This is a genomic window from Rhodococcus shunpengi (assembly GCF_048381395.1).
In the GTDB taxonomy this organism is placed as follows: Bacteria; Actinomycetota; Actinomycetes; order Mycobacteriales; family Mycobacteriaceae; genus Rhodococcus.
In genome coordinates this window covers 1-57671 of record NZ_JBLWIU010000024.1, presented here as the reverse complement: position 1 = coordinate 57671, position 57671 = coordinate 1, and the positions used below count along the sequence as shown (strand labels likewise).

Below are 57671 nucleotides of genomic sequence, written 5' to 3'. Positions count from 1 at the left end.
GGCGTCGACTCTGGTCCTCCGGTTGCGACCGGGTGATGACGGGTCGGTTCGGGTCGGGGCGCTGGCACGGTTCACCACGCGCGAGGCGGACGTCCCCTCGGTGGCCGGGCTGCTCCCGGCGTACGGACGTCACGCCGAACTTCTCACAGCGGCACTGCCCCTCGGGGTTCCGCAGCTGGAGGACCGGGTTCCGTTGCGCGAATCGCGCACCGGGGAACTCGACGCCCTCGCTCTTCCGGCCGGTGGGTGTGGGCAGCTCGTCGGATCGGACGACGCCGGTCGCGCCGTCACCGCGCGTCTCACCGGTCCCGGAGTCCGCTCGGTCCACATCGCGGGTGAGTTGTATCTCGCCCAGCAGGTGGTCTTCCGCGCCGTCGCGGTGGGGGCGCGGGTCGTCGTCCACACCGACCGCCCCGGCGCGTGGCGCGGCCTGGTCGGATCCGCGGCCGGACCCGACCGGCTGCGTCTGGCGGGCGAGTACGCGGGCGACCGCGATTTCGACACGGTCGTCTACGACGGCGTCCCGCCCACCTCGTCCGTGCCGCACGCGACCGCGATCCACGTGCACATCCATCCGGACGGATGGCCGCGCGAGCGCCCCACGGTGTCGTTGCTCCAACCCGGAGCGGCCGGGGACCGTGTCGTGCTCACGGCGGGCGACGAACGCACGCCCCTCACACTCGTGACGATCGCGGCGGAGAGCACCCATCTCGGCCGGTCGCGCATGCCGGATCCGGCGTCTCAGCCGGGATAGCGGTCGAGAGCGGTTCCGGCGCGGACGGTGCGTGCCCACCACGCGAGCTGGTCGAGCATGCGTTCCGCGCCGTCGATCGCGGCCTCGTCGCTCGTGGTGCCGTCGGCAGCGAAGGCGTGCTTGACGCGGTGGAAGCTCACCGACTGCCGCACCGGCACCATGTGGACCTCGACGACGACCTGCCGCAACTGCTCGACCGCGCGCAGGCCGCCGGACAGGCCACCGTAGGAGACGAATCCGACCGGCTTGGTGCGCCATTCACGCTTGACGGTGTCGATGGCCGTCTTCAGCGCGGCGGGATAACCGTGGTTGTACTCGGAGGTCACCACCACGAAGGCATCCGCAGCACCGATGCGGCGGGTGAAGGCGTCGGCGTCGGGCCCGCCCGAGAGGTCCTGCGGGAGCGGGGTGTCGGCGAGATCGAGGACGCCGACGTCGAACTCGGGGCGACGCCGCGCTGTGGCCGCGAACCAGTCGGCGACGACCGGCGCGATGCGACCGGCGCGGACACTCGCGACGACGACCTCGAGGCGGATCGGATCGTTCGGTGCAGCCGTGGTCATAGGGTCGATCGTAGGTGCGGTGCGGCCGAGAGCCCGTGCGCGAGCAGCGCGGCGAGTTCCCGGTAGGCACGTGCGTCCTCGAGACCGGTTGCCTCGGCCACCTGCCGTTGCTGGATACGCACCATGACCGAGGCGACGACGTCGGCGACGAACGCCGCGTGGACGTCGCGCAGTTCGCCGGCCGTGACGCCGTCGGAGATGAGCTGGCGGACGCGGTCGGCGGCGAATCGGGTGTTGCGTTCGTAGACCTCGCGCGCGACCGGCGTGTGGGCGATGTCCTCCATGAACCGCGTGGAGGCGGGTTCGAGTTCGCGCCCCACGGCCTCGAGATAGACGCCGATGCGTGCCTGGGCGTCCGCGGCCCGCGCGACGTCGGCCTCGACCCGTTCGGCGGCACCCTTGAAGAAGTGGACGGTCGCCGCGTAGACGAGCCGGTCCTTGTTCTCCGCGAGTGTGTAGAGCGTCGATTTCGAGCAGCGCAGGCGCGCGGCGATGTCGTCGAGGGTCAGGTGCGCGAAGCCTTCTGCCAGGAACAACGCGACCAGATCGTCGAACAGTTGCGCCTGCCGGGCGGTGGGTCGCCGGCTACCGACTCTTGCCATACCGAAAACAGTACTGCAGTATCGTCCTCAGTACTATTTTCGGTCCCCAGCCTTCCAGGAGGAACCACCGTGCCCGTCGAGCGTCTGCTTCCCACCCGCGAGGCCTACGACCTGATCGACCTCACCCGCGACGTCGCCGACAAGGTACTCGCCCCGCGCGTCGACGAGCACGAGCGCAAGGAGACCTTCCCCGAGGGCGTCTTCCCCGCACTCGGCGCCGCAGGACTGCTGAGCCTGCCGTACCCCGAGGAGTTCGGCGGCGGCGACCAGCCCTACGAGGTCTACCTGCAGGTCCTCGAGGAACTCGGCGCCCGCTGGGCGGCCGTGGCGGTCGCGGTGAGCGTGCACGGACTGTCGTGCTTCGCGCTCGCCACCCACGGCACCGACGAGCAGAAGAACAAGTGGCTCCCGGAGATGCTTGGCGGCAACACCATCGGCGCGTACAGCCTCTCCGAGCCGCAGGCCGGATCCGACGCCGCGGCCCTCGCGTGCCGCGCGAAGCCCGTCGACGGCGGCTACCGCATCACCGGCTCGAAGGCGTGGATCACCAACGGCGGCAAGGCCGACTTCTACACCCTGTTCGCCCGCACGGCCGACACCGGCAGCAAGGGCATCTCGTGCTTCCTCGTGCCCGCCGGCACCGAGGGCCTGTCCTTCGGCAAGCCCGAGGAGAAGATGGGCCTGCACGCCATCCCCACCACCTCCGCCCATTACGACGACGCCTTCGTCCCGGCCGAGCGCCGGATCGGCGTCGAGGGACAGGGACTGCCGATCGCGTTCAGCGCACTGGATTCCGGACGCCTGGGAATCGCCGCCGTCGCGACGGGTCTGGCCCAGGCCGCGCTCGACGAGGCGACGGCCTACGCCAAGGAACGACAGGCCTTCGGCAAGCGCATCATCGACCACCAGGGCCTCGGGTTCGTCCTCGCCGACATGGCCGCGGCCGTCGACTCGGCCCGTGCCACCTATCTCGACGCCGCCCGGCGCAAGGACGCCGGCCTGTCCTACTCGCGACAGGCATCGGTGGCCAAACTCGTCGCGACGGATGCCGCCATGAAGGTCACGACCGACGCGGTCCAGGTCCTCGGCGGATACGGCTACACCCGCGACTTCCCGGTCGAGCGCTTCATGCGCGACGCGAAGATCACCCAGATCTTCGAGGGCACCAATCAGATTCAGCGACTCGTGATCGCACGCTCCCTCGCGGGGTGATCGATCGCGAGCCGGAAGCGGCAGGGGTTCCCGCGGCGAAAGATCGCTAGAGTGCCTGCATGCCGGACGCCCTGGAGCGGCTCACTCCACAGCAACGCCACCTGCTGACGCAACGGTTCGGCCGCATCGTCGTGGTCGCCGACATGAGTTGGGGCCTGGTGTCGACCACCGTCCTCGCGGTCGACACCGACGACGGGCGACTGGTCGTGAAGGCGGGCGGAACTCCGGACCGGCACATCGGCCGCGAGATCAGCGCCCACGAACGGTGGACCGCTCCGTGGGTCCGGTGCGGTCGCGCCGCCCGGATGGTGTTCGCCGACCGCGCGGCGAAACTCGTCGTAACGGAATACCTTCCGGGCCGGCTCGTTCAGGGCACGGCCGCGTCGTCCCGTCCGGACGTCTACGAACAGGCCGGCGCGTTGCTCGCCCAGTTCCACTGCCAGGAGCGGGTCGTGGACGAGGGGTACGAGCGATCGGCGAACACGAAGACGCTGCGGTGGCTCGCGGCACCGCACCGCATCGGTCCCGACGTCGTCGGCCGGTTGCGCTCGATGGTCGAGGGGTGGCCGACACCGACGGCCACCCTGGTGCCCACCCACGGCGACTGGCAGAGCCGCAACTGGCTCGCCGACGACGCCGGCAGGGTGAAGGTGATCGACTTCGGACGTGCCGCGATGCGCCCGGCGGGTGAGGACTTCGAGCGGCTCGCGGTGCGCGAGTTCCTCCGGGTCCCCGGCGCCGAGGAGGCCTTCCTGCGCGGCTACGGCGAGGATCCCCGTGAGGAGGACGCGTGGTTCCGCCGACGTGTCCGCACGGCGGTCGCGGTCGCGGTGTGGGCTTTCCATGTGGGCGACGACTGCTACGAGGCCGAGGGCCACCGCATGATCGCCGAGGCGCTCGCTCGTGCGTCGACAGTCGCGCGTTAACAACTTCTCGACGGATATTTGTCACATTCGCCGAGGTTGCCCGTTACCGGCAGTTTCGCTTGAATCAGCTCTGGACATACGTCCAATTCGTTTTCTACACGGAGGTCACCACATGCTTCTCGGTTCGCTCGACGCGCTCATCAGCAACGTCCTCAATTTCCTGGACTGGCTGATCTGACGAGCATGTGAGAACGCCCGAGGGGGTGAGGTCGCGGACCTCACCCCCTCGGTGACTTTCGAGCGCAGCGCTCTCGGCTCAGGCGCCGATGGCCTCACCGAGCACGGGCCACGAATCGTGCAGGGCCTCCTGCCAGTAGCCCCAGGTGTGGGTACCGTCGGTCCGGACCGAGTAGGTCGCCTCGACCCCGGCTGCGTCCAGCGCACCGCGCAGTCGCGTCGTGCAGTCGTTCACGCCGGCCTCGATGAGCCCGAGCAGAGCCACATCGGGAAGGACGGCGACACCGTCCTGCTCCCATGCCTTCAATTCGTACGGACCCGGGACACCGCTGCTCGTGGAGACGTACACGGCCTTGCCGCGCAGCTTCTCGGCGTTGAGCACGACATCCTGTTCGGTCCAGTGCTCACCGGCGACCGGTCCCCACATGTTCTCGACTTCGCCCCCGCCGAACGCGACGACGATCTCCGCGTAGCGCGAACCGATATCCGACGCGGTCTCGGCGCATCCGCTGTACGAACCCACCGCCTGGTAGAGATCGGGCGCCTGCTGCGCCAGAGCCAGCGCCGACGTCGCCGACATCGACACACCGGCGATCGCGTTGCGGCCGCTCGCGCCGAGCGTCTCGTCGACCACCGACGGGATCTCCTCGGTGAGGAAGGTCGTCCACTTGTTGCGTCCGAGAACGGGATCGTCCTCGAGCCAGTCGGTGTAGTAGCTGAACGCGCCACCGACCGGAGTGACGACGTTGACGTTCTTGTCGCCGAAGAACTCCACGATGTCGGTCTGCTCACGCCAGGTCGCGCGGTCCAGTCCCCCACCGGCACCGTTGAGCAGGTAGAAGACCGGTCGCGGTGCGCTCGTGTCGGCCGGGCGCAACACCTGAAGCTCGATGGTGCGTTCCATCGACGGTGAGTACACGAACAGCGACCAGTCGCGGTCGGTGTGCTTCTCGATGCGTTCGACAGTCGCGCTCTGCGACCGGGTCTCGCCGGTTGCGGCGACCGGGAGATCCTCGGCGTGGGCGACCGCGGCACCGGGCAGGACCAGCGACGAGACGGCGACCGCCGCGATCGTCCCCATCAACGCAAACCGTCGTGCGCGCACATTCGTTCCCTTCATCCGCAACAGCCGGGCGTGATGGGCCCGCGCGTCTCCCGCGTCGCAGCGTTGCGCGCGGCCAGTTCCTCGTCAGCAGGGTAGTCGACGCGGACCAGTGACAGGCCGTGGGCCGGTGCCACCGCGACGGACGCCGCACGTTCGCGTTCGTCGAGCAGGGCCGTCATCCACTCGACACTGCGCCGCCCCTCCCCCACGGCCAGGGCGGCACCGACGAGGCTGCGCACCATCGACCAGCAGAAGGCGTCGGCGCTGACGTAGGCGGTGAGGATGTCACCTTCGCGGGTCCAGTCGTATCGCTGCAGTTCGCGTACGGTCGTTGCACCCTCCCGCCGCTTGCAGAAGGCGGCGAAGTCGTGCAGGCCGAGCAGCGACTGCGACGCGCGTTGCATCGCATCGAGATCGACGGCCTTCGGCCACGCGACGGTGTCGCGGGCACGCAACGGTTCGGCGCCGTACACCGCTGTGGTGAGGCGGTATTCGTAATGACGCCGGATCGCCGAGAACCGCGCGTCGAAATGTTCGGGGGCGACGGAGATCCCGGTGACCCGCACGTCGCGGGGCAGGAACCGCGCGAGACGACGGACCCAGCGCGACGGATCGTCGGGCAGCGCCGCGGTGGGGACGTCGACGTGAGCGACCTGCCCGGACGCGTGCACGCCGGCGTCGGTGCGACCGGCGACGGTGAGCAGTACGGGGGTACGGACGATCGCGGAGAGCTTCTCCTCGATCTCCCCGCACACCGTGCGACGTCCTGGTTGCCGTGCCCAGCCGGAGAAGTCGGTGCCGTCGTACGAGATGTCGAGTCGCAGACGAGTTGTCTCGTGAGAAGCCACGAGCCCGCCGCCCTCAAAAGGGACGGCGGGCTCGTGAGCTTCAGCAGATGCCGAAACCAAGTGGACTAGTCCTTCTTGGCCTCGTCCGCCTCGGGTGCGTCGGCAGCCGTGGCGTTGGTGTCCTCGACACCCTCGACGACGGCGTCGGCATTCGCGACCTCGGCGTCGGTGGCCTCGGCCTCGACGGCCTGGACCGCGTTGTCCTCGGCGGGTGCCTGCGAAGCGGCGACGCGGCGAGCGCGGTCGGCCTCGGAGGTGACGGTCTTCTCGCGCACCAGCTCGATGATGGCCATGGGGGCGTTGTCGCCCTTGCGCGGCATCGTCTTGATGATGCGGGTGTAGCCGCCGTTGCGGTCCTCGAAGGAGGGACCGATCTCCGCGAACAGCGAGTGGACGACGTCCTTGTTGCGGATGACCTTCAGCACCTCACGACGCGAGGCCAGGGTGCCGGCCTTGGCGTGCGTGACGAGCTTCTCGGCGTACGGGCGCAGGGCCTTGGCCTTGGCCTCGGTGGTGGTGATGCGGCCGTGCTCGAAGAGCGCGGTGGCCAGGTTGGCCATGAGCGCCTTCTGATGCGAGGCCGATCCGCCGAAGCGGGCGCCCTTCTTGGGCTTGGGCATGATTTTCTCCTAGTAACGGACCGTGAGCTGCTACAGCTGCTCGGTCTCGGCGTAGTCCTCGTTGCCGTCGTTGTCACCGAAGGAGCCGGCCTCGGTATCGCTCCAGGTACCGGTCGCGGCGTCGTAGCCGGCGACGGTGCTGGGGTCGAACGATGCCGGGCTGTCCTTGAGGGACAGGCCGAGCGAGTGCAGCTTGACCTTGACCTCGTCGATGGACTTCTGGCCGAAGTTGCGGATGTCGAGCAGGTCGGACTCCGTCCGTGCCACGAGCTCGCCGACGGTGTGGACACCTTCGCGCTTGAGGCAGTTGTAGGACCGGACCGTGAGGTCGAGGTCCTCGATCGGAAGTCCGAAGGAGGCGATGTGGTCGGCCTCGGCGGGCGAGGGACCGATCTCGATGCCTTCTGCTTCGACGTTCAGCTCACGAGCCAGACCGAAGAGCTCCACGAGGGTCTTGCCCGCCGAGGCGAGCGCGTCCCGCGCGCTGATCGAGTTCTTGGTCTCCACGTCGAGAATGAGCCGATCGAAGTCGGTGCGCTGCTCGACGCGGGTCGCTTCCACCTTGTACGTCACCTTGAGCACCGGCGAGTAGATCGAGTCGACCGGGATACGGCCGATCTCGGCGCCGGACGCCTTGTTCTGCACGGCAGGAACATAGCCGCGACCGCGCTCGACGACGAGCTCGATCTCCAGCTTGCCCTTGTCGTTCAGGGTGGCGATGTGCAGATCCGGGTTGTGGATGGTGACACCGGCCGGGGGCACGATGTCGCCGGCCGTGACGGTGCCCGGTCCCTGCTTGCGGACGTACATGGTGACCGGCTCGTCCTCTTCCGAGCTCACCACGAGACCCTTGAGGTTCAGGATGATGTCGGTGACATCCTCCTTCACGCCGGGAACGGTGGTGAACTCGTGGAGAACGCCGTCGATGCGGATGCTGGTGACAGCGGCGCCCGGGATCGACGAGAGCAGGGTGCGACGAAGCGAGTTGCCGAGGGTGTACCCGAAGCCAGGCTCGAGCGGCTCGATGACGAACTTCGAGCGGTTTTCAGCGATGACCTCTTCGGTCAGTGTGGGTCGCTGAGAGATGAGCATCTGTTGCCTCCTTGTGGGCGTCCGCCATATGACGCCCTAGTGGAATGGAGCGGTGTCCTCCCGCCCGGACGGACCGGAGGACACCACGACACCGAAGTGTCTTACTTCGAGTAGTACTCGACGATCAGCTGTTCCTGCAGCGGGATGTCGATCTGCGCGCGCTCGGGGAGCTGGTGGACCAGCACCCGCAGACGCGGGCCGACGACCTGCAGCCAACCCGGAACCGGGCGCTCGCCCTGGGTTTCGCGGGCGACCTGGAAGGGCAGCGTGCTCAGCGACTTCTCGCGGACATCGATGATGTCGTACTGCGAGACGCGGTAGCTGGGGATGTCGACCTTCTTGCCGTTGACCAGGAAGTGGCCGTGGCTCACCAGCTGGCGGGCCTGACGACGCGTGCGGGCGAGGCCGGCACGGTAGACGACGTTGTCCAGGCGCGACTCGAGGATGACCAGCAGAACCTCACCGGTCTTGCCGGGGCGGCTGGCGGCCTCTTCGTAGTAGCGACGGAACTGCTTCTCCATGACGCCGTACGAGAAGCGGGCCTTCTGCTTCTCCTGCAGCTGGAGCAGGTACTCGCTCTCCTTGATCCGCGCGCGGCCGTGCTGGCCGGGCGGGTAGGGGCGACGCTCGAAGGCCTGATCGCCTCCGACCAGGTCGACACGGAGACGACGCGACTTACGGGTAACGGGACCGGTATAACGAGCCATTATTCTTTACCTTCCTTTCCCGTTAGACGCGACGCCGCTTGGGCGGACGGCAACCGTTGTGGGGCTGCGGGGTGACATCGGAGATGGTGCCGACCTCGAGGCCTGCGGCCTGGAGGGAACGGATCGCCGTCTCGCGGCCCGAGCCCGGGCCCTTGACGAAGACGTCGACCTTCTTGACACCGTGTTCCTGCGCCTTGCGGGCGGCGTTCTCGGCGGCGAGCTGCGCGGCGAACGGGGTCGACTTGCGCGAACCCTTGAAGCCGACGTGGCCGGAGGACGCCCAGGAGATCACGTTGCCCTGCGGGTCCGTGATGGACACGATGGTGTTGTTGAACGTGCTCTTGATGTGAGCGGCACCGTGCGGGACGTTCTTCTTGTCCCTGCGCCGTGCCTTCTGGGTCTTCTTCGGACCGGTGCTGCGTGACTTGGGAGGCATTACTTCTTCTTTCCTGCGACGGTGCGCTTCGGACCCTTACGGGTGCGGGCGTTGGTCTTGGTGCGCTGTCCACGCACGGGCAGACCACGACGGTGTCGCAGGCCCTGGTAGCAGCCGATCTCGATCTTGCGGCGGATGTCCGCCTGAACCTCGCGACGGAGGTCACCCTCGACCTTGTAGCTCTCCTCGATGTACTCGCGGAGCTTGGCGAGGTCCTCGTCCGTCAGATCCTTGCTGCGCAGGTCCGGGTTGACACCCGTGGCCTCGAGGATCTCCTGGGAGCGAGTACGGCCGATGCCGTAGATGTACGTGAGTGCGATCTCCATCCGCTTTTCGCGGGGAAGATCGACACCTGCGAGACGTGCCATGTGGCATTCCTATTCGGTGTGCGGAGGTCTGCTCCCAGCCCGTCCCCTGCGTCGAAGAACTGTGTGATTCAAAAACACAGTGGGGCCCCGGCCTCCGTACCGGGGGTTGATCGCGCAGCTCCTCGACGGATCGAGGATCGTAACCACGCGACTGGTGCTGGAAGGTCTTCGTGCTTGTTGCCAAGCAGATCTTCGAGACGAAGGTGGATCTAGCCCTGACGCTGCTTGTGACGCAGGTTCTCGCAGATCACCATGACCCGACCGTTGCGGCGGATCACCTTGCACTTCTCGCAGATCTTCTTGACGCTAGGCTGAACCTTCACGTAAGTCCGATCTCCTGTATGTGCGCCGCCGGACACGGCAGAGCCGGCCCGGCGACATGATTCTCCCCGACCGTGTGGCCGGGGAAGCTTCGTTACTTGTAGCGGTAGACGATGCGTCCACGCGTGAGGTCGTAGGGAGAAAGCTCCACGACAACGCGGTCCTCGGGAAGGATACGAATGTAGTGCTGACGCATCTTTCCGCTGATGTGGGCGAGAACCTTGTGCCCGTTCTCCAGCTCGATGCGGAACATCGCATTGGGCAGCGGTTCGATTACCCGGCCCTCGACCTCGATTGCCCCGTCTTTCTTAGCCATATCCTCCGCGATCCGTTGTTCGGCGTTGTGGTTGCATCGGCATCCGTTACCGTGACGCTCGGCAACTCCGGGACCGGACACGAACCGAGATTCGAAGGAATTCGACACGGGACCGATCGGAGCGCAGCGCGCACCACCGATCAATGGTACGGGAAGTTGACCGTCCAGGACAAATGAGCTCGGGCACACCCGTGCCCACGACCAGGAGGAGGACCGCACGTGCGGGCGTTGATCCAGCGGGTGACCACGGCGGCGGTGGCGGTGGACGGAGCCGAGGTGGCCCGTATCACGCCGGCCGAGGGTGGTCACGGCCTGCTCGTGCTGGTCGGCGTCACGCACGACGACGACGAGGCCAAGGCCGCGACGCTCGCCCGCAAGGTGTGGACGATGCGCATCCTCGAGGACGAACGCTCCGCCTCCGACGTCGACGCCCCGATCCTGGTGGTCAGCCAGTTCACGCTCATGGCCGACACGAGGAGGAGCCGGCGTCCGTCGTGGTCGGCCGCCGCTCCCCGCCCGATCGCCGAACCCCTCGTCGATGCGTTCGCGAATGCTCTCCGAGATCTGGGGGCGACGGTGGAGACCGGGAAGTTCGGGGCCCACATGGAGGTGAGCCTCGTCAACGACGGACCGGTCACGCTCCTCGTCGAGGTCTGAACCCGCGCGGCGTGACCGCGACCGTCACTCCGGACGGACGGTGAGGATGCGGGGGCCGTCCTCGGTGACCGCGACCGTGTGCTCCCAGTGCGCGGCCCGGCTGCCGTCGACGGTCACGACCGTCCACTCGTCGTCGAGGACCTCGGTCTCGTAGGTACCGAGGGTGAGCATCGGCTCGACTGCGAGCACCGACCCGACGACGAGCTTCGGGCCCTTGCCCGGCTTGCCTTCGTTGGGGAGGAAGGGATCCATGTGCATCTCGCGCCCGATCCCGTGACCGCCGTAGCCGTCGACGATGCCGTACGAGCGGCCGTGCAACTTCTCGGCGGCGTGCGTGCCCTGCTCGATCGCATGCGAGACGTCGGTCAGGCGGTTGCCCGGGAGCATCGCCGCGATACCGGCCTCGAGCGACAGACGGGTGGCCTCGCTCAGATCGATGTCGGCCTGCGACAGCTCCCCGATCCCGAAGGTCCACGCCGAGTCGCCGTGCCAGCCGTCGAGGATCGCACCGCAGTCGATCGACACGAGGTCGCCCTCGGCGAGCACCACCGACGCCGACGGGATGCCGTGGACGACGACCTCGTTGACCGACGAACAGATCGAACCGGTGAAGCCGTGGTAGCCCAGGAAGGACGGAACGGCCCCCGCATCGCGGATGACCGATTCCGCCACCTGGTCGAGTTCCAGGGTGCTCACGCCCGGCTTGGCGGCCTCGCGCACTGCGACGAGTGCGGCCCCGACCACGGCTCCCGCCGCTGCCATCGCGTCGAGTTCACCCGAGGTGCGGAACGGAACCACTGAGCGCTTGCGCCCGAAACCCATGTCGAACTACCCGTCTACTTTCCGAGTGCGGACAGAGCCCGCGAATTGATCTCCTCGACCTCACCGATCGCGTCGACCGTGATGATCGAGTCGGCGTAGTAGTCGAGCAGCGGGGCCGTCTCCTCACGGTAGACCCGGAGACGGTTGCGGATCACGTCTTCGGTGTCGTCGGCGCGACCGCGGGCGAGCATGCGCTCGACCACGACGTCCTCGTCGATGACGAAGGACAACACGCCGTCGAGCTCGACGCCGAGATCCTTCAGGATGTTCTCGAGTTCCTTGGCCTGCTCCACGCTGCGCGGGAAGCCGTCGAGGAGGAAGCCGTTGGCGGCGTCGGGCTCCGCCAGACGCTCACGCACCATGTTGTTGGTGATCTCGGCGGGAACGAGCTCCCCCGCGTCGATGTACTTCTTGGCCTCGACGCCGAGCGGGGTGCCCTGCCCGATGTTCGCGCGGAAAAGATCGCCCGTCGAGATGGCGGGGACGCCGAGCTTCTCGGACAGAATCGCGGCCTGTGTGCCCTTGCCGGCACCGGGAGGACCGAGCAGTACAAGTCTCACTTGAGGAACCCTTCGTAGTTGCGCTGCATCAGTTGACTTTCGATCTGCTTGACAGTGTCCAGCGCGACACTGACGAGAATGAGAACCGCGGCGCCACCGAAGATGCTCGAGGCCGTCTGGCTGCCGGACAGGAAGAAGTTCGGCAGCGTCGCGATGAGACCGAGGTAGATCGAGCCCGGAACCGTGATGCGGTTGAGCACGAAACTGAGATATTCGGCGGTCGGGCGACCGGGGCGGATGCCCGGGATGAAACCGCCGTACTTCTTCATCTCGTCGGCCCGCTCCTCCGGATTGAAGGTGATGGCGACGTAGAAGAAGACGAAGAACACGATCAGGGCGAAGTAGATCGCGATGTAGACCGGGTTGTTCGGATTGACCAGGTACTCGTTGATGATCCGCTGCCACCAACTCGGATCCGGGTTCGTCGTGGCACCGGTGAGCTGCGCAACGAGGTTGGGCAGGTACAGCAGCGACGACGCGAAGATCACGGGGATGATGCCCGCCTGGTTGACCTTCAACGGCAGGTAGGTCGACGACCCGCCGTACATACGACGGCCGACCATGCGCTTGGCGTACTGCACCGGGATCCGGCGCTGACCCTGCTCGATGAACACGACGCCCGTGATGAGCGCCAGGGCCACGACACAGACGATCGCGAAGACGAGGCCGCCGCGGGATTCGAGGATCATGCGACCCTCGCTCGGCAGCGCGGCCGCGATACCGGCGAAGATCAGCAGCGACATGCCGTTGCCGACACCGCGTTCGGTGATGAGCTCACCGAACCACATGACGACGGCGGCACCGGCGGTCATCACCAGCACGATGACGACCATCCCGAAGATGCTGTCGTCGGCGAGGATCGGCTCCGAACAGCCCTGCAGCAGCTGCCCTCGGGCGGCGAGGGCGACGATGCCGGTGGCCTGCAGGACGGCGAGCGCGACGGCGAGATAACGCGTGTACTGCGTCATCTTGGCCTGGCCGGACTGGCCCTCCTTGCGCAGTTCCTCGAATCGTGGAATGACCACGGTGAGCAGCTGGACGATGATGCTCGCGGTGATGAACGGCATGATGCCGATCGCGAAGACCGACAACTGCAGTAGCGCGCCGCCGGAGAACAGATTGATCAGCGAGTAGATGCCGGCCTGCTCGCTGCCGGCGAGCTGATCGACACAGGCCTGGACGTTGCCGTAGTCGACGCCCGGGGACGGCACGGTAGCACCGAGGCGGTACAGCGCCACGAGCCCGAGGGCGATGAGAATCTTCCGCCTCAGGTCCGGTGTCCTGAGGGCCGAGACGAAGGCGGAAAGCAAAGATCCTCCTGGCGGGCCGATCGGGGACGACGGATCGAGAGGGATCCGTCGGACGGTAGACAACTCTGAAACTCTAACAGTGGGCCCCGATGAGAGGGGTAGCCCGGTAGCCTATGTCACCGCTGCGAACGCAGACTATGACACCGCTGTGAACGCGCGAACGGCCGCGGTGCAGCTATCTGCACCGCGGCCGTTCGACAGCCGTGACTCACACGCGAAAGTACAGGTCAGGCCTGGACGGTCGCGCTGCCACCGGCTGCAGCGATCTTCTCCTGAGCGGAGGCCGAGAACTTGTCGGCGGTGACCTGCACGGCCACCGTCAGCTCGCCCTCGCCGAGGACCTTGACGAGCTGGTTCTTGCGAACCAGACCCTTCGCCACGAGGTCCGCGACACCGATCTGTCCACCCTCGGGGAACACGCGAGCGATGTCCCCGACGTTGACGATCTGGTACTCGGTACGGAATGCGTTCTTGAAGCCCTTGAGCTTCGGCAGACGCATGTGGATGGGCATCTGGCCACCCTCGAAGGCCGGCGACACGTTCTTGCGTGCCTTCGTGCCCTTCGTACCGCGGCCGGCGGTCTTGCCCTTCGAACCTTCACCGCGTCCGACGCGGGTCTTGTCCGTCTTCGCACCCGGAGCCGGGCGCAGGTGATGCAGCTTGATGGTCATTCTCAGACCTCCTCAACAGTGACGAGGTGACGCACCACGTTGATGAGGCCGCGGTTCTGCGCGTTGTCCTCGCGGACGACGGACTGGCGGATCTTCCGCAGACCGAGGGTCCGGAGGCTGTCGCGCTGATTCGACTTGGCCCCGATGGTGCTCTTGATCTGGGTGATCTTCAGCTCTGCCATTACTTCACGCTCCCAGCAGCCTGTGCACGGGCGCGCAGCATGCCGGCGGGGGCAACTTCCTCGAGGGTGAGGCCACGGCGAGCCGCAACTTCCTCGGGACGCTGCAGACCCTTGAGGGCCGCAACCGTCGCGTGCACCACATTGATGGCGTTGTCGGAGCCGAGCGACTTCGACAGGATGTCGTGGACACCCGCGCACTCCAGCACCGCGCGCACAGCGCCACCGGCGATGACACCGGTACCGGGGGAAGCCGGACGCAGCAGGACGACACCGGCTGCAGCCTCTCCCTGGACGGGGTGGGTGATGGTTCCGCCGATGAGCGGGACGCGGAAGAAGTTCTTGCGAGCTTCCTCGACACCCTTCTGGATGGCCGCGGGAACTTCCTTGGCCTTGCCGTAGCCGACACCGACCAGGCCGTTGCCGTCGCCCACGATCACCAGAGCGGTGAAGCTGAAGCGACGACCGCCCTTGACGACCTTCGACACACGGTTGATCGAGACGACACGCTCGATGTAATTCGACTTCTCGGCAGCGTTGCCGCCGCGCGAGTCGCGGTCGCGGCGGTCGCGACCGCCACGGTTGTCACCGCTGTTGGGGTTCTGTCCGGCGGGGCCGTTGCCGCCGTCACGCCGCTGACGTCCCGGCATCAGGCGTTCCTTCCGTTCGAGAAAATGGTCATCAGAACTTCAACCCGCTTTCGCGAGCCGCGTCCGCGAGGGCCGCGATGCGTCCGCTGTAGGTGTGGCCACCGCGGTCGAAGACCACGGCTTCCACGCCGGCAGCCTTCGCGCGCTCGGCGATCAGCTGACCGACCTTCGCGCCGCGAGCCTTCTTGTCGCCCTCGAGAGCGCGCACATCGGGTTCGATGGACGACGCTGCGGCGAGGGTGGTGCCCGTCAGATCGTCGACCAGCTGCACGTGCAGGTGGCGCGACGACCGGTTGACGACGAGGCGGGGACGCTCGGCGGTGCCGGAGATCTTCTTGCGGAGGCGGAAGTGACGACGCGTCTTCGAAAGGCGACGCGTGGTGGAGGCGTCCTTGCCGCGCGGGATGCGCTTGGCCTTCTGGTTCTCGGTCTGGCTCATGATCACTTACCCGTCTTTCCGACCTTGCGACGGACCTGTTCACCCTCGTAGCGGATGCCCTTGCCCTTGTACGGGTCGGACTTGCGCAGCCGGCGGATGTTGGCCGCGATCTGGCCGACCTTCTGCTTGTCGATGCCCGAGATCGAGAAGCGCGTGGGGTTCTCGACGGCGAACGTGATGCCCTCGGGAGCCTCGATCAGCACGGGGTGGCTGTAGCCGAGCGAGAACTCGAGGTCCTTGCCCTTGAGAGCCACGCGGTAGCCGACGCCGTGGATCTCCATCTTCGTGGTGTAACCCTCGGTCACGCCGACGATGAGGTTCTGCACGAGCGTCCGCGACAGGCCGTGCAGCGCACGGCTGCGACGCTCGTCGTTCGGGCGCGTGACGTTGATTGCCCCGTCCTCGCCCTTGGCGATGGCGATCGGCTCGGCGATCGTCAGGGACAGGTTGCCCTTGGGGCCCTTGACTGCAACATCCTGGCCGTCGATGGTGACCTCGACGCCCGAAGGAACTGCAACGGGGAGTTTTCCGATTCGCGACATTGTGGTGGCCTCCCTTTACCAGACGTAGGCGAGGACTTCCCCGCCCACTCCCTGCTTGGCCGCCTGGCGATCGGTGAGCAGACCGGAGGACGTGGAGATGATCGCCACGCCGAGGCCGCCCAGGACCTTGGGCAGGTTGGTGGATTTCGCGTACACGCGCAGGCCGGGCTTCGACACGCGACGCACGCCGGCGAGGCTGCGCTCACGGGAAGGTCCGTACTTGAGGTCGACGATGAGGGTCTTGCCCACCTCGGCGTCCTCGGTGCGGTAGTCGGAGATGTAGCCCTCGCGCTTGAGGATCTCGGCGATGTTCACCTTGATCTTCGAGGACGGGAGCTTGACCTCGTCGTGGTACGCCGTGTTGGCGTTACGCAGACGCGTCAAGAAGTCTGCGATGGGGTCGGTCATGGTCATGGCTGACCTGTTCACCTTTCTCGATGCGGTTCCCATGCAACGCCGGAACGTGCCGGCCGTGGGCCTACATCGAAACTCGGTTCGATAGCGGATTCGTCGGCCGGATCGGCGACGAACCCATGACAGCGTGACAGTGGGCGGAGAACTACTCGGTCCTCCGCCCACCGCTCACGTCACCAGGAGCTCTTGTGAACTCCCGGAAGTTCTCCGCGGTGTGCCATCTCGCGAAGGCAGATGCGGCAGAGTCCGAACTTGCGGAAGACCGAGTGCGGGCGCCCGCAGCGCTGGCAGCGGGTGTAGGCGCGCACCGCGAACTTCGGCTTCTTGTTGGCCTTGTTGACCAGTGCCTTCTTAGCCATGGGCTCAGTTCTCCTTGAACGGGAAGCCGAGGTGCTTGAGCAGGGCACGGCCTTCTTCGTTGTTGGTAGCGGTGGTCACGACAGTGATGTCCATGCCGCGCGGGCGGTCGATGCGGTCCACGTCGATCTCGTGGAACATCGACTGCTCGTTCAGGCCGAACGTGTAGTTGCCGTTGCCGTCGAACTGGTTGCCGTTGAGGCCACGGAAGTCCCGGATACGGGGAAGCGCGATGGACACGAGACGGTCCAGGAACTCCCACATGCGGTCGCCGCGCAGCGTGACGCGCGCACCGATCGGCATGCCCTCGCGCAGCTTGAACTGTGCGATGGACTTGCGGGCCTTACGGATCTCCGGCTTCTGACCGGTGATGAGCGCGAGGTCGTTGACGGCTCCGTTGATGAGCTTCGCGTCGCGGGCGGCGTCGCCGACACCCATGTTGACGACGACCTTCACGACGCCGGGGATCTGCATGACGTTCGCGTAGTCGAACTCCGCGTTCAGCGCGTCCTTGATCTCGGCGCGGTAGCGGGCCTTCAGGCGCGGCTGGGTCTTGTTCTCGGTGGAAGTCATGTCAGAGGTCCTTCCCGTTCTTCCGGGAAATCCGAACGCGCTTGCCGGTTTCCTCATCGGTGCGGTAGCCCACGCGGGTGGGGTTTCCGTCCGAGTCGACGACCGCAACGTTGGAAACGTGGATCGGGGCCTCCTGCGTCACGATGCCGCCGGAGGAGGCGCCACGCTCGTTCGCAGAGACGGCGGTGTGCTTCTTGATACGGTTCACGCCCTCGACGAGGACCTTGCCGGTCGCCGGGTAGGCCGCGATGACCTTGCCCTTGGCGCCCTTGTCCTTGCCCGAGATGACGAGCACGGTGTCACCCTTGTGCACCTTCATCACAGCACCTCCGGAGCGAGCGAGACGATCTTCATGAACCGCTTGTCGCGGAGCTCGCGACCGACGGGTCCGAAGATGCGGGTGCCGCGAGGATCGTTGTCGCCCTTGATGATGACGGCAGCGTTCTCGTCGAACTTGATGTAGGAACCGTCCGGACGGCGGCGCTCCTTGGCGGTGCGCACGATCACGGCCTTGACGACATCGCCACGCTTGACGTTGCCGCCGGGGATCGCGTCCTTGACGGTGGCGACGATGACGTCACCGATTCCGGCGTAGCGACGGGACGAGCCACCGAGAACGCGGATGCAGAGGATCTCCTTGGCACCCGTGTTGTCGGCGACGCGCAGTCGCGACTCCTGCTGGATCACTTACTTCTCCTTGACCTGGATTGGTGTGTACGTCAGATTTCCGACCTGGACGTACGCGGTCGTCGGCTGCCTGCAGCGCACGTGCGAATCACACACGGGTCCTGTAAGCAACCCGTCCAGAGTAGGCCATATACCGTACGCAGGGCAAATTCGCGAATTGTGATGTCACTCCCCACCCCGGCACCGGGCGTGTCGCAGCGACGTCCACCGTCCCCCACGCGAGGGCTGCACCTACTACCGGACGCACAGCACCCCACCACCCGCGGTGCGGGTGGTGGGGTGCTGCATGTTCTCGGTCCTCTCGAGGACGAGGAGGCCTTACTTGGCCTTCTCGAGCACCTCGACCAGACGCCAGCGCTTCGACGCGGACAGCGGACGGGTCTCCATCAGCTGCACGCGGTCGCCGATGCCGGCCAGACCGTTCTCGTCGTGCGCCTTCACCTTGGTCGTACGGCGGATGATCTTGCCGTACAGCGGGTGCTTCACACGGTCCTCGAGCTCGACGACGATGGTCTTCTCCATCTTGTCCGAGACGACGTAACCGATGCGGACCTTGCGGCTCGCGCGCTGTTCCTGGTTGCTCACTGCCTTTTCCTCACTCATGCCACGTCACCCGCATTCGGGCCGGTGGCCAGTCCGAGCTCGCGCTCGCGCAGCACCGTGTAGATACGGGCGATCTCGTTGCGCACGACGCGGAGCCGACGGTTGTTGTCCAGCTGACCGGTGGCCATCTGGAAGCGGAGGTTGAACAGCTCTTCCTTGGCTTCGCGGAGCTTGTCGGTCAGCTCTTCGTCGCTCAGCTCGCGGAGTTCCGCGGCGGGGGTACCGGTAGCCATCAGAACTGCTCCTCCCTCGTCACGATGCGGCACTTGCAGGGGAGCTTGTGCATCGCGCGACGCAGGGCCTCGCGCGCAATCTCCTCGTTGGGGTAGCTCATCTCGAACAGCACGCGACCGGGCTTGACGTTCGCGACCCACCACTCCGGCGAACCCTTACCGGAACCCATGCGGGTCTCGGCAGGCTTCTTGGTGAGGGGGCGATCCGGGAAGATGTTGATCCAGATCTTGCCGCCACGCTTGATGTGCCGGGTCATGGCGATACGAGCGGACTCGATCTGCCGGTTGGTGATGTAGGCCGGCTCGAGAGCCTGGATGCCGTAGTCACCGAAGGCCACCTGGGTTCCGCCCTTGGCGGCACCCGTACGGCTCGGATGGTGCTGCTTGCGGTGTTTGACCCGCCGGGGGATCAACATTGCGTCAGCCCTCCTTGTTCTCGGTCGAGGCAGGGGCGTCGCTCGATGCGGCGCGGCCGGCCTCGGTGCTCGTCGCGGTGGTGCCCGACGCGCCGGAACGACGCGGGCGGCTCGGACGCTCACGACGCGGCCGGTCGGCGGGAGCAGCTGCAGCAGCAGCAAGCTCACGACGGCCACCGACGATGTCGCCCTTGTAGATCCAGACCTTCACGCCGATACGGCCGAAGGTGGTCCGTGCCTCGTAGAGGCCGTAGTCGATGTCCGCGCGCAGCGTGTGCAGCGGGACGCGACCTTCGCGGTAGAACTCCGAACGCGACATCTCGGCGCCACCGAGGCGGCCCGAGCACTGCACGCGGATGCCCTTGACGTTCGGCTGACGCATGGCCGACTGGATGGCCTTGCGCATCGCACGACGGAAGGCGACACGGTTCGAGAGCTGCTCGGCGACGCCCTGCGCCACGAGCTGAGCCTCGGACTCGGAGTTCTTGACCTCGAGGATGTTCAGCTGGACCTGCTTACCGGTCAGCTTCTCGAGCTCGGCGCGGATGCGATCGGCCTCGGCGCCGCGGCGTCCGATGACGATGCCCGGACGAGCGGTGTGGATGTCCACACGCACACGGTCGCGGGTGCGCTCGATCTCGACCTTCGCGATGCCGGCGCGCTCGAGGCCGGAGGCCAGGAACTTGCGGATCGCGACATCTTCCTTGACGTAGTCCGCGTACTGCTTGTCCGCGTACCAACGAGACTTCCAGTCGGTGGTGACGCCCAGACGGAAGCCGTGCGGGTTGATCTTCTGGCCCACTACTGAGCTCCCTTCCGGCGGTTACGAGTCGAGGCCGACCCGACGCTTTCCACGATCACGGTGATGTGGCTCGACCGCTTGCGGATGCGGAACGCACGGCCCTGGGCACGCGGCTGGAACCGCTTCAGGGTCGCGCCCTCGTCCACGTACGCAGTCGCGACGACGAGCGTGCTGGGGTCGAGGTTGTAGTTGTTCTGCGCGTTCGCAGCGGCCGACGCGATCACCTTGGCGACCGGCTCGGCCGCGGCCTGCGGCGCGAACTTGAGGATGGCCAGGGCCTCCTCGACGGACTTACCGCGAACGATGTCGACGACGCGGCGCGCCTTCATCGGGGTCACACGCACGTGGCGCGCAACAGCCCGAGCGCTGTTGGTGGTGGTTTCAGTGCTCATCGACGCTTGCTCTTCCGGTCGTCCTTGATGTGGCCCTTGAACGTACGGGTCGGCGCGAACTCACCGAGCTTGTGACCGACCATGGACTCCGAGACGAACACCGGCACGTGCTTGCGTCCATCGTGGACAGCGAACGTATGACCGATGAAGTCGGGCAGAATCGTGGAACGGCGCGACCAGGTCTTGATGACCTGCTTGGTGCCCTTCTCGTTCTGCGTGTCCACCTTCGCCAGGAGGTGGTCGTCGACGAACGGGCCCTTCTTGAGGCTGCGTGGCATTCTCTAACTCCCTCCTTGACTAGCGCTTCTTGCCGGTACGGCGACGACGGACGATGAGCTTGTCGGACGCCTTGTTCTTGCGGGTGCGGCCCTCGGGCTTGCCCCACGGGCTGACCGGGTGGCGACCACCCGAGGTCTTGCCCTCGCCACCACCGTGCGGGTGGTCGACCGGGTTCATCACGACACCACGGACGGTCGGGCGCTTGCCCTTCCAGCGCATACGGCCGGCCTTGCCCCAGTTGATGTTCGACTGCTCGGCGTTGCCGACCTCGCCGACGGTGGCGCGGCAGCGCACGTCGACGCGACGGATCTCGCCGGAGGGCATACGCAGCGTGGCGTAGGTGCCTTCCTTACCGAGGAGCTGGATGCTCGCACCGGCGGAGCGGGCCATCTTGGCGCCGCCACCCGGACGCAGCTCGACCGCGTGGATGGTCGTACCCGTCGGGATGTTGCGCAGCGGCAGGTTGTTGCCGGGCTTGATGTCGGCGTTGGGGCCCGACTCGACCGGGGCACCCTGCACGAGGCCCTTGGGGGCGATGATGTAGCGCTTCTCGCCGTCCACGTAGTGGAGCAGCGCGATGCGCGCGGTGCGGTTGGGGTCGTACTCGATGTGAGCGACCTTGGCCGGCACGCCGTCCTTGTCGTTGCGACGGAAATCGATCAGGCGGTAGGCGCGCTTGTGTCCGCCACCCTTGTGACGGGTGGTGATGCGGCCGTGCGCGTTACGTCCACCGCGACCGTGCAGCGGGCGCACCAGCGACTTCTCGGGCGTCGACCGAGTGATCTCGGCGAAGTCCGCCACGCTGGCGCCACGACGGCCCGGCGTAGTCGGCTTGTACTTACGGATTGCCATGAGTCTTCTCGTCCTCTATCTCTCGAGAGTTCCGATCGCTAGGCGACCGGGCCTCCGAAGATCTCGATGGGCTTGCTGTCGGCCGTGAGGGTCACGAGCGCGCGCTTGGTGTTCTTGCGCTTGCCGTAACCGAACCGGGTCCGCTTGCGCTTGCCCTGACGGTTGGCGGTGTTGACGCTGCTCACCTTGACGCCGAAGACCTTCTCGACGGCAATCTTGATCTGCGTCTTGTTCGAGTCCGGGTGGACCAGGAAGGTGTAGGTGCCCTCTTCCATCAGCCCGTAGGACTTCTCGGAGACGACGGGAGCCAGCAGGATGTCGCGAGGATCGGCGATCGTGCTCACTTGCTCTCCTCCTTCACTTCCTGGCCGGACTCGGCCGGCCCGTGGATGAACGTGTTGAGCGCCTCGACGCTGAACACGACGTCATCGCTGTAGAGCACGTCGTAGGTGTTCAGCTGATCCGGCGCGAGCGCGTGGACGTTGGGAAGGTTCTGAACCGACTTCCACGCCGCCACGTCTTCACGGCCGACGACGAGCAGGACCTTCTTGCGGTCGCTGATCTCGCCCAGGAACGTGCGAGCACTCTTCGTCGACGGGGTCTGACCGGGGACGAGTTCGGTGATCACGTGGATGCGCTCGTTGCGCGCCCGGTCGGAGAGGGCTCCGCGCAGGGCGGCGGCCTTCATCTTCTTGGGGGTGCGCTGGCTGTAGTCGCGCGGCTGCGGGCCGTGGACGGTGCCACCGCCGGCGAACTGCGGCGCACGGGTCGAGCCCTGACGTGCGCGGCCGGTGCCCTTCTGGCGGTACGGCTTCTTGCCACCGCCGCGAACCTCGCCGCGGGTCTTGGTGGCGTGCGTTCCCTGGCGGGCCGCGGCGAGCTGCGCGGTGACGACCTGGTGCAGCAGCGCGATGTTCGCGGGAGCGTCGAAGATCTCGGCGGGGAGATCGACGGAGCCGGAGGTCTGGCCACCGGGGGCCTTGACGTCCAGGGTCAGCTTGGTTGCGGTCTCGGTGCTGGTCATGCCCGTGCACCACCCTTCACTGCGGTCTTGACGATCACGAGGCCGCCCTTGCGACCCGGGATCGCGCCCTTGATCAGCAGCAGACCGTTCTCGGCGTCCACCTTGTGGACCGAGAGGTTCTGCGTCGTGATGCGGTCGGAGCCCATACGGCCGGACATGCGCGTGCCCTTGAACACGCGGCCCGGGGTGGCGCAACCACCGATGGAGCCCGGACGACGGTGCACGGCCTGCGTACCGTGCGACGCACCCTGGCCGGCGAAGCCGTGACGCTTCATCGTGCCGGCGAAGCCCTTGCCCTTCGAGGTGCCGGTGACGTCGACGTAGGCGCCGTCCTCGAACACCTCTGCGGTGAGTTCCTGGCCGACCTCGTACTCGGAGGCGTCCTCGATCCGGAGCTCGACCAGGTGACGGCGCGGCGTGACGCCGGCCTTCTCGAACTGGCCGCGAACCGGCTTGTTGACCTTGCGCGGCGCGATGGCACCGTAGGCGAGCTGCACGGCGTTGTAGCCGTCGCGCTCCTCGGTGCGGATCTGCGTGACCACGTTCGGTCCGGCCTTGACGACGGTGACCGGAACGACCCGGTTGTTCTCGTCGAAGACCTGGGTCATGCCGAGCTTGGTGCCCAGGATTCCCTTGATCTGGTTAGTCATGTGTTGTCTCCGCTGCGTCTTTCACAAGCTCGCTGTAATCGAATGTCACTGAATGTTGACGTCGACACTCGCCGGGAGATCGATGCGCATGAGCGCGTCGACGGTCTTCGGCGTCGGGTCGAGAATGTCGATGAGCCGCTTGTGCGTCCGCATCTCGAAGTGCTCGCGCGAGTCCTTGTACTTGTGCGGCGAGCGGATGACGCAGTACACGTTCTTTTCAGTGGGCAACGGCACCGGGCCGACCACGCGGGCACCCGTACGGGTCACCGTCTCGACGATCTTGCGCGCAGATGCGTCGATCGCCTCGTGGTCATAGGCCTTGAGCCTGATGCGGATCTTCTGTCCCGCCACGCTTAGTGTCCTTTTCTTGCCGCGTTTCGTGATCCCCGGCGGAGCCGGAAACCACCTCGTCTGCACAGTTCCCCAGGGAACGGCGACCGAGAACAGCACTCGAAACACAGTGCGAGCCGGACGTATCCGATCCGCTTGCCGCTGTTCATCTGTCATTGTTCTCCGGTCCACGCGGTCGGGCGTGTCGGCCCGCCGCTCATTCCCCGGCGTCGATGCTCGAAGGCTTCGACACCGCAAGGAACGGAACCGGCTGCGCTCCGCAGGAGCGCACAGGGGTACTGCTTCCGTCTTGCATGTGGCCGCGACCAGGCCGTGAGGCTCGATCCGCGACTGTCACGTCTTTCCCGTTCCGAGCCGCGAAACATCCATGGCCCGGTCAAGGCAACCCGACCAGTATGCAGGAGCACGGCCGAGAGTTCAACTCACGACGGTGCGTGATGTGCACCTCGGCGATACGCCGCGCGGTCGGGTCCGCGTGGTCGAGCCTAGCCGATGGGGTTCATCGGCAGGGTCCGAACCGGAGCGGCCGCCCCGATCGTATTCGTCGGGTCGGGACCGGGGCCCGGCGGCACCAGCGCGACCTCGGGGACCCGTGCGCCGGCGGCGACGAGCTGCGGCTCGTCGCGCCAGATCGGCAGTGCCTCCTGCAGTTCGAGCCCGATGCCGATGAGACGTTCGTCCTGCCACGGCCGCGCACCGAGCTGCACACCGACCGGCATCCCCGTCGCGGCGGAGTACCCGGCAGGCAGGGTCACCACGGGGGCACCGGAGTAGTTCGCCCAGCGCACGGGGCCCGTCACTCCGGCCGTGACACTGATGCCGAGGAACTCCTGGCGTCGTGCGCCGTCGACGGAGGCGCCGGGCAGCATGATCGCGTCGAGATCCTGGTCGACGAACATCCGGTTGTAGTCGCTCTGGTAGCGCAGGCGGTCGCGTTCGAAGGTGAGGTAGTCGCCCACCGGCACGGCCAGCGAGGCCACCGCCGTGCCTGCGGCCACCGCGTTCTCGGGGCGGTACAGGCCGAGCCGGTCGGTGAACTGCTGGTGGTAGGCGCCCATCTCGACCTGATCGCCGGTCGCGAGAGATTCGGGCAGCGGCGGCATCGTCACCGGGACGGTGACCGCGCCGAGCGACTCCGCCACCCGCGCCGCGTCGTCGACGACGCGCTGCACGGCCTCGGGAGGTGCGGGATTCGTGTTCACGGGCAGCCCGATGCGCACGCCGGCGAGGGGACTCGCTCCCCCGGCCGCCGTCACCGGGTAACCGCCCTCGGGAACGTCGGGGCCGAGTGCCGTGATCGGGTCGGCCGGGTCCGCGCCCGCGAGCACGGTCATCATCAGGGACGCGTCCGCGACGCTGCGGCCCATCGGACCCACGTGGTCGCGGGTCCAGGTCAGCGGGATCATGCCGTGCGAGGTGATGCGCCCGTAGGTCGGCTTGATCGAGGAGACACCACAGGCGCTCGCCGGGAACCGGACCGAACCGCCGGTGTCGCTGCCGAGCGCGAGGGGCGCGAACCGCGCGGCGAGCACGGCCGCGCTGCCGCCGGACGATCCGCCGGGCGACATCTCGGTGTTCCACGGGTTGCCCACCTGCGGGGTGGCGACACCGATCGCGAATTCGTCGGTGTGCGCGTGCCCCATGAGCACCGCGCCGGCGTCCTCGAGTCGGCGCCACACACCCGAGTGCCCGGCCGCGATGTTGCCCTCGAGGACGCGACTCGACGCGGTGAGCGGAAGTCCGGAGACCGCGAAGATGTCCTTGAGAGCGATCGGAAGCCCGCACACGAGCGGTGCCGGGGCCTGGTCGCGGCGCGCGCGGGCGAGCCGCTCCCCCGCCGCGTCGGCCGCCGCGTAGGCGATCTCGGGGTAGAGCCGGATCCACGCACCGATCGCTCCGTCGTACGAGCGGGTGCGGTCCAGACAGGCGTCGAGCAGTTCCCGGGGGTGCAGTTCGCCGGCGTGCAGCAGCGCCGCCGCCTCGACCGCACTCATCCTCGCGGGATCGGTGACGGTGACGGTGTCGGGTGGAGGGAGCCTGCGTGGCGGAGCCGCACGACCGCTCCCCGCGGTCGCACCCCACGCGAACAATCCGCCGGCGGCCCCTCCCAGTAACCGTCGGCGTGATACTCCGGTGCTCACCCCGCCAACCAAACCACGGACTGCGTCACGATCCGGGCGAGGCGGGGAATGTGTGCCACATGTCACCCCCGGCCGTGATGCCGCCGAGACCGTGCGGTGATAATGCGAGCCGTCCATCAGAGGAAGGCGCATGCCATGAACTCGTCCGCTTCGTCCGGATCATCACGGTCCCCGAAGATTCGTCGGCGACCGCAGCTCTCGGACGACGTGGCGGCGCACGTGAGAAACCTCATCATGTCCGGCGGTGTGCGACCCGGCGATTTCGTCCGTCTGGACGAGACCGCGGCCGACCTCGGGGTGAGCGTGACCCCGGTGCGCGAGGCTCTGCTGACCCTCCGTGGTGAGGGGCTCGTCGAACTCGTCCCCCATCGCGGGTACGTGGTGTCCCCGCTCGACAGATCGGACATCGACGACATCTTCTGGCTCCAGGGCAGACTCGCCGAGCGGCTCGTGGAGCGCGCCGCGACCCTGATGACGGCCGAGACCCTCGCGGAGCTCGACGAGCTGGCCGCGCGTTTCGCCGAGGCCGTGCGGGCCGGTGACGGCGCGCGCATCGAGGACCTCGAATTCGAGTTCCACCGGACGTTGAACCGGGTGGCGCGTTCGCGCAAGCTCGCGTGGTTCCTCCACAACGCGACCCGGTACACCCCCGTGCACTTCTACTCCGACGATCGCAACTGGGGGACGGCGGCGATCGCCTCACACGAGCGGTTGCTGCAGGCGCTGCGCACCGGTGACGTCGAGGCCGCCGGACGCGAGACGCGCGAACACTTCACCGACGGGGCCCACCGACTCGTCGAACACCTCGAAGATCTCGGCGTCTGGTCCTGACCGACCGGCGTGAACACCCCGAGGGGAACGGACGTCGGCGCCGACGCGCATGTCCGTCCGCCCCTCCCGGGATCGTGCGCACCGGTACGATTCCGACGGTGACGGACCGACCCGTCCCCGACGGGGACCGAGATCTACGGCGGGGTGTGATGTGAGCGATCACGACCAGGCAGTTCTCGTGGAGGACGTCCACAAGTCGTTCGGCGACGTCCACGCACTCGACGGGATCAGCTTCTCTGCACCGCCGGGCCGTGTCCTCGGCATCCTCGGCCCCAACGGCGCCGGCAAGACCACGATGGTCAAGGTGCTGTCGACACTGTTGCGTCCCACCTCGGGTCGCGCCGTGGTCGCCGGGCACGATGTGGTCGCCGACGCCGCAGCGGTCCGGCGGTCGATCATGATGACCGGCCAGTTCGCCGCGCTCGACGACACCCTCACCGGCCGGGAGAACCTGATCCTGTTCGGCCGCCTGATGGGTCTGGACAAGAAGTCGGCCACCCGGCGAGCCGACGATCTGCTCCGGGAGTTCGATCTCGTCGACGCCGGTCGTCGCCCCGTGAAGGGTTATTCCGGCGGTATGCGCCGACGGGTCGACATCGCGTGCGGCCTCGTGGTCCGTCCCAAGGTGGTCTTCCTCGACGAGCCGACCACCGGTCTCGACCCGCGCAGCCGGCAGGGCGTGTGGTCGCTGGTGGGGGCGCTCAAGGACCAGGGCATCACGGTGCTCCTGACGACGCAGTACCTCGAAGAGGCCGACGTGCTGAGCGACAACATCATCGTCATCGACAAAGGCACCGTGATCGCGGAGGGCACCGCGAACCAGCTGAAGTCCTCCGCGGGTGGCACCCAATGCGAGATCGTTCCGGCCGACCCGCGGGCGATACCCGAGATCCTGCACGCCCTGAACGGTCTTCTCTCCCAGGACGTCCTGGTGGGTACGGTCCCCGACACGGATCGGGTGTCCGTCCCGGCACCGGACGGCGCCGCGACCCTCACCGAGGTGCTGCGGCGCATCGAACCCCTGGGCATCGAACTCGCCGACATCGGTCTGCGACGTCCCTCGCTCGACGACGTCTTCCTCCGCCTCACCGGGCACTCCGCTTCCGACGGCGGCGATCCGACGGACGGTGGCCCCACGAACGACGGCCCGACAGCGCCGCCCGAGGCGGAACGAGCGGAGCCTGCGCCGGCAGGTGAGCGGCCGTGACGGCCCGCACCGACGAGACGGTCCGCGGGACGGAAGCCTCCACGGTCTCGTTCACCGACTCCCCGTCCACCCTTCCCGCACGTCGGGGAGGGGTCCACCGCCGGATCACGCCGTCGGGCGTCGAGCAGTGGTGGGTGCTGACGCTCCGGTCGTTGCGCACGATGGCGCGGTACGGCGAGTTGGTCCTCGCGGTCCTGGCACCGTTCGTCTTCGGTCTCGGCTTCTATCTGCCGCTCAAGTTCGTGATGCAGTTGCAGGGCATCGACTACGCGCAGTTCCTGATGCCCATCATCGTGTTGCAGTCGATGGCGTTCACCGCCATCTCCGCGGCGCAGCTGGCAGCGCAGGAGGGCACGACCGGTGTGACCTCGCGTCTGCAGACGATGCCCGTCGCCCCGGCGGCGCCCCTGGCGTCACGGATGACGGCGAGCATGGTGCGGTCGGTCATCTCCTTGGCCGCGGCGATCGGATTCGGTTATCTCATCGGTTTCCGTTTCTCCGCCGGGCCCGGGCAGGCAGCGTTGTTCTGCGCGACCGCACTGATCATCAGCCTGTTGTTGTGCCTGGGCGCCGACGCGATCGGATGTCTGTCCCGGAGCCCCGAGGCCACAGCGCAGGCGCTGACCCTGCCGCAGCTGATCCTCGGGATGCTCTCGTGCGGTTTCGTGCCCGAGGAGGGATTCCCCGAGTGGATCAGACCGTTCGTCCGCAACCAGCCGATCTCGCAGTTCTCCTTCGCGATGCGCGACATGGCCCAGGACGGCGTGACCTGGGAGGTCTTCCGGCCGAGCCTGTTCTGGATGATCGGGCTGGCCGTGATCTGCATCCCGGGCGCCGTGTGGGCCGCGACGAGGCGGGAGTGAGTCGATGAGCAAGACCGTCGAGACACAGCGGGCACGGGCCCGATCGCGAGAGCGGGCAGGGACTCCGGGTCGCGCCTTCGCCTATCCCGAACCGGATCGCGTCCGCAGCGAGAGTTCCCTCGGCGCACTGTGGGAGCACAGCCGCCTGCAGTGCGGTCGCCTGCTGCTCCGGTGGGCCCGCGATCCGGCCACGATGATCCAGGCGCTCATCTATCCGGCGCTCACCCTGGTGATGTTCCGCATCGTGCTCGGCGACAGCATCACCGCCGCGACGGGCTATTCGTCGATCTTCGGCACCGTGCCCATGATCGTGCTCGTCGGCGCGATGTTCGGCTCGGTCGTCAGCGCGGTGGGGCTGCGCACCGAACGCGATTCCGGCCTGCTGAGCCGGTTCCACACGCTGCCCGTCCACCGCTCGTCCGGTCTGGTGGGACGATTGATGGCGGAGATGGTGCGTGTGTTCGTCACCTCTCTCGTGATCTTCGCCGCCGGCATGGCGTTGGGTTTCCGGTTCACGCAGGGCATCGGCCCCACCCTGCTCAGCCTTGTGGTCCCGCTGATCTTCGGTCTGGGATTCGCGATGATGGTGACGGCTCTGGCGACCCTGCCGGGACGCACACCCCTCGTCGAGACCGTCTCGATCCTGTGCACCCTGCTCATGTTCTTCAACTCGGGGTTCGTGCCGGTCATGGCATATCCGAGCTGGCTGCAACCCGTGGTGGCGAACCAGCCGATGTCCTGCGCAATCGACACCATGCGCTCGCTCGCGATGGGTGGTCCGATCGCGGAACCGTTCCTGAAGACCGTCCTGTGGTCGGCCGGGATGGTGGCGATCTTCGTGGTCCCCGCCGTCGTCGGATACCGGCGCTCGGCCGAACAGAATTGATCTTCCACTCTCCGGACCACCCCGCGACCTGCTGTTACGCTGTCCCGCGATCCCGACCCGTGTGAACGCCGTACCCAGAGCGTTCGCCGAGGAGTTTCGTATGTTCCGTTTTCGTCGCAGCACACTCGTGTCCGGCGTCGCCGTCCTCGCCGTCTCCGCATCGGCACTCGTCGCGCCGGCGATCTCGGCCGCCGATCCGATCCCGTCCGACCGGCGGGCCGCCGATCCGGCGGCCACCGCCCCCGCTCCCGTACCGCTCCCCACCTCGGCGGATGCGCCGGACAGTCGCCTCGCTGCCCTGCTGAGCACGATGGGCCAGGGCGTCGACGGTGCGAACGACCTCGGGTGTGTACCGTCGCCGGAGCATCCACGTCCGGTCGTCCTCGTGCACGGCACCGGGGCGGGCATGTACCCGACATGGACCTATGTCGCGCCCGAACTCGAACGGCTCGGGTACTGCGTCTACGCATTGAACTACGGCGCCGCGCAGGGATATCTCGATCCCGATCGCACGGTGTGGGGCGTGTCGAACATCGAGAGGTCCGCCGAGGAACTCGGAACGTTCGTCGACGCGGTCCTCGAGCACACCGGCGCCGGGCAGGTCGATCTCGTCGGTCACTCCCAGGGTGGTGTCGTCTCCCGCCAGTACCTGAAGTTCGAGGGCGGCGCGAACCCGGCCGATCCCGCCCTCAACCGCGTCCGGAACCTCGTGATGCTGGGTGCGACCAACCACGGCACCACCTTCAACGGTCTCCAGCAGCTCTACACGGTGCTCGCCGTGCTCGGCCTGACTAACGGCAGCGATGCGGTGGCCGAGTTGTTGTTCCGCGGCACCGATCTCGGTGCCGCCGGCCAGCAGCAGTTGATCGGCTCGCGCATGCTCAGCAATCTCAACAAGGACGGCGACACCCGTCCCGGCGTGACGTACACGTCGATCGCCACGCGCTACGACCAGATCGTCACGCCACCGGAGAGCTCGTTCCTGCGGCCCGGACCGGGCGCCGAGGTCCGCAACGTGTGGGTCCAGGACGGCTGCCCGAGTTCCCCCGCCGACCACTCCACGATCCTCATGCGGCCCGAATCGCTCCACCTGGTGAAGGCCGCCCTCGACCCCGACTACGCGGCCGGAAACTCCGTGCCGTGCCCGGCGCCCGAGGCCGGATAGCGCCGTCGCACCTCGGTCGACCGTCGAACACCGAACACCGAACGCAGAAGGCCCCTACCGCTACGCGAGCGGTAGGGGCCTTCTGCTCTGCTCTGTCGCAGAGCCTGTCAGTCCGAGAGACCGAGGGCCTTTTCGAGGACAGGCCACGAATCCTTCAGGTCGTCCTGCCAGTAACCCCACGAGTGGGTGCCGGAGTCGCGGAAGTTGTAGGTGGCGGGGATGCCCAGCTGGTCGAGGCGGCCACGGAGGTTGTGCGTGCAGTAGTTGGTCGCAGCCTCGATGACACCGCCGACGACGATCTGGTTGGCGAGCACGTCGACCTCACCGTCGATCTGCGGGCCGTTCAGGGTGTCGTGGACACCCGGCAGTCCGGTGCCGTTGGAAATGTACAGATCGAGCCCGCGCAGCTCCTCGGCGTGCACGTAGGGGTCGTTCTCGACCCAGGCCGGATCATTGAGCTCGCCCCACATGTTGCGGGTGTCGCCGCCACCCCAGGTCTCGACGACGAGCTTGACGAACTGCTGACCGATCGGGTCGGAGGTCTGCGCGCACCCGCTGTAGGCCGCGACGCCCTGGTACAGGCCGGGGGCAGCGATGGGCAGCTGAAGGACGGACGTACCCGAGGACGACAGACCGGCGATCGCGTTGACGCCGTTGGTGCCGAGCGCGGCGTCGATCAGCGGCGGGATCTCCTTCGTCAGGAAGGTCTCCCACTTGTTGACGCCGAGCTCCGGGTCCTCGTTCTTCCAGTCGGTGTAGTAGCTCCACTTGCCGCCGACCGGCGAGACGATGTTGACGTTCTTGTCCTTGAAGAACTCGATCGCGTCGGTACGGAAGCGCCAGGTCGCGCTGTCCTCGCCGCCACCGGCGCCGTTGAGGAGGTACAGCGTCGGGCGCGGTTCGCTCGTGTCGGCCGGGCGCCAGACGTCGAGCAGGATCTCCTTGTCCATCGAAGCGGAGTACACGTAGACCAGCAGCTGCTGCTCGCCGTAGTTCTCGATACGGGTGATCTTGGAGCCGTTCTCGCTGGTCACCGACTCGATCGGCTGAAGCGTGTCCGCGACCGGGTCCGCCCCGGCGGTCACGCCGCCGAAGAACAACGGCAGGGCGACGACCGCCGCGGAGACCGCAGCGAACCTCACCTTCCGAGCTCGCGTCCTCGACTGGACAACCTTCATTCCGACAACCTCCTCAGACCCGCTTCCGGGCGTGGGCTACAGACCTCGGGCGGGGCCGAGGCGCGCCGTCCGGCGCAGCACAACGTGTATCGACGAATCGTTCGTGCACATTACCGCGACCGACGGTCTCCTCCACTTTCGGCGACCACCCGTGTGGTGGCGTCGAGCGCCGGCGCGATGATCTCGATGGCGGACGGCTCCATCATCTCGCCGTGCGCACCCGGCACGAACCGGGTCCGGATACGGCCCGACACGAACGGTCGCCACAGATCTGCGGCGTCCGCCTCCGTCGGGTGCTCCTCCGTCGCACTGAAGAACTCCATGTCGCCGGCGAACACCTCAGGGTCGTGACCGTTGATCAGTTCGGGCGAGGTCACGGCCGCGGAGAACAGGCCCTGCACCCGCTCCACGTCGAGGTCGATCAACCCGTCCGGCACGGCCCGGACCAATGCTTCCGCAGCTTCCTGCGGAAGACCGCCGTCGAGTGCGGTGGTGTCCACAAAGACCCCGAAGGCACGCAGGTTCTCCGCGAGTTCGGTCGCGAACCGGTCGGTGTCGATCCGCGGGATGCTGTCGATGAGGGCGAGGCCCTCGACCTGCAGTCCGCGTGCCTGCAACTCGACCGCCACGGCGTGCGCGAGCACACCGCCGAGCGACCATCCGATGAGGCGGTATCGGCCGCCGGGTGCGGCGGCGACGATCTCGTCCGTGTACCTCCGCGCGAGATCGACGAGCGAGGACGCGACGAAGCCAGGTTCGCTCAGGGCCGGCGTCTGTACGCCGTACACCGCGCTGCTCGTCGCGAGTCGCGCTGCCAGAGGCGCATACGGCCAGGCCAGTCCGATCATCGGGTGGAAGCAGAAGACCGGTGTCCTCGAATCGCCCGCACGCAGCGTGACGAGCACGTCCGACGCCGCGTTCGCGGTCCCTGCGGAATCGACGTCCGCTCCGTCCACGGCCGCGGCGAGCCGCGACGCGAGAGCCTCGACAGCCGGCGTCTCCAGCAGCCACGGGACACGGACCTGCAGTCCGGTCTCGTCGCGCAGCCTCGCGACCACCTGGGTGGCCACGAGGGAGTTGCCGCCGAGGTCGAAGAAGTCGTCGTCGAGACCGACCTGCTCGGCGTCGAGGGCGTCGGCGTACACCCGCGCGACGACCTCCTCGAGGTGGGTACGCGGAGCGCGGTACGGGCGGGTCCGTGTCTCCGGTTCCGGCAACGCCGCGCGGTCGAGCTTCCCGACGTGCGTCAGCGGCACGGCGTCGAGCACGACGATGTCGTCGGGAACCATGTGCTGCGGCAACGCTCGGGCGGCCGCGCGGAGCAGGTCGTCCGTGTCGACGAGGTGACCGGCCGTCGCGGTCACGTACGAGACGAGGCGGACACTGCCGGTGTCGTACCGGCGGGCGACGGTGGCGGCGAAGTCCACGCTCGGCTCGCGTCGCAGCACGGCGTCGATCTCGTCGAGTTCGATGCGGAAGCCGCGCACCTTCACCTGGAAGTCCGACCGTCCCACATAGGCGATCTTCCCGTCGTGGGTCCAGCGGACCACGTCGCCGGTGCGGTAGAGACGTCCACCGGATCCGAACGGATCGGCGACGAAGCGCTCCGCCGTGAGACCGGGCCTGCGGTGATATCCGCGTGCGATCTGCACTCCCGACATGTACAGCTCGCCGGGCACACCGACCGGCACCGGCCGCAGGCGCCTGTCGAGCACGAGCGCGCGGACGCCCCGGATCGGTCCTCCGATCGTGATCGGATCCCCCGGCGCCAACGGTTCACTGATCGTGGTCACGATCGTGGTCTCCGTCGGACCGTAGACGTTGTGGAACGCCCGTCCGGGCGCCCAGCGCGCGACCAGTTCCGGCGGCACGGCCTCGCCGCCGGCGGCGAGCACCCGGAGCCCGTCGAGCCCCTCCGGATCGAGGGTGGCGACGGCCGCGGAGGTGATGAACGCATGCGTCACGCGCTCGGCCCGGATCAGCTCGGCGAGTTCGCTGCCTCCGTAGATTCCCGGGGACGCGACGACGAGGGTGCCACCCCCGCCCACGGCGAGGAGCAGTTCGAGCATGGAGGCGTCGAAACTCGGTGACGCGAAGTGCAGCGCCCGCGTGTCGGCATCCAGACCGTAGTGCTCACGTTGCGCCGCAGTGAAATTCGCCAGTCCGGAGTTCGACACCACCACGCCCTTCGGAAGGCCCGTGGACCCCGAGGTGTAGATGACGTAGGCGGTGTTGTCCGCTCGGACCGGACGGACCCTCTCGTGCGCGGCGAACGGTTCGTCGGACAGGGCCTCCAGCTCTGTGAGCGTGGCGGGATCGGTCAGGTCGACCCACTGCACGTCGCCGGGCAGCCGGTCCCGCTCGGCCGAGACGGTGAGGCCGAGGACGGCCCCCGAATCGGAGAGCATGTGGGCGACACGGTCGGCCGGGTAGTTCGGGTCGACCGGCACGTAGGCGGCTCCGGCGCGGGCGACCGCCCACACGGCGGTGATGGAGTCGAACGACCGCGTCAGTCCGAGCGCGACCACGTCCTCCGTCCCGATGCCTCGGCCGACGAGCAGCCTCGCCAGTCGCGACGACCGGGCATCGAGTTCGGCGTAGGTCAGCGAGCGTCCGTCGTGGACGACCGCGACGCCGTCGGGGTTGCGGGCGGCGGTCTCCGCGAGCAGATCACCGAGCGGCACCGCGGGCAGCGCGGGTCCGCCCCACCGGTCGGCGAGATCCTCGATCTCGGCCGCGTCGAGATACGGCAGCGAGTCCACCGAGGAGTCGGGATCGGCGACGAGCGCATCGAGGATGCGGACGTACCTGCCGGCCAGCGTCGCCACGTCCTCCGCGGCCAGGATGTCGCTGCGGTACTTGAACGCGAGCGTCAACGCCTCCTCGGAGGTGACGACGGCCGTGAGCGGATAGTGCGTCGCGTCCCGGGCGTTGACGCCCGCGACGACGAGGCCGTCGATCGATCCCGCAGCCTCGATCCCGCTGCGGTCGACCGGATAGGACTCGTACACGAGCAGCGTGTCGAACAGCGCTCCCGTACCGGCACGCTGCTGGATCTCGGCGAGCCCGACGTGATGGTGATCGAGCAGTTCGGCCTGCTCGCCCTGGATGCGGAGGAGCAGATCGTGCCCGGTCTCGCCGGCGCCGAGGCGCACCCGCACCGGGAGGGTGTTGATGAACAGTCCCACCATCGCCTCGACGCCGGGGAGGTCCGCGGGCCGGCCCGACACGGTGGTGCCGAATACGACGTCGTCGCGGTCGGTCGTGCGGGCCAGGAGGACGGCCCAGGCGCCCTGCAGCACGGTGTTGACCGTGACGCCGAGCCGCGTGGCCGTGTCCGCGAGGAGGTCGGACCGTTCACGACCGAGGTCGATCCGGTGCTCGTCCGGGGTGCCGCCCGTGCCGTCGGTGTTGCCCCCGGCCAGCAGGGTGGGCTCCTCGATCCCGTCGAGCGAGCGTATCCACGCTTCGACGGAGGTCTCGTGGTCGCGACGCGCGAGCCACTCGAGATACGCCCGGTAGGACGGTGCCCGGCCGAGGACGCCCGCATCACCGCGGGTCGCGTAGAGCACCAGCAGGTCCTTCATCAACAGCGGCATCGACCAGCCGTCGAGCAGGATGTGGTGACTCGTGACGGCGAGGGTCCAACTGTCGTCACCCGTGCGGACGAGGACGAAGCGGATCAGCGGCGGCTCGACCATGTCGAACGCGACGGCCTGTTCCGCTCGCAGCACATCGGCGAGTACTGCGGAGTCCTCGCCCCGGATGTCGACCTCGCGCCACGGCAGGGTGACCTCGTCGACGACGACCTGGACGGGGATGCCCGATTCGCTCGCGACGAATGCCGTGCGGAGGTTCGGGTAGCGCCCCAGCAGCGCCTCAGCCGCCGTGCGCAGCCGCTGCGCGTCGACCACTCCTGCGAGGTGCACGAGCACCTGCGTGCTGTAGGCATCGGAGTGCCCCTCCGCCAGGAGTGCGTGGTAGAGCAGGCCGGCCTGGAGCGGAGCGAGCGGCCAGGCGTCCGCCGCGCCGCGGTACCGCGACTCCCACAGGTCGATGTCGCGTTGGGTGACGTCGACCAGCGACAGGTCGGACGGGGTCCGTCCCCCGGCCTCCGGGCGCGTGGCGTGCGCCGCGAGGGCTTCGAGTGCACGCACCCAGCGCTGTGCGAGGTCCTCGACGTCGGCGCGGTCGAGCAGACCGGACGCGTAGCCGAAGTTCGCTCCGAGTTCGCCTCCGAGGACGACGGCGTTGATGTCGACGGCGGCGAGGGCCGGGGCGTCGGGATCATCGGTTCCGGACAGGTCCCCGAGGTCGCCGGCGGGCAGCCACCCGAGTTCCGGCACCCGGTCGGTCGAGACCTCACCGGCGTCGAGCCGGCCGAGATAGTTGAAGCTGATCTGCCCGGCGGGCGTCGCGGCGAGACGAGCGGACGTCTCGGGGTTGCAGTACCGGAGCAGGCCGTAGCCGATGCCCTTGTCGGGGACGCGGCGGAGATCCTCCTTGACCACCTTCAATGCCGCACCCGCGCTCGCACCACCGGCCGCCGCGTCGTCGAGGTCGACGTCGGACAGGTCGAGCCGCACGGGGAACATCGTCGTGAACCAGCCGACGGTGCGCGAGAGGTCCGAGCCCGGGACGACGTCCTCCTCGCGACCGTGGCCCTCGAGACGGATCAGTGCCGACCGCACGTCCGTGCCCCGCGCCCGACGCCACTCGGCCAGGGCCAGCGCGAGACCCGTGAGCAGCACGTCGTTGACCGAGCCGTGGTAGAGCTCGGGCAGGGTGGTCAGCAGTGTCTCGGTGGTCGCCGCGTCGACCCGGACCGGCACCTTCACGACCGTCGACGCCAGGTCGACCGACGGGTCGAACGGGCGGTCGCCGAGCAGCGGGTCGGGTCCGTCGAGAACGGATGTCCACAACGGCAGCTCCGTCACTCGTCCGGCGGCACCGTCGACGAGGGCGTGAGCCCAGGTGCGGAACGACGTGCCGACGGGCTGGAGGGCGGGCTGCTGCCCGTGGCTGATCTGTGCCCACGCGGTGACGAAGTCGGGCACCAGGATCCGCCACGACACCCCGTCGACGACGAGGTGGTGCGCCACCACGATCAGCCGTCCGGTCCGTGCCGCCCCGGCAGCGGGGTCGAGCCAGACGAACTGCGTGACGATGCCCTGCGACGGAGCGAGACGCCCCTCGGCAGCGTCGACTTCGCGCGAGGCGATCTCCGCCCACTGCTCGTCGCCGGCCTCCGCGGGAACCTCGACGCGCGTCACGAGCGCGTCGACGTCGACACTTCCCGGCGCGGAGGTCGACAGCACCCACTCACCGGAACCGTCGTCCCGCAAGCATGCCCGGAGCATGTCGTGCCGGCCCACCACGGCGGCGATCGTCGCCACGACGTCGCTGCGTCCGATACCGGCGGGCAGTTCGAGTGCGATGGTCTGCGTGTAGCGGTCGAAACCGCCGCCACGCTCGACCATGTACCGCACGATCGGGGTGAGCGGGATCTCGCCGACGCCGCCGCCTTCGAGTTCGCGCAGCACCGGTTCGGATCCCGTTCCGGCGCGCGCCACTTCGGCGAGACCGGCCACCGTGCGCTGCTCGAACACCTCGCGCGGGGTGAACACGACACCGCGCGCCTTCGCCCGGGACACCAGCTGGATCGACACGATGCTGTCGCCACCGAGAGCGAAGAACGAGTCGTCGAGCCCGACCCGCTCGAGACCGAGCACGTCGGCGAAGACCTCGGCGATGGTCTCCTCCGTGGGGGTCCGCGGCGCCCGGAACTCGCGGTCGCTGGTGAACACCGGCTCGGGCAGCGACCTGCGGTCGAGCTTGCCGTTCGGGGTCAGCGGCAACTCGTCGAGCACGAGCACTGCGTCGGGAACCATGTAGCCGGTGAGGAACTCGCCCACCCGCTCGAGCACCTCGGACGGGGCGACCGTGTGCCCGGCCCGCGGCACGACGTAACCGACGAGCTTCTCCCCCGTGTGCTCGTCCGACCACACGGACGCGACGGCGTGCGCGACACCCTCCACACCGGTCAGTGCCGCCTCGATCTCGCCGAGTTCGATGCGGAAGCCACGCAGCTGTACCTGTAGGTCGCTGCGACCGGCGTATTCGAGCTGCCCGTGCGCGTTCCATCGGGCGACGTCACCGGTGCGGTACATGCGCGAGCCCGGCGCACCGTAGGGATCGGCGACGAACCGCCCGGAGGTCAGCTCGGCACGACCGAGATAGCCGCGTGCGAGCTGGCCACCGCGGACGTAGATCTCGCCGGGCACGCCCACCGGGACGGGCTGCAGACGGGCGTCGAGCACGTAGATGCCGAGACCGGGGATCGCGCGGCCGACGGTGCTCGCGGGGTTGTCGACGTCGGCGGAGGACAGTTCGAGATGGGAGACGTGCACGGTGGTTTCGGTGATGCCGTACATGTTGACCAGGCGCGGCGCTCGCCCTGAATCCCCGTGCCGCCGATACCAGCCGGCCAGTCGACGCAGATCGAGTGCCTCACCACCGAACACGACGTACCGCAGGGACAGCGGCTGCGCATCCGGATCCTGCTCGGCCACAACGGCGTCCGCCTCGGCGAGCTGGTAGAAGGCCGACGGGGTCTGGTTGAGCACCGTGATCTTCTCGCGCCGCAGGAGGGCGTGGAAGTCCTCCGGGGACCGGGAGGTGTGGTAGTCGACGACCACGAGGCGACCACCGTGGAGCAGCGGACCCCACAGTTCCCACACGGAGAAGTCGAAGGCGTAGGAGTGGAACAGGGTCCACACGTCGTCGGCGTCGAATCCGAAGGCGGGCGCGGTGTTCTCGAACAGTTCGAGCACCGTGCGGTGCGGGATCTGCACGCCCTTGGGCCGGCCTGTGGAACCGGAGGTGTAGATGACGTAGGCGAGGTTGTCGCTGCGCAGCGGTGCCGCGCGCTCGTCGTCGGAGAGCGGATCGGCCGACCGCGTCGACAGGTCGAGCCGTTCGAGGTCGATCACCGGGACGTCGGTGGCGGGCAGCGCATCCGGCTCCCCCGCCACGAGCACACACACCGGCGCCGCGTCCTCGAGCATGAAGGTCAGACGCTCGGCCGGGTAGGTGAGGTCGATCGGCAGATAGCCACCGCCGGCCTGCTGCACCGCGAGCAGCGCGACGACGAGTTCCTCCGTGCGCGGCAACGCGACTCCGACGAGGGTGTCGGGTCGGACACCGCGGTCGACGAGTTCGCGCGCCAGGCGGTTGACCCGCGCGGACAGTTCGGCGTAGGTGAGCTGCCGGTCGCCGAAGGTCACGGCGACCGAATCCGGATGCGCCTCGGCGGCCTCGCGGAAGCGGTCCACGAGCGTGACGTCGGGGACTCGGGTGCCGGGCTCGTTCCACGCCTCGAGCACCTCGGTGCGTCCCGCCGGGTCGAGCAGTGGGACGTCGCCGATCACGGACTCGGGATCCGTCGCCACCGCCGCGAGCATCCGGCCGAGACGCTCGCCGAAGAGGCGCATGGTCGCGTCGTCGAACAGGTCGACGGCGTAGGTCAGCACGACGTCGAGGCCGCCGGGAGTGCCGTCGGCGTCGAACCTCTCGACGACGGTGACCTGCAGGTCGAACTTGGCGTGGGCGACCGGGACGTCGAAGCCTTCGACGGCCAGGCCCGGCAGTTCGAAGCGGGACTGCCCGAGATTCTGGAAGGTCAGGGCGACCTGGAACAACGGGTGGCGTGCCTGCGATCGTTCCGGGTCGAGGACCTCCACGAGGCGCTCGAACGGCAGGTCGGCGTGCCCGAACGCGCCGAGGTCGCTCTCGCGCACCCGTCCGAGGAGATCGGCGAAGGTGTCGGCGGGGCGCACCTCGCTCCGCAGTACGAGCGTGTTGACGAACATGCCGATCATGTCGTCGAGCAGCTGCTCACCGCGTCCGGCGATGGGGGCGCCGATCACGACGTCCTCGGTGCCCGACAGCCGAGCGAGGAGGGCCGCCAGGGCGCTGTGGAAGACCATGAACAGCGACGCGCCGCGCTCCCGCGCGAGGCGGTCGAGTGCCGCGTGCGTCCGCGCGTCGATCTCCACGGCGGTGTTCGCACCCCGGCCCGAGGCGACGGCCGGCCGCGGACGGTCGGCGGGCAGGTCGATCTGCTCCGGGATGCCCTTCAGGGCGTGGCGCCAGTAGGCGAGCTGGCGGGCGATCGGCGACTCCGGATCGCCCTCGGAGCCGAGCACCTCCCGCTGCCACAGGGTGTAGTCGGCGTACTGGACCGGAAGCGGCGACCAGTTCGGCTGCAGCCCTTGGGTTCTGGCACCGTAGGCGACCATGACGTCGCGGGCGAGCGGGCCCATCGAGAAGCCGTCGCCGCTGATGTGGTGGAGCACCACGACGAGCACGTGGTCGTCGGCGGCGACACGCAGCAGCCGGATCCGCAGCGGAACCTCCGCGGTGACGTCGAAACCGGCGTCGAGGATCGCGGCGACCTCGTCCAGGATGTCGGTGGGATCGACCTCGGACGGTTCGATGTCGGGAACGACGGACGCCGCGGGGAGGACGACCTGGTGGGCGATGCCGTCGGTCTCCGGGTAGACGGTCCGCAGGGATTCGTGCCGCAGCACCACGTCGCCGACCGCGCCGCGCAGGGCGTCGAGGTCCAGCGATCCGCGCAGCCGGATCACGAGCGGCAGGTTGTTGACCGCCGAGTCCGGTTCGAACCGGTTGAGGAACCACATCCGCTGCTGCGCCAGCGAGAGCGGCACGTGGTCGGGTCGGGGGCGTGCCGTGAGCGGGACGGCTGCGGCACCGGCCGCCGACGACTCGATGTGGGCCGCGAGGGATTCGACCACGGGATGTTCGAAGAGCGACCGCACCGCGACGCGCGCGCCGAGGGCGGCACCGAGCCGCGCGGCGACCTGCGTCGCGACGAGCGAGTTGCCGCCGAGGTCGAAGAAGTGGTCGTCGCGTCCGACCCGCTCGACGCCGAGGACGTCGGCGTAGACGTTCGCGACGATCTCCTCGATCGGGGTGCGGGGAGCGCGGAACTCGCGGACCTCGAAGACGGGTTCCGGCAGGGCCTTGCGATCGAGCTTACCGCTGGTGTTGAGCGGGAACGCGTCGAGCACGACGACCGCCGACGGCACCATGTACGACGGCAGGACGCTGCGCACCGCGTCGAGCAGCACCGCCTTGTCGACGGTGTGCTCGGGTGCCGGCACGACGTAGGCGACCAGCTGCTCACCGGTCGGTGTCGGCACGACGAGCGCGACGGCCTGGCTCACCTCGGCGCAGCCGAGCAGCGCCGTCTCGATCTCGCCGAGTTCGATGCGCTGACCGCGGAACTTGACCTGGAAGTCGGTGCGTCCGAGATAGTCCAGGACGAGGGCACCGTCGGCGGTGCGGCGCCACCGCACGAGGTCGCCGGTGCGGTACATCCTGCTTCCCCGCACCCCGAGGGGGCTCGCGACGAACCGGTCGGACGTGAGGTCGGGGCGCTTCTCGTAGCCGCGCGCGAGTTGCACGCCGCCGAGATACAGCTCGCCCGGCGTTCCCACGGGGGTGGGACGCAGACGCGAATCCAGCACGTACACCTGCACGTTCGCTTCGGGAACACCGATCGGCACGGAATGGTCGCCGTCCTCGGCGGGCCAGTAGGTCGCCGAGACCGCGGCCTCGGTGGGGCCGTAGAGGTTGTGGACCGCCGCGTCACCGAGACGCCGGAAGGCCGTCACGGTCTCCGGCGGCAGGGCCTCGCCGATGACGAAGACGTGGCGCAGGCCGGCGCAGCTGCCCGCCGGGGCGTGGGCGGCGAAGACGGTGAGCATGGACGGGACGAAGTCCGTGAGCGTGACGCCGTACCGGACGATCGCGTCGGCCACGTAGGCCGGGTCGCGGTGACCGTCGTGGGTCGCGACGACGAGCGTTCCGCCGGTGCACAGCGGCAGGAAGTAGCCCCACAGCGACACGTCGAAGGTCGTGGCGGTCTTCTGCAGGTACACGTCGTCGGCCGAGATGTCGTACTCCGCGGCCATCCACTCGAGCTGGTTGACGATCGCCTCGTGCGGGACGGACACACCCTTCGGGCGTCCGGTGGATCCGGACGTGAAGATGACGTAGGCCGGCGAGGCGGCCTGGACGGTGCCTCGCAGTTCGTCCTCGCGCACGGGCTCGGCCGGATGGTCGGACAGAGCCGGGTCGTCGACGACGATCGTGTCGACACCGGCGGGAAGGTCCCCGGCGTCGGCGGTGGTGCTCAGTACGCACACCGGTCGTGCGGTGTCGAGGATGTGGCCGATCCGGTCGGCCGGGTGATCGGGGTCGAGCGGCACGTAGGCGCCACCCGCCGTGACGACCGCGTACATGGCGACGACGAGATCGATCGAACGCCGGATGCCCAGTGCAACGAGCGATTCGGGTCCGACACCGACCGAGATCAGGTGACGGGCGAGTCGGTTGACCCGCGCGTCGAACGCCGCATAGGTGAGCGCGTCGTCGCCGAAGACGACCGCGGTGGCGTCCGGAGTCGAGGCGACCTGCGTGCGGTAACGCGAGAGCAGGGTCTGCGGGGTGACCGGACGTTCGGTGGCGTTCACCTCGACGGTGAGCGTCTGCCGCTCCGGCGCGGCCAGCAGGTCGACGTCGCCGACGACCGTGTCGACGTCGCCGGTGAGCGCTTCGAGAACCGTCACGAGGCGGGCGGCGAGCGACCGCACCGTCGTCTCGTCGAAAAGATCGGTGGCGTAGGTGAACTGGGCACCCATACCGGCCGGGCGTCCCTCGACCTCCCGCGGTCCGACGGTGAGTTGCAGGTCGAACTTGGCGATGCTGCCACCGAGATCCACCGGCTCGACATCCAGTCCGGGCAGGGCGAGTTCGGGCTGCTCCATGTTCTGGAAGAACAGGGCCACCTGGAAGAGCGGATGGTGACCGGCCGAACGAACGGGGTCGAGGACCTCCACGAGCCGCTCGAAGGGCAGGTCGGCGTGGGCGAACGCGTCGATGTCCGAGGCGCGGACCTCGCGCAGGACGTCGGCGAACGTCCGCTCGGCAGTGACGGTGGTCCGCAGCACGAGCGTGTTGACGAACATGCCGATCAGATCGTCGAGCGCCTGCTCGCCGCGGCCCGCGACGGGAGTGCCGATCGCGATGTCGCTCGCACCCGAGATCCGGGACAGGAGAACGGCGAAAGCGGCGTGGACGACCATGAACGGCGAACATCCCGCGGCCCGGCCGAGTTCGACGACGGCCTCGTGCAGAGCCGGCTCGATCTCGAACTCGACGGTGGCACCGCGACCCGACGCCTCGACCGGACGGGGCCGGTCGGTGGGCAGTTCGAGACGATCCGGCAGATCGGCGAGAACGGAAGTCCAGTAGGCGATCTCCTTCGAGACCGTCGATTCCGGATCGTCCTCGTCGCCGAGGACGGCCCGCTGCCACAGCGTGTAGTCCGCGTACTGCACGGCCAGCGGTTCCCAACCGGGCGCCGAGCCCGACGTGCGGGCGAGATAGGCGGTGACCAGGTCGCGCACGAACGGCTCGATGGAGGTGCCGTCGGCGGCGATGTGGTGGACGACGATGATCAGGACGTGTTCGTCCTCCACGGACGCGGCCTCGACGCCGTCGCGCGAGATGCGCAGCAGTTCGAGGCGCAGCGGTACCTCGGCGGTGACGTCGAAGCCGGTCGTCACCGCGCGCACCACGCGGTCGTGCACCTCGGTCTCCGTGACGTCCTCGGCACGCAGCGCCGGTGTCGCCTGCGAGGCGGGCAGGATCAGCTGGCTGCCCACACCGTCGTTGTCCGGGTAGACGGTGCGGAGCGTCTCGTGGCGTTCGACGAGGTCGGCGACCGCGGCGCCGAGCGCATCGGTGTCGAGTGTCCCGCGCAGCCGCAGCGCGACGGGGATGTTGTTCGCGGCCGAGGCGGTGTCGAACCGGCTCAGGAACCACATGCGCTGCTGCGCGAGGGAGAGGGGGATCGTCTCGGGGCGCGGCCCGGCCACGAGGGGGATCCGGTCGTCACCGGTGAGGGGTTCGACCAGCGCCGCGAGCTGCGCGACCGTCGAACCCTCGAAGAGCAGACGGGCGGGCACCCGCACGCCGAGGCGTTCGCTCAGCCGCGCCGCCACCCGCGTGGCGACCAGCGAGTTGCCGCCGAGATCGAAGAAGTCGTCGTCGAGGCCGACCCGCGTGGAATCGAGTCCCAGCACGTCGGCGAACACCGCGGCGATGGCGATCTCGGTGCCGGTTTCCGGGGCCCGGAACTCGGTGACGATCGGCCCCGGATCGGGCAGTGCATCGCGGTCGAGCTTGCCGGTGGGCGAGAGCGGGATCTCGTCGATCGGCACGATCGCCGAAGGCACCATGTGGGCAGGGAGCCGCTCGGCGGCGAGGGCCGACAGTTCCTGCGGGTCGACGGTCGCGCCGGGGGCCGCGTGCACGTACGCGACCAGCTGTGCCTGCCCGGACGGGCCCGTCCGCGCGAGCGTCGCTGCGAAGTCCACTGCCGGCGAGGAGGCCAGCACGGCGTCGATCTCGCCGAGTTCGATGCGGAAGCCGCGAACCTTGACCTGGAAGTCGTTCCGGCCGATGTAGACGATGGGTGATGCGGCGTCCCGAGGTCCGCGGACGAGGTCGCCGGAACGGTACATGCGCGTGCCGCCGGGGGCCGCGACGAACCGGGCAGCGGTCAGCTCCGGTCGGCGGTGGTATCCGCGGGCCACGCCCGGACCCGACAGGTAGAGCTCACCCGTCACCCCGGCCGGAACGGCGTGCAGTCGTGTGTCCAGCACGTGCGCGGTGGTGTTGCGGATGGGCGCACCGATCGTGATCTGCTCACCCGGAACCAGCGGGTCCGAGATGTTGGTCATGATGGTCGTCTCGGTCGGACCGTAGCCGTTGAAGAACCGCCGTCCCGACGCCCACCGCTCCACCAGGTCCGGAGGGCACGCCTCACCGCCGACGACGATGCAGTCGAGCACGTCCAGGCCCGTCGGGTCGACCGAGGCCAGCGCGGCCGGCGTGACGAAGGCGTGGGTGACCTGCTGTCGCACAACGAGTTCGGCGAACTCCTCGCCGCCGTACACGAAGGTCGGGGCGATCACCATCGTCGACGACGCGCCGATCGCCAGCAGCAGTTCGAGGATTGAAGCGTCGAAGCTCGGGGACGCGAAGTGCAGCGTGCGTGAGTCGGAGGTCAGGGCGTACCGCTCCACCTGCTCGGTGCAGAAGTTCCCCAGACCCGAATGGGTCACGACGACGCCCTTCGGCCGTCCGGTCGACCCCGAGGTGTAGATGATGTAGGCCGTGTTCTCGACCCGCAGGGTCCGGACCCGTTCGTCGAACGAGACGGGCTCGGACGGAAGAGCCGCGAGTTGCTGCGCGATCGCGGGGTCGTCGAGTGCGATCCACCGGGTCGTGGAGGGCAGGGCGGGCTCGTTCTCGGCGAGGGTCAGGCCGAGCGCCGCGCCGGAGTCGACCGTCATGTGCTCGACCCGGTCGGCGGGATAGTTCGGGTCGACGGGCACGAAGGCGGCACCGGTCTTCGCGACCGCCCAGGTGGCGAGCACCGAGTCGATCGACCGGGCGATCGCGAGCGCGACGACGTCCTCGGGACCGACACCGAGGCCGATCAGGTACCGCGCGAGTCGCGAGGACGCCTCGTCGAGCTCGGCGTAGGTGAGCGAACGGTCGTCCTCCACCACTGCCGTCGCGGAGGGGTCGCGTTCGACCGCCGCCGCGATCAGCTGAGGAAGCAGCGCGGCCCTGGCTCCGCGACGCTCGGGACGCCTGCGTGGCCGCCGCCGCTCGGCTGCCGCAGGTCGGGCATCACCGGAGGCTTCGATACGAGCACCGCCGGAGGCTCCACCGTTCCCCTCGGCCCCCTGCTCGCCGACCTTACGCAAGGCTTCACTCACCACTGGTCCCGATCCCTCGTACGTCCCGTTCCGGCCGCGGCCACCCGGTTGTTACCGGGCAGTCATGTGCCCATTAGAGCATCGGTGGCCGAAGAGCCATGTTACGGCCGTGGGCGCGCACGCCACGGTGGGACGACCCGGCGCGGGCCGCCCCACCGTGGCGGGATGTCGAGTTGTGGCCGGTCAGCGCCTCTCGTCGAGACGGCGACCGATGGCGGGTCCGATGACCGCCCACGCCTTCCTGGTGGCCATGTCCCAATGGGAGACCGGCACCTCACGTGTGGTCACCAGCCCGTTCACGTAGGGATACCAGGCCTCGGTGGAGGACATCGGACGATCGCTCTCGGCGACGAAGACCGTCAGGTCACCGTCGTAGACCTCGGGACGATGCGTCGCGAGGACCGAGTACGAGTGCCGGACGCCCTCGACGATCCGGGTGATCCGTTCCGGGGAGAGGCTGTCGAACGGCGCCGGCAGAGCCTGCACCACCTGCTGCGCGCTCTCGGCGGTGAGCTCGGTGAGGGGGATCTCCGCAGCCGGGCCCTCGGCCGGGATGCCGAGTACGTTCGCGACCGTCGGGGCGGTGGCCGCGGTGCGCTGCGCGTCGGTCCGCGCGGCCCCGGTCTCGGGATAGGCGTCGAGGATCGCGAGGGTCGGGACCTGCTCCCCCGCCCGTCGCAGCCGGACCGCGACGGCGTGGGCCAGGATGCCGCCCATGGACCATCCGACGAGATGGTAGGGGCCGTGCGGGTGCGCCTGCCGGATGAGTCGGACGTACTCGTCCGCCCAGGCGCCGATGTCGCCGGGCAGGTTGCCCGCCTCGCCGAGCGCGGGCGACTGCAGACCGTAGACGGGACGGTCGCCGAGGTACGGCACGAGACCGGCGAAGCCCCACGCGAGGCCGGTGACGGGGTGGATGCAGAACACCGGTGCACCGTCCCCACCGGAACGCAGCGGCAGCAGCGGGTCGAGACCGGCACTCCCGAGCGTGTCCGTCTCGGACGTGCTGTGCGAGTCGATCCGGGCGGCGAGTTCCCCCACACCCGGGTGCAGGAACAGCCACGGCAGCTCGACGTGGGCGTCGAGGCGGTCCCGCAGGCGCGCGGCGACCTTGACCGCGCTGAGCGAGTTGCCGCCGATGCCGAAGAAGTCGTCGTCGAGACCGACCGGGTCGTCGCTGCCGAGCACTTCGGCGTAGACCGACGCGACCGTCGCCTCCGTGCCGGTGCGCGGGGCGCGGTAGGGCGCCGTGACGACCTCCGCCTCCGGGAGGGCCTTGCGGTCGACCTTGCCGTTGACGTTCAGCGGGAGGGCGTCGAGGGTCACGAAGCCCTGCGGGACCATGTAGGACGGCAGCGTCCGCGCCAGCGCGCCGCGGATCGCGGTGATGTCGGGGGCTCCGCCGGTGGGGACGACGAAGGCGACGATCCGGTCGCCGTGCTGCACCGTCACCACCGCGTCGCGGATCTGCGGCAGCGCCCGCAGCGCGGACTCGATCTCCCCGAGCTCGATGCGGAAACCACGCACCTTCACCTGGAAGTCGGCCCGGTCGAGGTATTCGAGCGTGCCCGACAGCTGATCGTCGTCGAACCGCCAGCGCACGAGGTCGCCGGTGCGGTACAGGCGTGTGCCGGGGTCGCCGAAGGGGTTGGCGACGAACCGCTCGGCGGTCAGCTCCGGTCGGCCGGAGTAGCCGCGCGCGAGCTGGGTTCCGGCGAGGTAGAGCTCCCCGGCCACTCCCGGGGGCACCGGGTGCAGCCGCTCGTCGAGGACGAAGACCTGCGTGTTGGGGATCGGGCCGCCGATCGGAACCGAGCTCTCCCCCGTCTCGGTGACGCGGTGCGCGGTCACCGAGACCGCCGCCTCCGTCGGCCCGTACAGGTTGACGAGGTCGGTGTCCGACCGTTCGAGGGTGCGTTCGGCCGTGTCGACGGGAAGCACCTCACCGATCGCGAGCACTCGTCGCAGCGAGTCGGGCAGCTCCCCGTCGGCGTCGTCGAGCAACGCGTCGAGCATCGAGGGCACGACGTGCAGGGTCGTCACGTGCTCGCGGCGGATCAGGTCGTTGAGGTAGGCCGGGTCGCGGTGGCCGTCGGGTGCGGCGACGACGAGTTTCGCGCCGGAGGTCAGCGACGACCAGAACTCCCACACCGACAGGTCGAAGGTCGCTGCGGTCTTGAGCAGGACGGCGTCGCCCACACCGAGGCGGTATTCCTTCCGCTTCCAGACGAGCTGGTTGACGATCGCCTCGTGCGGCACGACGACGCCCTTCGGCCGTCCCGTCGACCCGGACGTGTAGATCACGTAGGCGGCGTTGCTCGCGCGCAGCGGAGCGAGGCGGTCGGCGTTGCGGATCTCCTTGCCGCTGTAGGCGGCGAGGTCGACGGTGTCGACCTCGATGGTCGGCCGGTCGCCGGGCAGGTCGAGGCGGTCGCGGCTCGTGGTGAGGATGCAGGCGGGGTCGGCGGATCCGAGGATGTACTCGACGCGTTCGCGCGGGTGGTCGGGGTCGAGCGGCAGATACGCGCCGCCGGCCTCGACGACCGCGTACATCGCGACGACGAGGTCGATCGAACGTCGGATCGGGAGCGCGACGACCGTCTCGGGACCGACGCCGTGCTCGATCAGCATCCGCGCGAGGCGTCGGACCCGGTCCGCGAAGTCCCCGTAGGTGAGTTCGCCGTTCGCGTCGACGAGCGCGCATGCCGTGGGCGTCGTGCGGGCCTGATCGTCGAACAGGTCGGCGAGGGTCCGGCCGGGACCCACCGCGATCTGCTCGGCCTCCCAGGCTTCGAGCATCGCGGCGAGCTGGTCGGGCTCGTGCAGGTCGATGTCGCCGACGACGACGTCGGCGTCCTCGGCGACGGAGCGCAGGATGCGCAGGTAGCGGTCGACCATGCGCCGGATCGAGGCTTCCTCGAACAGGTCGGTGGCGTAACCGAATTCGATGTCGAATCCACCCGGTCCGCCGTCGATGCCCTTGTCGACGATCGTCACGTGCAGGTCGAAGCGGACCGACGAGGACGACGCGTCGAGCGCCTCCACACGCAGGCCCGGCAGCTCGAGCGTGTCGATGGTGAAGTTGTGGTACGACAACCCGACCTGGAAGAGGGGGTGCCGGGACGGCGACCGAACGGGGTCGAGCACCTCGACGAGCCGTTCGAACGGGATGTCGGCGTGGTCGAAGGCATCGATGTCGACGGTGCGGGCCTGCTCGAGCAGATCGGCGAAGGTGCCGCCGAGATCGACCTCGGTGCGCAGCGCGAGCATGTTGACGAACATGCCCACGACACCGTCGAGTTCGGGCGCCGAACGCCCGGCGACGGGGGTCCCGATCACGACGTCGTGGGTGTTCGACAGGCGTGCGAGGAGTGCGGCGAGTGCGGCGTGCACGACCATGAACGGGGTGGTTCCCGCCCGGCGGGCGAGGCCGGTGATCGCCTCGTGGACGTCGTCCTCGAGTTCGACGCGCACGGCACCGCCGCCCGCGCCGAGGATCGCAGGTCGCACGTGGTCGGTGGCGAGATCGAGATGCTCGGGGACACCGGCGAGCGCGCCCGTCCAGTACGCGAGCTGACGGCCCGCGATCGATTCGGGGTCGTCGTCGGTGCCGAGGACCTCCCGTTGCCACAGCGTGTAGTCGGCGTACTGCACCGGCAGGGGCACCCAGTCGGGCGCGTGCCCACCGACACGTGCGGTGTACGCGGTGACGAGGTCGCGCACGAGCGGCGCGAGCGAGGTGCCGTCGCCGGCGATGTGGTGCAGGACGAGGACGAGCACGTGCTCGTCGGGTGCGGTCGCGAACAGGTGCGCACGCACCGGAACCTCGGCCGTGACGTCGAATCCGCGGCCCGCGACGCGCGCGAGATGCTCCGGCAACTCGCCGGCGGGCACCTGCTCGACCGGAACGTCGACGACGCGTGCTCCCGGTTCGAGGATGCGCTGCTCACCCACACCGTCGATCTCGGGGTAGACGGTACGGAGGGTCTCGTGACGCTCGACGAGGTCGGCGAACGCCGCGCGCATCGCGTCGACGTCGAGCCCACCGGTCAGACGCACCGCGAGAGGGATGTTGTACAGGGCGGATTCGGGATCGAGGCGGTTGAGGAACCACATGCGCTGCTGCGCGTAGGACAGCGGCAGGTGTGCGGGTCGCGGGCCGGCGACGAGCGGTACCGCGCGATCGGAGCCGGCCGCGTCGAGGTGCCGGGCGAGTGCCGCGACGGTCGGCTCGTCGAACAGCGCGGCCGCGCGGACTGTGACGCCGAGACGCGCGCGGAGGCGGCCGACGACGGACGTCGCGAGGAGCGAGTTGCCGCCGAGATCGAAGAAGTCGTCGTCGAGTCCGACCCGGTCCACACCGAGGACATCGGCGAAGACATCGGCGACGGCCTTCTCGGAAGCGGTGACGGGAGCGCGGAATTCGGCGACGGTCGTTCCCACCTCGGGAAGCGCCGCGCGGTCGACCTTGCCGGAGGGGGTCAGCGGGATGCGGTCGAGGGGCACGACCGCGGCGGGGACCATGTACGTCGGGAGCACGCCGGCGACGTGTTCGACGAGGCTGCCCGGATCGAGCGGGTCGTCGGTGCCGTGCACGTAGGAGACGAGTTGGGTCTCGCCGGCAGGGGTCTCGCGGCCGACGGTGAGGGCGAAGTCGACCCCTGGGTGCGACGCGAGTGCGGCGTCGATCTCCCCGAGTTCGATGCGGAATCCGCGGACCTTGACCTGGAAGTCGTTACGGCCCACGTAGACGATGCCCGACGAGGGCGTCTCGGGTCCGCGCACGACGTCGCCGGTGCGGTACATCCGCGCACCTCCCGGCGCTGCGACGAATCGCGCTGCGGTGAGCCCTGGGCGACCGAGATACCCGCGGGCCACCCCCGGCCCTGCTGTGTAGAGTTCGCCCGCGACACCGACGGGGACGAGGTGGAGTCGCGAATCGAGCACGGTCTCCGTGACATTGCCGATCGGAGGTCCGATCGTCACCCGGTCGCCCGGGGTGAGGGGTTCGGAGATGTTCGAGACGATGGTCGTCTCGGTGGGTCCGTAGACGTTGTGGAAGCGGCGGCCCGGCGCCCATCGCGTCACGAGTTCGGGCGGGCACGCCTCGCCGCCCACCGCGACGGTGCCGAGTACCTCGAGACCGGCCGGGTCCACCGAGGCCAGCGCAGCGGGTGTGACGAATGCGTGTGTGACCCCGTGCTTCCGCACGACATCCGCGAACTCCGACCCGCCGAAGACGGTCAGCGGGGCGACGACCATCGTCGACGACGCACCCACCGCCAGCAGGAGTTCCAGCACGGAGGCGTCGAAACTCGGTGACGCGAAATGCAATGTGCGCGACTGCGACGAGAGTCCGTAGCGCTCCACCTGTTCGGCGCAGAAGTTGGCGAGCCCCGAATGCGTCACCACGACGCCCTTGGGGCGACCGGTGGAGCCGGAGGTGTAGATGACGTACGCCGCGTTCTCCGCACGGACGACACCGCGTCGCTCGTCGAAGAAGACGGGCTCCGAGGACATCCCGGCCGATTCGTCGCGCACCTCGGCCGTGTCGAGCACGAGTGCGGGTACCTCACCGGGCAGCGTGCCGGCGTGTTCCTCGGTGGTCAGGACGAGCCCGGCCCCCGAATCGTCCAGCATGTAGGCGATGCGATCGGCGGGATAGGTGGGGTCGACGGGCACGAACGCCGCGCCGGTCTTCGCCACCGCCCATGTCGCGAGGACGGATTCGAGCGAGCGCGTGAGGAACGGCGCCACGCGGTCCTCGGGACCGATTCCGCGCGAGATCAGAAGACGTGCAAGGCGTGACGATGCTGCGTCGAGTTCGCGGTAGGTGAGAGCGCCGGATTCGGAGACGACGGCGATACCGTCCGGATTCCGTTCGACGGCGACGGCAAGCAGATGGGGCAACGATGCGGTCGGTGCGCTGCGGCGCAATCTCCGAGGCCTGCTCGACGTGCGGATCCCGGAAACGGATCCCTCGTCCGAGTGGGCCGAGTCGAAGTCCATCGCATTCGTCGTCATACCACTCCCCGCTTCGCGCCGGGGGACGGTACGGCTGATCAACGCACGCCGAAACAGGCACGCGTCCTAGCGCATCGACGTGATCAGGCCCCCGACAGCCGGATCACGTTCGCCGAACTACACGAGTTTTGCACAGTAGTACAGACGCTGCCACTTCAATCGCCGACACGGAGTGTCGAGTCGCGCTCGTAGGCTTCACAATTCGGACATACGCGGCGGTTGCACCAGGCGGCGAGGAGCGGTCCGACGGTGCGACACGCATGCTCTCCCGTCATCGCCCAGTGGGACACGTCGATGTCGTGGCGATGTACCCGTCCGGTGACGAACTCGGTCCAGTCCCGCCGGGAATCGTCTTCCGGCGACGACGAACTCCGCGACCCCACGAAGAGCAGGTCGCCGTCGAAGCGTTCCGGCAGATGCCGTTCGAGGACGTCGAACGAGTGGCCGATACCGGCGAGGAACAACTCGACGGACGGGAAGACGTCGCCACCGTGTTCGACACGCTCGAGAATCGATGTGATATCCCCGACATGCGGCGTCGCGCGGTCGCCGTTGTCGAGACCGCTCAGCGCCGCGAGGGCCACCGACTGCGGATCGACGGACTCCGGCAGCGGGGCCGGGACGTGCGCGTCGAGCAGGACGAGGGAGCCGACGGAGCTCCCGCGTCGTTGCAGTTGCACGGCCATCTCGTGCGCGATCACTCCGCCCATCGACCACCCCACGAGGTGGTAGGGACCGTCGGGATGTGCGCGCCGGATCTCGTCCACGTACAGGGCCGCCCACTCCCGGATCGATCCGGGAAGCTCCTCGGTGCCCGACAGCGCGGGAGACTGCAGTCCGTAGACCGGACGACCGGCCTCGACGAACTCGGCGAGCCGCGAGAATCCCCAGGCGAGGCCGACGACGGGGTGGACGAAGAAGACCGGCTCACCGGTGGCGGGTCCCGTGCGCAGGGGGAACACGACGTCGAACGCCGTGGACGCCGACTCCTCACCCTCGCGCTCGCTACGTTCGATTCGTTCCGCCAGCTCGGCGACGACGGGGTGGGCGAACAGCCACTCGAGAGGCACGGGACGCTCCAGCGCCGCCGCGAGTTCGCTGACCGCCCGGACCGCGACCAACGAGGTACCGCCCGAGCGGAAGAAGTCGTCGTCACGTCCGACCGACTCGATGCCGAGGACCTTCCCGAACACCTTCGCAACGGCGGATTCGACGGCGGTGGCGGGCGGACGGTGCTCGGCCGGCGCGGCCGGGACGAGTGGGAGGGCGTTCCGGTCGAGTTTGCCGGTGCTCCCCTTCGGCAGGCAGTCGATCGCGCGGATGTCGGCCGGGACCATGTAGTTCGGTAACCGTTCGCCGAGTGAGGTCCGCAGGGCGGCGGTGTCCGGTGCGGTGCCGTCCGAGGTGACCACGAAGGCCACCACGCGGTCGCCACGATGTGCGTCCTGCTGCACCGTTGCCGCCGCGGCAGCGACGCCGGGGCATGCCCGGAGTGCGTCCTCGATCTCACCGAGCTCGATCCGGAACCCACGGATCTTCACCTGGAGATCCCGACGACCGACGTAATCGAGTTCGGGTCCGCGTGCGGTCGTCACCCAGCGCACCAGGTCCCCGGTCCGGTAGAGACGCCCTCCGCTGCCGAAGGGGTCGGCGACGAACCGGCCGGCGGTCTCACCTGCCCGCGCGACGTAGCCGCGCGCGAGTTGCTCGCCGGACAGGTACAACTCCCCGACCGCGCCGAGCGGGACCGCACCGAGACGGTCATCGAGCACGTGGACGCCCGTGTTCCACACCGGTGTCCCGATCGGCACGCCGTGGACGTCGGCGTCGGTCACCGGGTGATCGGTCACCGAGACGGCCGCTTCCGTCGGCCCGTAGAGATTCACCAGTTCGGCGTCGCTGCGGGCCGCGAACTCCCGCGCGGTCGCGGCGGGCAGGGACTCGCCGATGGACAGCACACGCCGAAGCGTCGACGGGAGTCGGTCCTCGACCCCCGACAGGAGCATGCCGAGCATCGTCGGGACCCCGTGGAAGGTGGTGACCCGTTCGCGTTCGAGCAGGGCGATCATGACGCGAGGGTCGGGGTGGCGTCCCCGGTCGGCGATCACCAGCCGGCCACCGCACGTCGACCAGCCCCAGAACTCCCAGACCGACAGGTCGAAGGTCGCCGGGGTGTGCAGGACCGACACGTCGTCGGGTCCGAGGTCGAACCGCTCCCGCAGCCAACGCATCTGATTGGTGACCGCACGATGGGTGACCGCAACACCCTTGGGGACCCCCGTCGAACCGGAGGTGAACAGGACGTACGCGATGTTCTCCGGTCGCAGCGGGGCGAGCCGCTCGGCATCGGTCACCGGCGCCGCAGACAGTCTCGCGTGGGTGGGATCGTCGACCTCGATCACCGCAGCACCGTCGAGATCGACGTCCGCGGACGCCCCACCCGCACGCACGACGACGGCGGGTTCGGCGGCCGCGACGATCTGCGCGATGCGCCCGGGCGGCAGGGAGGGGTCGAGCGGAACGTAGGCTCCGCCGGCGACGGATACCGCGTACATCGCGACGACCAGCTCGACGGATTGTCCGATCATGAGGCCGACCCGGGTCTCGGGGCCGACACCGGCCGCGATCAGCGCACGCGCACACCGGTTCACACGCTCGTCGAATTCCCTGTAGGACACCGACGTTCCCTCGTGGACGAGGGCGATCGCATCGGGGCGACGATCGGCGTGCGCCCGGAACGGATCGGGAAGGACGGATGCGTCCGGACTGCAGTGCTCTCCCCTGCCGATGTCGAGCAGCCGGGCCCGCTCGTCCTCTCCGATCATGTCGGCATCGCCGACGGGACGTGACGGGCAGTCCACGAGTACGGCGAGCACGCGCGTGAACATGGACGAGAACGAGCGGGCGGTCTCCTCGTCGAACAGGTCGGCCGCGTACGTGAGCCGACCCGTCAACCCGCCGCACCGCCCGTCTTGGTCGACGCGTTCGCCGACGAGCAGATGCAGGTCGAACTGCGAGATACGGGTGTCGGGGACCAGACTCTCGACGGACAGGCCGGGAAGGTCGAGCCGGGACGGTGCGAGGTTCTGGAACGACAGGCCCACCTGGAAGAGCGGGTGCCGGGCCAAAGAGCGGGCTGGATCGAGCGCCTCGACGAGCCGCTCGAACGGCAGGTCGGCGTGGTCGAAGGCCTCCAGCACCGTCGCGCGACTGCGGTCGAGGAGTTCGTCGAAGGATTCGGCGGGGTCCACGACGGTCCGGAAGACGAGGGTGTTGACGAACATGCCGATGAGGTCGTCGAGCAGCGGATCGGTGCGCCCGGCGACGGGGGTGCCGATCGCGATGTCGCGCGTCGCCGACAGCCGGGCGAGCATCACCGCGAAGGCGGCCTGGGCGACCATGAACGGGGTCGCACCGTGACGCGCGGCGAGTTCGCGCAACTGCTCGTGGACGTGGGCGTCGACCTCGACGTCGACACTGCCCCCGCGGTGCGACTGCACGGTCGGCCGGGGACGGTCGGTGGGCAGATCGAGCTGGTCGGGCAACCCGTCGAGGGCGCGCCGCCAGTAGTCGAGTTGCCGCGCGGCGACCGATTCCGGGTCGGATGCATCACCGAGCGCATCCCGTTGCCACAGTGCGTAATCCGCGTACTGGACGGCCAGCGGCGGCAACTCCGCCGTGGTCCCGGTCGCGCGGGCGGCATAGAAGGCGGCGAGGTCGCGGGTCAGCGGCGCGAGCGACGCTCCGTCGGCGGCGATGTGGTGGACGACCACGACGAGCACGTGTTCCGTTGCGTCACGGCCGCTTTCGACACTGCCGCTGCACCGCAGCAGTCGGGCCAGAACCGGAACCTCACGGGTGACGTCGAACCGGGTCGAGAGGACTGCGTCGACCTCGGACTGCAGGGCGTCGAGTTCGACCTCGACCGGCAGGAGCTCCGGCAGGAACGCCTCGACCGGAAGGACCTCCTGCACCGGGACACCGTCGATCTCGGGATAGACGGTGCGGAGCGATTCGTGCCGAGCGACGAGATCGCGCACCGCCGCCTGCATCGCCTCGGCATCGAGATCTCCGGTAAGCCGGACGACGATCGGAATATTGTATGCCGCAGAAGAATCGAATCGTCCGAGGAACCACATGCGTTGCTGCGCCAACGACAACGGCACCCGATCCGGACGCTGCCGCGCCGCCAACACCACACTCTCGGCACCGGCCCCGGTATCGGCGGTGTCGAGACGGGCCGCCAACTCCTGCACCGACGACGCCTCGAACACCACCGGCACCGCCACCCGATACCCCAACCGCGCCGACAACCGCGCCACCAACCGCGTCGCCGCCAACGAATTACCACCGAGATCGACGAACGAATCATCCAACCCGACCCGCTCGACCCCCAGAACCTGCGCGACCTCCGCGGCCACGGCCACCTCCACCGGCGTCCGCGGAGCCCGATACTCGGCCACCTCGAACACCGGCGCCGGCAACGCCGCCCGATCGACCTTCCCCACCGGTGTCAGCGGCACCTCGTCGAGCACCGTCACCGACGACGGCACCATATAACCGGGCAACACCTCCCCCACCGACGCCCGCACCTGCGCCGGATCGAGCACCACCCCCGCCTCGGGCACCACATACGACACCAACGCCGACTCCCCCGACGCCAACGCCGCCCCCACCGTCACCGCGAAACCGACCCCCGGCACCGACGACAACACCGCATCGATCTCCCCCAGCTCGATCCGGAACCCCCGGATCTTGACCTGGAAATCACTACGCCCGACATACTCGAACACCCCATCGCCGCCGCGACGCACCAGATCCCCCGTCCGATACATCCGAGCCCCCGGAGTGAACGGATCGGCCACGAACCGCGCCGCGGTCAACCCGAACCGACCGTGATAACCCCGCGCCACCTGCGCCCCGGCCACATACAACTCACCGACCACACCCTCGGGCACCGGACGCAACCGCTCATCGAGCACGAACGCCCCCACCCCCGCGATCGCCGACCCGATCACCACCGGCGCATCGGACACCAACTCCGCCGACGAGGTCGCCAGAATCGTCGTCTCCGTCGGACCATAGGCATTGAAGAACCGCCGCCGACCCGGCACCGACCACCGCCGCACCAGATCCGGAGTGAACGACTCCCCCGCCACCACCACCACACGCAGATCGTCCAAGCCCGCAGGATCCATCGACCCCAACGCACCCGGCGTCATGAACACATGCGACACCGACTGCGAGGCAATCACATCCGCCAGATCCGGACCACCACCGACCCCCGCCGGCGCCACCACCACCGTCGCCCCCGCCGAGAACCCCACCCCCAACTCGAGCAACGACACATCGAAACTCGGCGAACACACATGCAACACCCGCGACGAAGCATCGACCCCGAAATGCTCACGCTCGGCCGACACCACCCCACCGACACCGGCATGCGAGACCACCACACCCTTCGGCCGCCCCGTCGACCCCGAGGTATAGATCATCCACGCCGCATCCGACAGCTCGAGCGAACGCACCCGATCCGCATACGACACCGGACGCGACGACAACTGCCCCACCTGCGCAGCCACCGACACCTCGTCGACCGCCACCACCGGCACCGACCCCGCCGCCTCAGCCACCACCTGCGCCACCGACGCCACCGTCAACGCCAACACCGCACCCGAATCGGCCACCATGAACTGCACCCGCTCGGCCGGATAACCCGGATCCACCGGCACGAAAGTCGCCCCCGACTTCGCCACCGCCCACAACACCACCACCGACTCGAGCGACCGCGGCACCGCCACCACCACCGCATCCCCCGGCCCCACCCCACGACCGATCAACCACCGCGCCCACCGCGACGACACCGCATCGAGCTCCCGATACGACAACGACCGAGAACCCTCCACCACCGCCACCGAATCACCCGCCGACTCCACCGCCGACACCAACAACTGCGGCAACAACACACCACGACGACCACGGG

Annotated in this window: 49 protein-coding genes (1 of these 49 running past the window's edge); 9 read left to right on the top strand and 40 right to left on the bottom strand. The window is 68.6% G+C overall.

Features of this window, described 5'->3' with window-relative positions:
- Positions 1-754, top strand: the 3' portion of a protein-coding gene (gene eccE / locus ACNJ7K_RS12540; RefSeq protein WP_230788628.1) for a type VII secretion protein EccE. 830 nt of this gene lie to the left of the window's left edge; only the last 754 of its 1584 coding nucleotides appear in the window; its start codon lies off the left edge, out of view; it ends in the stop codon at positions 752-754.
- Here the strand turns inward: eccE and ACNJ7K_RS12535 are convergent.
- The gene (locus tag ACNJ7K_RS12535; protein ID WP_120279956.1) at positions 742-1317 is read right to left on the bottom strand and encodes an NADPH-dependent FMN reductase; all 576 of its coding nucleotides are present in this window, start codon (positions 1315-1317) and stop codon (positions 742-744) included. The two genes, eccE and ACNJ7K_RS12535, sit on opposite strands and share 13 nt — an antisense overlap.
- A complete protein-coding gene (locus ACNJ7K_RS12530) occupies positions 1314-1919 on the bottom strand; it encodes a TetR/AcrR family transcriptional regulator (protein ID WP_487041757.1) in 606 nt (201 codons plus the stop codon). The genes ACNJ7K_RS12535 and ACNJ7K_RS12530 overlap by 4 nt, the downstream gene beginning before the upstream one ends.
- A gap of 69 nt (positions 1920-1988) precedes the next feature.
- Here ACNJ7K_RS12530 and ACNJ7K_RS12525 point away from each other — a divergent pair, with 69 nt between their 5' ends.
- A complete protein-coding gene (locus ACNJ7K_RS12525) occupies positions 1989-3131 on the top strand; it encodes an acyl-CoA dehydrogenase family protein (protein ID WP_120279958.1) in 1143 nt (380 codons plus the stop codon).
- A 59-nt stretch (positions 3132-3190) separates the two neighbouring features.
- Complete coding sequence (locus tag ACNJ7K_RS12520; protein WP_120279959.1) at positions 3191-4057, top strand: aminoglycoside phosphotransferase family protein; 867 nt, start codon at positions 3191-3193, stop codon at positions 4055-4057.
- Between the two features lie 256 nt (positions 4058-4313).
- Here ACNJ7K_RS12520 and ACNJ7K_RS12515 read toward each other — a convergent pair whose 3' ends face one another.
- The 9 genes from ACNJ7K_RS12515 to infA all read right to left on the bottom strand — a co-directional run bounded on the left by ACNJ7K_RS12515 (position 4314) and on the right by infA (position 10047).
- Positions 4314-5315, bottom strand: coding sequence for an alpha/beta hydrolase (locus tag ACNJ7K_RS12515; protein WP_230788624.1), 1002 nt, complete (start codon positions 5313-5315; stop codon positions 4314-4316).
- Between the two features lie 35 nt (positions 5316-5350).
- Entirely contained in the window at positions 5351-6187 is an 837-nt protein-coding gene (gene truA, locus ACNJ7K_RS12510; protein WP_225623593.1) for a tRNA pseudouridine(38-40) synthase TruA, read from the bottom strand.
- Between the two features lie 65 nt (positions 6188-6252).
- Positions 6253-6807, bottom strand: coding sequence for a 50S ribosomal protein L17 (gene rplQ / locus ACNJ7K_RS12505; RefSeq protein WP_006554582.1), 555 nt, complete (start codon positions 6805-6807; stop codon positions 6253-6255).
- Positions 6808-6837: 30 nt separating this feature from the next.
- Positions 6838-7899, bottom strand: a complete 1062-nt coding sequence (locus tag ACNJ7K_RS12500) for a DNA-directed RNA polymerase subunit alpha (protein WP_016694607.1) — start codon at positions 7897-7899, stop codon at positions 6838-6840.
- Positions 7900-8000: 101 nt separating this feature from the next.
- Positions 8001-8606: a 30S ribosomal protein S4 gene (gene rpsD / locus ACNJ7K_RS12495; RefSeq protein WP_006554584.1), complete on the bottom strand. Its 606-nt coding sequence runs from the start codon at positions 8604-8606 to the stop codon at positions 8001-8003.
- Positions 8607-8628: 22 nt separating this feature from the next.
- Positions 8629-9042, bottom strand: coding sequence for a 30S ribosomal protein S11 (gene rpsK, locus ACNJ7K_RS12490; RefSeq protein ID WP_006554585.1), 414 nt, complete (start codon positions 9040-9042; stop codon positions 8629-8631).
- Complete coding sequence (rpsM, locus tag ACNJ7K_RS12485) at positions 9042-9410, bottom strand: 30S ribosomal protein S13 (protein ID WP_006554586.1); 369 nt, start codon at positions 9408-9410, stop codon at positions 9042-9044. The genes rpsK and rpsM overlap by 1 nt, the downstream gene beginning before the upstream one ends.
- Before the next feature lie 209 nt (positions 9411-9619).
- Positions 9620-9733: a 50S ribosomal protein L36 gene (gene rpmJ, locus ACNJ7K_RS12480; RefSeq protein ID WP_003938068.1), complete on the bottom strand. Its 114-nt coding sequence runs from the start codon at positions 9731-9733 to the stop codon at positions 9620-9622.
- A 92-nt stretch (positions 9734-9825) separates the two neighbouring features.
- Positions 9826-10047, bottom strand: a complete 222-nt coding sequence (infA, locus tag ACNJ7K_RS12475; RefSeq protein ID WP_006554587.1) for a translation initiation factor IF-1 — start codon at positions 10045-10047, stop codon at positions 9826-9828.
- A 219-nt stretch (positions 10048-10266) separates the two neighbouring features.
- On the opposite strand from infA, the gene dtd reads away from it, so the two are divergent.
- Positions 10267-10704 (top strand): D-aminoacyl-tRNA deacylase, encoded by a 438-nt coding sequence (gene dtd / locus ACNJ7K_RS12470; protein ID WP_487041756.1) that lies wholly within the window; start codon positions 10267-10269, stop codon positions 10702-10704.
- A gap of 24 nt (positions 10705-10728) precedes the next feature.
- Here dtd and map read toward each other — a convergent pair whose 3' ends face one another.
- The 25 genes from map to ACNJ7K_RS12345 all read right to left on the bottom strand — a co-directional run bounded on the left by map (position 10729) and on the right by ACNJ7K_RS12345 (position 25504).
- Positions 10729-11526 carry a type I methionyl aminopeptidase gene (gene map, locus ACNJ7K_RS12465; RefSeq protein ID WP_026061662.1) on the bottom strand — a complete coding sequence of 266 codons (798 nt, stop codon included), beginning with the start codon at positions 11524-11526 and terminating at the stop codon, positions 10729-10731.
- A gap of 14 nt (positions 11527-11540) precedes the next feature.
- Positions 11541-12086: an adenylate kinase gene (locus tag ACNJ7K_RS12460; protein ID WP_006554590.1), complete on the bottom strand. Its 546-nt coding sequence runs from the start codon at positions 12084-12086 to the stop codon at positions 11541-11543.
- A complete protein-coding gene (secY, locus tag ACNJ7K_RS12455; RefSeq protein ID WP_006554591.1) occupies positions 12083-13396 on the bottom strand; it encodes a preprotein translocase subunit SecY in 1314 nt (437 codons plus the stop codon). Before secY ends, ACNJ7K_RS12460 begins: the two co-directional genes overlap by 4 nt.
- A 227-nt stretch (positions 13397-13623) precedes the next feature.
- Positions 13624-14067, bottom strand: coding sequence for a 50S ribosomal protein L15 (rplO, locus tag ACNJ7K_RS12450; RefSeq protein WP_006554592.1), 444 nt, complete (start codon positions 14065-14067; stop codon positions 13624-13626).
- Between the two features lie 2 nt (positions 14068-14069).
- Positions 14070-14249, bottom strand: a complete 180-nt coding sequence (gene rpmD, locus ACNJ7K_RS12445; protein ID WP_006554593.1) for a 50S ribosomal protein L30 — start codon at positions 14247-14249, stop codon at positions 14070-14072.
- Entirely contained in the window at positions 14249-14896 is a 648-nt protein-coding gene (gene rpsE / locus ACNJ7K_RS12440) for a 30S ribosomal protein S5 (protein WP_006554594.1), read from the bottom strand. The genes rpmD and rpsE overlap by 1 nt, the downstream gene beginning before the upstream one ends.
- A 31-nt stretch (positions 14897-14927) precedes the next feature.
- Positions 14928-15335 (bottom strand): 50S ribosomal protein L18, encoded by a 408-nt coding sequence (gene rplR, locus ACNJ7K_RS12435; protein WP_006554595.1) that lies wholly within the window; start codon positions 15333-15335, stop codon positions 14928-14930.
- Positions 15336-15337: 2 nt separating this feature from the next.
- Complete coding sequence (gene rplF, locus ACNJ7K_RS12430; protein WP_060654861.1) at positions 15338-15877, bottom strand: 50S ribosomal protein L6; 540 nt, start codon at positions 15875-15877, stop codon at positions 15338-15340.
- Between the two features lie 15 nt (positions 15878-15892).
- Positions 15893-16291 carry a 30S ribosomal protein S8 gene (gene rpsH, locus ACNJ7K_RS12425; RefSeq protein WP_006554597.1) on the bottom strand — a complete coding sequence of 133 codons (399 nt, stop codon included), beginning with the start codon at positions 16289-16291 and terminating at the stop codon, positions 15893-15895.
- 173 nt (positions 16292-16464) lie between these two features.
- The gene (locus ACNJ7K_RS12420; protein WP_006554598.1) at positions 16465-16650 is read right to left on the bottom strand and encodes a type Z 30S ribosomal protein S14; all 186 of its coding nucleotides are present in this window, start codon (positions 16648-16650) and stop codon (positions 16465-16467) included.
- A gap of 4 nt (positions 16651-16654) precedes the next feature.
- Entirely contained in the window at positions 16655-17221 is a 567-nt protein-coding gene (rplE, locus tag ACNJ7K_RS12415; RefSeq protein ID WP_120279963.1) for a 50S ribosomal protein L5, read from the bottom strand.
- Position 17222: 1 nt separating this feature from the next.
- Positions 17223-17540, bottom strand: a complete 318-nt coding sequence (rplX, locus tag ACNJ7K_RS12410) for a 50S ribosomal protein L24 (protein WP_006554600.1) — start codon at positions 17538-17540, stop codon at positions 17223-17225.
- On the bottom strand, positions 17540-17908 hold the full coding sequence (rplN, locus tag ACNJ7K_RS12405; protein WP_006554601.1) for a 50S ribosomal protein L14: 369 nt from the start codon (positions 17906-17908) through the stop codon (positions 17540-17542). Before rplN ends, rplX begins: the two co-directional genes overlap by 1 nt.
- Before the next feature lie 318 nt (positions 17909-18226).
- Positions 18227-18511 carry a 30S ribosomal protein S17 gene (gene rpsQ / locus ACNJ7K_RS12400; RefSeq protein WP_024101619.1) on the bottom strand — a complete coding sequence of 95 codons (285 nt, stop codon included), beginning with the start codon at positions 18509-18511 and terminating at the stop codon, positions 18227-18229.
- Complete coding sequence (gene rpmC / locus ACNJ7K_RS12395; protein ID WP_006554603.1) at positions 18508-18744, bottom strand: 50S ribosomal protein L29; 237 nt, start codon at positions 18742-18744, stop codon at positions 18508-18510. The genes rpsQ and rpmC overlap by 4 nt, the downstream gene beginning before the upstream one ends.
- Positions 18744-19160 (bottom strand): 50S ribosomal protein L16, encoded by a 417-nt coding sequence (gene rplP, locus ACNJ7K_RS12390; protein WP_006554604.1) that lies wholly within the window; start codon positions 19158-19160, stop codon positions 18744-18746. Before rplP ends, rpmC begins: the two co-directional genes overlap by 1 nt.
- A gap of 4 nt (positions 19161-19164) precedes the next feature.
- On the bottom strand, positions 19165-19962 hold the full coding sequence (gene rpsC, locus ACNJ7K_RS12385) for a 30S ribosomal protein S3 (RefSeq protein WP_006554605.1): 798 nt from the start codon (positions 19960-19962) through the stop codon (positions 19165-19167).
- A complete protein-coding gene (rplV, locus tag ACNJ7K_RS12380) occupies positions 19962-20354 on the bottom strand; it encodes a 50S ribosomal protein L22 (protein WP_006554606.1) in 393 nt (130 codons plus the stop codon). The genes rpsC and rplV overlap by 1 nt, the downstream gene beginning before the upstream one ends.
- On the bottom strand, positions 20351-20632 hold the full coding sequence (gene rpsS / locus ACNJ7K_RS12375; protein ID WP_003938088.1) for a 30S ribosomal protein S19: 282 nt from the start codon (positions 20630-20632) through the stop codon (positions 20351-20353). Before rpsS ends, rplV begins: the two co-directional genes overlap by 4 nt.
- Positions 20633-20651: 19 nt before the next feature.
- A complete protein-coding gene (gene rplB, locus ACNJ7K_RS12370) occupies positions 20652-21485 on the bottom strand; it encodes a 50S ribosomal protein L2 (protein ID WP_024101620.1) in 834 nt (277 codons plus the stop codon).
- Positions 21486-21523: 38 nt separating this feature from the next.
- A complete protein-coding gene (rplW, locus tag ACNJ7K_RS12365; protein WP_006554608.1) occupies positions 21524-21829 on the bottom strand; it encodes a 50S ribosomal protein L23 in 306 nt (101 codons plus the stop codon).
- Positions 21826-22509, bottom strand: a complete 684-nt coding sequence (gene rplD, locus ACNJ7K_RS12360) for a 50S ribosomal protein L4 (protein ID WP_159417811.1) — start codon at positions 22507-22509, stop codon at positions 21826-21828. Before rplD ends, rplW begins: the two co-directional genes overlap by 4 nt.
- Positions 22506-23159, bottom strand: coding sequence for a 50S ribosomal protein L3 (rplC, locus tag ACNJ7K_RS12355; protein ID WP_006554610.1), 654 nt, complete (start codon positions 23157-23159; stop codon positions 22506-22508). The genes rplD and rplC overlap by 4 nt, the downstream gene beginning before the upstream one ends.
- Positions 23160-23204: 45 nt before the next feature.
- Entirely contained in the window at positions 23205-23510 is a 306-nt protein-coding gene (gene rpsJ, locus ACNJ7K_RS12350) for a 30S ribosomal protein S10 (protein WP_003938093.1), read from the bottom strand.
- Positions 23511-23995: 485 nt separating this feature from the next.
- Entirely contained in the window at positions 23996-25504 is a 1509-nt protein-coding gene (locus ACNJ7K_RS12345; protein WP_041803423.1) for an amidase, read from the bottom strand.
- 282 nt (positions 25505-25786) lie between these two features.
- Between ACNJ7K_RS12345 and ACNJ7K_RS12340 the strand changes: the two genes are divergently transcribed.
- The 5 genes from ACNJ7K_RS12340 (at position 25787) to ACNJ7K_RS12320 (ending at position 30603) form a co-directional block, all read left to right on the top strand.
- Positions 25787-26482 (top strand): GntR family transcriptional regulator, encoded by a 696-nt coding sequence (locus ACNJ7K_RS12340; protein WP_051424840.1) that lies wholly within the window; start codon positions 25787-25789, stop codon positions 26480-26482.
- 151 nt (positions 26483-26633) lie between these two features.
- Entirely contained in the window at positions 26634-27689 is a 1056-nt protein-coding gene (locus ACNJ7K_RS12335) for an ATP-binding cassette domain-containing protein (RefSeq protein ID WP_159417810.1), read from the top strand.
- Positions 27686-28552, top strand: a complete 867-nt coding sequence (locus ACNJ7K_RS12330; RefSeq protein WP_159417809.1) for an ABC transporter permease — start codon at positions 27686-27688, stop codon at positions 28550-28552. The genes ACNJ7K_RS12335 and ACNJ7K_RS12330 overlap by 4 nt, the downstream gene beginning before the upstream one ends.
- Positions 28553-28556: 4 nt before the next feature.
- Positions 28557-29438, top strand: a complete 882-nt coding sequence (locus ACNJ7K_RS12325; protein ID WP_088897611.1) for an ABC transporter permease — start codon at positions 28557-28559, stop codon at positions 29436-29438.
- A gap of 100 nt (positions 29439-29538) precedes the next feature.
- Complete coding sequence (locus tag ACNJ7K_RS12320) at positions 29539-30603, top strand: esterase/lipase family protein (RefSeq protein ID WP_120279965.1); 1065 nt, start codon at positions 29539-29541, stop codon at positions 30601-30603.
- 107 nt (positions 30604-30710) lie between these two features.
- Here the strand turns inward: ACNJ7K_RS12320 and ACNJ7K_RS12315 are convergent, their stop codons facing one another.
- The 4 genes from ACNJ7K_RS12315 to ACNJ7K_RS12300 all read right to left on the bottom strand — a co-directional run bounded on the left by ACNJ7K_RS12315 (position 30711) and on the right by ACNJ7K_RS12300 (position 57648).
- Positions 30711-31781, bottom strand: a complete 1071-nt coding sequence (locus ACNJ7K_RS12315; protein WP_487041755.1) for an alpha/beta hydrolase — start codon at positions 31779-31781, stop codon at positions 30711-30713.
- Positions 31782-31891: 110 nt separating this feature from the next.
- Positions 31892-45664 (bottom strand): non-ribosomal peptide synthetase, encoded by a 13773-nt coding sequence (locus tag ACNJ7K_RS12310; RefSeq protein WP_487041754.1) that lies wholly within the window; start codon positions 45662-45664, stop codon positions 31892-31894.
- Between the two features lie 183 nt (positions 45665-45847).
- Positions 45848-51688, bottom strand: coding sequence for an amino acid adenylation domain-containing protein (locus ACNJ7K_RS12305; RefSeq protein ID WP_230788620.1), 5841 nt, complete (start codon positions 51686-51688; stop codon positions 45848-45850).
- Between the two features lie 155 nt (positions 51689-51843).
- Entirely contained in the window at positions 51844-57648 is a 5805-nt protein-coding gene (locus ACNJ7K_RS12300; RefSeq protein WP_487041753.1) for an amino acid adenylation domain-containing protein, read from the bottom strand.
- Positions 57649-57671: the final 23 nt, after the last annotated feature.

Coding starts and splice junctions, on each gene's coding strand:
- ACNJ7K_RS12535 (WP_120279956.1), bottom strand. CDS start 1,317: ATGACCACGGCTGCACCGAACGATCCGATCCGCCTCGAGGTCGTCGTC.
- ACNJ7K_RS12530 (WP_487041757.1), bottom strand. CDS start 1,919: ATGGCAAGAGTCGGTAGCCGGCGACCCACCGCCCGGCAGGCGCAACTG.
- ACNJ7K_RS12520 (WP_120279959.1), top strand. CDS start 3,191: ATGCCGGACGCCCTGGAGCGGCTCACTCCACAGCAACGCCACCTGCTG.
- ACNJ7K_RS12515 (WP_230788624.1), bottom strand. CDS start 5,315: ATGGGGACGATCGCGGCGGTCGCCGTCTCGTCGCTGGTCCTGCCCGGT.
- rplQ (WP_006554582.1), bottom strand. CDS start 6,807: ATGCCCAAGCCCAAGAAGGGCGCCCGCTTCGGCGGATCGGCCTCGCAT.
- ACNJ7K_RS12500 (WP_016694607.1), bottom strand. CDS start 7,899: ATGCTCATCTCTCAGCGACCCACACTGACCGAAGAGGTCATCGCTGAA.
- rpsD (WP_006554584.1), bottom strand. CDS start 8,606: ATGGCTCGTTATACCGGTCCCGTTACCCGTAAGTCGCGTCGTCTCCGT.
- rpsK (WP_006554585.1), bottom strand. CDS start 9,042: ATGCCTCCCAAGTCACGCAGCACCGGTCCGAAGAAGACCCAGAAGGCA.
- rpsM (WP_006554586.1), bottom strand. CDS start 9,410: ATGGCACGTCTCGCAGGTGTCGATCTTCCCCGCGAAAAGCGGATGGAG.
- infA (WP_006554587.1), bottom strand. CDS start 10,047: ATGGCTAAGAAAGACGGGGCAATCGAGGTCGAGGGCCGGGTAATCGAA.
- map (WP_026061662.1), bottom strand. CDS start 11,526: ATGGGTTTCGGGCGCAAGCGCTCAGTGGTTCCGTTCCGCACCTCGGGT.
- rplO (WP_006554592.1), bottom strand. CDS start 14,067: ATGACCATCAAGCTGCATCACCTGCGCCCGGCTCCGGGTGCGAAGACG.
- rpmD (WP_006554593.1), bottom strand. CDS start 14,249: ATGGCAGAGCTGAAGATCACCCAGATCAAGAGCACCATCGGGGCCAAG.
- rpsE (WP_006554594.1), bottom strand. CDS start 14,896: ATGCCGGGACGTCAGCGGCGTGACGGCGGCAACGGCCCCGCCGGACAG.
- rplR (WP_006554595.1), bottom strand. CDS start 15,335: ATGAGCCAGACCGAGAACCAGAAGGCCAAGCGCATCCCGCGCGGCAAG.
- rplF (WP_060654861.1), bottom strand. CDS start 15,877: ATGTCGCGAATCGGAAAACTCCCCGTTGCAGTTCCTTCGGGCGTCGAG.
- rpsH (WP_006554597.1), bottom strand. CDS start 16,291: ATGACCATGACCGACCCCATCGCAGACTTCTTGACGCGTCTGCGTAAC.
- ACNJ7K_RS12420 (WP_006554598.1), bottom strand. CDS start 16,650: ATGGCTAAGAAGGCACTGGTCAACAAGGCCAACAAGAAGCCGAAGTTC.
- rplE (WP_120279963.1), bottom strand. CDS start 17,221: ATGACTTCCACCGAGAACAAGACCCAGCCGCGCCTGAAGGCCCGCTAC.
- rplX (WP_006554600.1), bottom strand. CDS start 17,540: ATGAAGGTGCACAAGGGTGACACCGTGCTCGTCATCTCGGGCAAGGAC.
- rpsQ (WP_024101619.1), bottom strand. CDS start 18,511: ATGAGTGAGGAAAAGGCAGTGAGCAACCAGGAACAGCGCGCGAGCCGC.
- rpmC (WP_006554603.1), bottom strand. CDS start 18,744: ATGGCTACCGGTACCCCCGCCGCGGAACTCCGCGAGCTGAGCGACGAA.
- rplP (WP_006554604.1), bottom strand. CDS start 19,160: ATGTTGATCCCCCGGCGGGTCAAACACCGCAAGCAGCACCATCCGAGC.
- rplV (WP_006554606.1), bottom strand. CDS start 20,354: ATGAGCACTGAAACCACCACCAACAGCGCTCGGGCTGTTGCGCGCCAC.
- rpsS (WP_003938088.1), bottom strand. CDS start 20,632: ATGCCACGCAGCCTCAAGAAGGGCCCGTTCGTCGACGACCACCTCCTG.
- rplB (WP_024101620.1), bottom strand. CDS start 21,485: ATGGCAATCCGTAAGTACAAGCCGACTACGCCGGGCCGTCGTGGCGCC.
- rplD (WP_159417811.1), bottom strand. CDS start 22,509: ATGACCAGCACCGAGACCGCAACCAAGCTGACCCTGGACGTCAAGGCC.
- rplC (WP_006554610.1), bottom strand. CDS start 23,159: ATGACTAACCAGATCAAGGGAATCCTGGGCACCAAGCTCGGCATGACC.
- ACNJ7K_RS12345 (WP_041803423.1), bottom strand. CDS start 25,504: ATGAGTGCGGTCGAGGCGGCGGCGCTGCTGCACGCCGGCGAACTGCAC.
- ACNJ7K_RS12340 (WP_051424840.1), top strand. CDS start 25,787: ATGAACTCGTCCGCTTCGTCCGGATCATCACGGTCCCCGAAGATTCGT.
- ACNJ7K_RS12325 (WP_088897611.1), top strand. CDS start 28,557: ATGAGCAAGACCGTCGAGACACAGCGGGCACGGGCCCGATCGCGAGAG.
- ACNJ7K_RS12320 (WP_120279965.1), top strand. CDS start 29,539: ATGTTCCGTTTTCGTCGCAGCACACTCGTGTCCGGCGTCGCCGTCCTC.
- ACNJ7K_RS12315 (WP_487041755.1), bottom strand. CDS start 31,781: ATGAAGGTTGTCCAGTCGAGGACGCGAGCTCGGAAGGTGAGGTTCGCT.
- ACNJ7K_RS12305 (WP_230788620.1), bottom strand. CDS start 51,688: ATGACGACGAATGCGATGGACTTCGACTCGGCCCACTCGGACGAGGGA.